The sequence below is a fragment of the Pseudomonas sp. FW305-20 genome, assembly GCF_058788075.1.
The window spans coordinates 57,672-115,342 of record NZ_JBYTAJ010000010.1; the positions used below are offsets into that span (position 1 = coordinate 57,672).

Genomic DNA, 57,671 nt, shown 5'->3' on the forward strand with positions numbered 1-57,671 from the left:
GCTCGCTCCCACAGGGTGCTCGTGTCACCGACATTTATGGGGAAATAATGACCGTTGAATTTCGTTCGGCCCTGCGCGCGGATGCGCGGGAGATTGCTCGCTTGTTCCAGATTTCGTCGGAAGGTGCTGCGGATTACATCTGGAGCCAACTGGCGCAACCCGGTCAGGATCTACTGGACGTGGGCGCCAGTCGTTACGCCCGTGACGACGTCGATTTTTCTTATCAGAACTGCCTCATCGCCGAGGCGGATGGGGCTGTCATCGGCATGATGCACAGCTACGTGATGCGTCACGACCCGCTGGCGCCTCCAGTGACCGATCCAGTCCTGGCGCCGTACGCCAAGCTGGAAATCCCCGACACCCTCTATATTTCCAGCCTGGCGCTGCATGAAGGCTGGCGAAACCAGGGCCTGGGCAAGCAGTTCCTCGACTATGCCTACGACCGTGCCAATCAGCTGGGGCTCAATGGCTTGAGCCTGATCGACTACGCCATGAACACCGGCGCCTGTCGGTTTTACGAGCGACATGGCTTTCGTATTGTCGATACCTGCCAGATCACGCCGCATCCGATGATTCGGGTCACGGGCGAGGCCTATCTGATGTATCGGCCCTGATGAGAGCTACATGTTTCTGTGAGCTGGCTTCTGGAAATCGACTCGGGATGGTCGTGTTTCAACACGGCCTGATCGTGGTTACCCACAATCCCTGTTAGCGCTTCTGTGGATAACGTGTTCGCCCATCGCTACAACCCATACAAATCAGGCCCTGCAAGCCTTCGTACAAAAAACAACCAACCTAACTTGCGGTTTTTTCAGGCTTTTTCCAGAGGATAAGTTTGTACGCAAGCCAATACTTGCCCCCAATCTCTGTTAGCGCATCTGTGGATAAGATGTTCGCTGTCCTCTACAGGCCATATAGACCGGGCCTTTCAGGCGACTGATTAAAAAACGATCAAATTATCGTTTTTAGTCGGTGAAACTCGCACAAACCCCGATTTGTCGCGGCTTTCAACGGTTTTCCACAAATCCGCCGAAGTTGCCCCCAAAGTCTGTTGGCGCTTCTGTGGATAAGGTGTTCGCCATCCTCTGTAAGCCACGTATAACGTGACCTTCAAGCTTCTGATTAAAAAACAACCAATCGCTGTTCAAAACCCTGCTTCTGGATAAGTCACGGATTTTCTTCAGTTTCTGTGGAGAAAGTTTCCACGAAATCCACACTTGTCCCCAATAGCTGTGGGTGGAGGTGTGGATAACTTGTTTGCGGAAGGCTGGAAGGTGCGTGCGGCATAGCGCTGAACGGAATAGGTCATATTTCGTACAGTTCTAGATTGAGGGATGTATCAGTGAAAGGTATGTAGTTGAGGAGGGCGCCATCGCAAGCAGGCTCACTCCCACATTGGATCTGTGTCGTTCACAAATCCCCTGTAGGAGTGAGCCTGCTCACGATGCTTTTGATCTCGATTAGCCGCTAACAGGAACGCCTTTGAGGTAAGGCGCAGGCTCCGCGCCCAGGTTGTTCAGCAAACGCTCGCTGTACCAATCCACAAAGTTCACCACGCCAAACTCATAGGTCTTGGAGTAAGGGCCTGGCTGGTAAGCCGTGGAGTTGATTCCGCGCTGGTTCTCTTCGGCCAGGCGACGGTCCTGGTCGTTGGTCGCATCCCAGACCTGGCGCATGCGCTCCACGTCGTAGTCCACGCCTTCGACCGCGTCCTTGTGGACGATCCACTTGGTGGTGACCATGGTTTCCTGCGCGCTGATCGGCCACACGGTGAACACGATGATGTGGTCGCCCATGCAGTGGTTCCAGGAGTGCGGCAGGTGCAGGATGCGCATCGAGCCCAGGTCCGGGTTTTTGATCCGGCCCATGAGTTTGGCGCAGCCTTGTTTGCCGTCCAGGGTCATCGACACGGTGCCTTTGAGCAGCGGCATGCGCACGATGCGGTTACGCAGGCCGAAACTGGCGTGGGCGTAAGGAATCTTCTCGGCTTCCCAGGCGGCGGCAGAGGCCGCGACGTGGTCCTTGAAGGCCTGGTCGGCACGCGGGTCGGTGACGTCGTCCCATTCCAGCAGGGTTTTCAGCAATTCCGGGTGCGACGCGTTGCAGTGGTAGCACTCGCGGTTGTTTTCCAGCACCAGTTTCCAGTTGGCTTTTTCCATCAAGGTGGTGGTAATCGCCACCTTGGTGTTCTCCATGTCGTACGGTTCCATGTAATGGTTCAGCGTCGACAGGAAGTCATCAATGGCCGGCGGGTTTTCCGACAGGCTGATGAAGATGTAGCCGCCTGCGGTCTTCACGTTCACTGGTTTGAGGCCGTACTGCTTCATGTCGAAGTCGGCGCCCATTTCGGTGCCGGCGAACAGCAGGCGACCGTCCAGCTCGTAGGTCCACTGGTGGTAGTGGCAGACCAGTTTGGCGACCTTGCCTTTTTCACTGGTGCACAGACGCGAACCACGGTGACGGCAGACGTTGTGGAATGCATGGACCACACCGTCGGCACCGCGAATCACGATGATCGGGTTCTTGCCGACTTGCAGGGTCAGGTAGTTGCCCTTGGTCGGGATTTCGCAGGTCATGCCGGCGATCAACCACTCTTTCTGAAAGATTTCCTGCATGTCGATATCAAACAGCCGCTCGTCAGAGTAAAACGGCTGCGGCAGCGAAAACGTGCGCTCGCGCTCTTGCAACATCTGCGCGGTGGCCTTGCGTGCGGGTTCCAGTGGATCGCCCAGGCTCAGGGTAGTGGTGACGTCCATCGTGTGTTTCCTCAAGGCCATCTGCGTGGCCGCGAAAGTGGCTGATCAGGTTTGCTACGCAAGGTGTAAAGGTTGTGTCTTGGTATGGGGCGAGTGTGGGGCCGGCGCTCGCCAGAACCTTATCCATGGGCGACATGGCCAAATCTGTTCCCGACGCGCAACCCCCGGTAATTGGGGGCTGGTCGCGATAAGTATGTGAATGTCGCAGATAGGTAAATGGAGGAGCTGCGCTATACGCAGAATCGCCAACATAAAGGCCGGTAGTCGGCCGTGGAGAACAGCATGTCCAACAGCTTCCTGAATCCGGTAACCACCCAGACCTGGGCCAATGGTCGACACATCGTCCGTTGCGTCAAAGTCATCCAGGAAACCTGGGATGTGCGCACCTTCTGCTTTATGGCGGACCAGCCAATCCTGTTCTTCTTCAAGCCGGGGCAGTTTGTCACCCTGGAGCTGGAAATCGACGGCGTGCCGATCATGCGCTCCTACACCATTTCCAGCTCGCCATCGGTGCCGTACAGCTTTTCGGTGACCATCAAGCGTGTGCCGGGCGGCAAAGTGTCGAACTGGCTGCACGACACCCTGCACGAAGGCCAGGAGCTGGCGGTGCACGGGCCGGTCGGGCTGTTCAACGCCATGGATTTCACTGCGCCGAAGGTGCTGTACCTCAGCGGTGGCGTCGGTATCACGCCAGTCATGTCGATGGCGCGCTGGTTCTACGACACCAACGGCAACGTCGACATGGTCTTCGTCCATAGCGCCCGCTCGCCCAAAGACATCATTTACCACCGCGAGCTGGAACACATGGCGTCGCGGATCGATAACTTCAGCCTGCACCTGATCTGCGAGAAGCATGGTCTGGGCGAACCGTGGGCCGGTTATCGCGGTTACCTGAACCACAAGATGCTTGAGCTGATGGCGCCGGACTTCCTTGAGCGGGAAGTTTTCTGCTGCGGCCCGACGCCGTATATGAATGCGGTCAAGCGCATGCTCGAGTCAGTCGGCTTCGACATGTCGCGTTACCACGAGGAGTCGTTTGGCGCTACGCCACCGGAAGCCCGTGCCGATGCGGTGGAGCAAGCCGAAATCGCCGCAGACGCACCGGACATCGACGTGGCGGACCTGCACCAGGTGGAATTCACCGCGTCCGGGAAAAGCATTCGTGTGGCGCCGGGTGAAACCGTGCATGCCGCCGCTGCCAAATTGGGGCTGTTGATTCCGAAGGCTTGCGGGATGGGGATCTGCGGGACGTGCAAGGTGATGAAGCTGGGCGGTGAGGTCGAAATGGACCACAACGGCGGGATCACCGAGGAAGATGAAGCGGAAGGGTTCATTCTTTCGTGCTGCAGCGTGCCGAAGGGCGACGTGCGCATCGAGTTCTGAGCCTGTGGGCGCGAGCTTGCTCGCAATGGCGGTGGATCAATCAATATCAATGTTGAATGTTCCGGCCTCATCGCGAGCAGGCTCGCTCCCACAGTGGTTGGTGTTTCAGTCGATAAACAGATCCGGCATCAGCTTGTCGTTCGTGCCGGGCTCAAAGCGGTAATGATCGAATTCGGTCACCCCGTGCTCCCGCAAAATCTCCTCATCAATCAGCAAGCGTCCCGTCATACTGCGACCGCTGCTGCTCAGAATCACATGGGCGGCATCGGCGATGATTGCGGGCGTACGCGCATGTTTGAACGACTCGCGTGAGCCGAGCTGAAACTCGATGGCGGCGGTGGCGATCATCGTTTGCGGCCACAGGGAATTGACGCTGATGCCGTAGTTCTTGAATTCCTCGCTCATGCCCAATGTCAGCATGCTCATGCCGTATTTGGTCACCGTGTAGGGGCTGTACTGGGCGAACCATTTGCTTGCCAGATTCAGTGGCGGGGAAAGATTAAGGATGTGTCCGCTGCTTTTCTTCAGATAGGGCAGGGCGGCCTGGCTGCACAGCAGCACGGCGCGGGTGTTGATCTGGTGCATCAGGTCGAAGCGCTTGAGCTCGATGTGTTGAACCCCGGTCAACTTGATCGCCCCGGCATTGTTGATCAGCGCATCAATACCGCCGAAATGCTCGTCAGCCTTGGCCAGCGCCTCACGCACCGCAACTTCATCGCGCACATCCACCTGCAAGGCCAGCGCCTTGCCGCCCGCGGCTTCGACTTCCGCAGCCACGCTGAAAATGGTGCCGGGCAGTTTGGGGTGAGGGGTGGCGCTTTTGGCGGCAATCACAATGTTGGCCCCATCCCGCGCAGCCCGCAGCGCGATCTCACGACCAATCCCGCGGCTCGCGCCGGTGATGAACAGGGTTTTGCCTTTCAATGACATGCGTGCGCTCCTGATTATTGTTGTCTGAGCGAGTGGAACAGCTCGTCAATCAATGTAGACCAGGACCGCGGAGAGGAACGACTTGCGAGGGCTTTTGTGGCGAGGGGCTTGTCGGCACGCCGCATCGCCCCGTTCGGCTGCGCAGCAGTCGTAAACCCGGTCAGTGCGGTGTCCCTGACAGACCGCATGCTCAGGCTTTGGGGCTGCTTCGCAACCGAACGGGGCGATGCGGCGTGCCGACAAGCCCCCTCACCACAGGGGATCGGGGGTGCTGTTTAGCGGGACATGACTTCGCGAATATCCGCCGCCAGTTCGCGTACGCGTTCTTCTTCGGTGTCCCACGAGCACATGAAGCGTGCGCCGCCGTTGCCGATGAAGGTGTAGAAGCGCCAGCCCTTGGCGGTCAGTGCGGCAATCGCTGGTTCCGAGAGTTGCAGGAACACGCCGTTGGCCTGTACCGGGAACATCAGTTCCACGCCGGGAATATCGCTGGCCAGTTCAGCCAGCAGCTGCGCGCAGTGGTTGGCGTGTTTGGCGTATTTGAGCCAGGCATCGTTTTCCAGAATCCCGACCCATGGCGCCGACAGGAAGCGCATCTTCGAGGCCAGTTGCCCGGCTTGTTTGCAGCGGTAGTCGAAGTCTTCAGCCAGCTTGTGGTTGAAGAACAGAATCGCTTCCCCCACCGCCATGCCGTTTTTCGTGCCGCCGAAGCACAACACGTCGACGCCGGCCTTCCAGGTCAGGTCGGCTGGCGAGCAGCCGAGAAAGGCGCACGCATTGGAGAAGCGCGCGCCGTCCATGTGCAGGTTCAGGCCCAGCTCCTTGCACGTGGCGCTGATGGCGCGGATTTCTTCCGGGGTGTAGACGCTGCCCACTTCGGTCGCCTGGGTCAGAGTCACGACGCGTGGTTTCGGGTAGTGGATGTCCTGGCGCTTGAGCGCGATTTCGCGGATCGATTCCGGGGTCAGCTTGCCGTTTTCAGTGCGGGCGATGAGCAGTTTGGAACCGTTGGAAAAGAATTCCGGGGCGCCGCATTCGTCGGTTTCGACGTGGGCGGTTTCCGAGCAGATCACGCTGTGGTAACTCTGGCACAGCGACGACAGGGCCAGGGAGTTGGCCGCGGTGCCGTTGAAGGCGAAGAACACTTCGCAGTCGGTTTCGAACAGTTTGCGAAAATCGTCGGACGCGCGTGCGGTCCATTCGTCGTCGCCATAGGCGCGTTGGTGGCCGTGGTTGGCCTGTTCCATGGCAGCCCAGGCTTCAGGGCAGATACCGGAATAGTTGTCACTGGCGAATTGTTGGCTCTTATCGGTCATGGCCGGCTTCCGTGGTCGAAGCTCTTATGGTGAAGAGCTTCGTGGTCAATGATGATGCGCACTTTACCCAAGATCGTCAGGAGAGCACACGGGATGATGCTGTCAGAAAAATACAAGGACGCCGGGCAATTATGCACATGACGCAAAGGGATGGGGCGCTGGATCTGCTCAAGTGGCTGGCGCTGTTGAGCATGGTGCTCGATCACCTGCGATATGTCGGGTATTCCGTCGATCTGCTGTATATACCTGGACGGTTGGCGTTCCCGTGGTTCTGTCTGGCAATGGCGGCGAATCTGGCACGGGCTCGCGCGGTGACGACCGACGGCCAGTGGCGTTATCTGGGGTGGTTGCTGCTGTTTAGCGCCATCAGCGAAATCCCGTATCGGATGTTCATTCCTGATCCCGGGACCTTGAATGTGCTTCCCACGTTGGTCCTGGGATTACTGGTGGCCCGTGGCTGGCAGGACCGAACCCTGCAAATGCGACTGTTGGCGGCTGGTGCCTTGTTGCTGGCGGCGCTATTCCCGGAGCGGTTGATGTTCGGCTTCTTCGGTGTGCTGTTGCCGCTGGCGATGTTGCTGGTGATCGGACGGCCCTGGTATTTCGCCCTGTTGCCGGGGCTGGTCTGTCTGGCGGCCAATCAGTGGCCGGTGCTGTATTCCGCGGCGCGGTTTCACAATGTTGAAGCCATCCTCGGTATCGCCGCTTGTCTGATTGCGCCATTGCTGGGGCTGCTCTTGTTGCGACAGGCAAAAGGCTTCCAGCCACCGCCGATGCGCCGTTGGGCGTATGCGCTGTATCCGCTGCATTTTCTACTGCTGCTCGCAATACGTCAGATCATCGCCTGACCCCTGTGGGAGTGAGCCTGCTCGCGATGGCGGCAGCCCAGGCAACATCAATGTTGAATGTGAGGCCGCTATCGCGAGCAGGCTCGCTCCCACAGGGGATCCAGGCGACTTCAAGGGTTGTGTCCGGCCAGCCATTTCGGTCCATGTCGTAAACGCACCTTTGCGTGGCGTCCGTAGGCATTTGGCCTGTCTGCGCCGGTCATACCATCGCATTCAAAGGGCACTGTCGAAACACCAGTGCCTTACCGAGACGAATGGCGCATAGATGCCGCTGGGAGAGACGCGATGTTCAGCAAGCAAGACCAGATCCAGGGTTACGACGATGCACTGCTGGCGGCGATGAATGCCGAGGAGCAACGCCAGGAAGATCACATCGAGCTGATCGCGTCCGAGAACTACACCAGCAAGCGCGTGATGGAAGCGCAAGGCAGCGGCCTGACCAACAAATACGCCGAAGGCTATCCGGGCAAGCGCTACTACGGTGGCTGTGAGCACGTCGATAAAGTTGAAGCACTGGCCATCGAACGCGCCAAGCAACTGTTCGGTGCCGACTACGCCAACGTGCAGCCGCACTCCGGTTCTTCCGCCAACAGCGCCGTTTACCTGGCCCTGATCCAGCCGGGCGACACCATTCTCGGCATGAGCCTGGCTCACGGCGGTCACTTGACCCACGGCGCGAAAGTGTCGTCCTCGGGCAAGCTCTACAACGCCGTGCAGTACGGCATCGACACCAAGACCGGGTTGATCGACTACGACGAAGTTGAACGTCTGGCCGTCGAGTGCAAGCCGAAAATGATCGTTGCCGGGTTCTCGGCTTACTCCAAGACCCTCGACTTCCCACGTTTCCGTCAGATCGCCGACAAGGTCGGTGCGCTGCTGTTCGTCGACATGGCCCACGTCGCCGGTCTGGTCGCCGCTGGCCTGTACCCGAATCCTCTGCCATACGCCGATGTGGTCACCACCACCACCCACAAGACCCTGCGCGGTCCACGTGGCGGGCTGATCCTGGCCAAGTCCAACGAAGAGATCGAGAAAAAGCTCAACGCCGCGGTGTTCCCCGGCGCACAGGGCGGCCCGTTGATGCACGTGATCGCTGGTAAAGCGGTGTGCTTCAAGGAAGCGCTGGAGCCTGGTTTCAAGGCCTACCAGCAACAAGTGATCGACAACGCCCAGGCCATGGCCGGCGTATTTATCAAACGCGGCTACGATGTAGTGTCCGGCGGCACCGATAACCATCTGTTCCTGGTCAGCCTGATCCGTCAGGGCCTCACCGGCAAAGACGCGGATGCAGCACTCGGTCGCGCCCACATCACCGTGAACAAGAACGCTGTCCCGAACGATCCACAGTCGCCGTTCGTGACCTCCGGCCTGCGCATTGGCACCCCGGCGGTGACCACTCGCGGCTTCAAGGTGACCCAGTGCGTCGAGTTGGCCGGCTGGATTTGCGACATCCTCGACAACCTCGGCGACGCCGATGTCGAGGCCAATGTTGCGCAGCACGTTTCGGCCTTGTGCGCGGACTTCCCGGTTTATCGCTGAGCGCGGTTTTGGAGTAAATGACTATGCAACGCTACTCGGGCTTCGGCCTCTTCAAACACTCCCTCAGCCATCACGAAAACTGGCAGAAGATGTGGCGCACGCCGACCCCTAAAAAGGTCTATGACGTGGTCATCGTCGGCGGTGGCGGGCATGGTCTGGCGACCGCCTACTACCTGGCCAAAGAGCACGGCATCACTAACGTGGCCGTGGTCGAGAAAGGCTGGCTGGGCGGCGGTAACACCGCGCGCAACACCACCATCGTTCGCTCCAACTACCTGTGGGACGAGTCGGCGCACCTGTACGAACACGCGATGAAATTGTGGGAAGGCCTGTCCCAGGACCTGAACTACAACGTGATGTTCTCCCAGCGCGGCGTTTACAACCTGTGCCACACGCTTCAAGACATCCGTGATTCCGAGCGTCGGGTCAGCGCCAACCGCCTCAACGGCGTGGACGGTGAGCTGCTCGATGCCAAGCAAGTGGCCGACGAGATTCCGTACCTCGACTGCTCGAAAAACACTCGCTACCCGGTGATGGGCGCCACCGTCCAGCGTCGCGGCGGCGTGGCCCGTCACGATGCCGTGGCGTGGGGCTTTGCCCGTGCCGCCGATGCCTTGGGCGTGGACCTGATCCAGCAGACCGAAGTGATCGGTTTCCGCAAGGAAAACGGCGTGTGCATCGGTGTTGAAACCAACAAGGGCTTCATCGGCGCCAAGCGCGTCGGTGTGGTGACCGCCGGTAACTCCGGGCACATGGCCAAACTCGCCGGTTTCCGTCTGCCGATCGAATCGCACCCGCTGCAAGCGCTGGTGTCCGAGCCGATCAAGCCGATTATCGACAGCGTGATCATGTCCAACGCCGTACACGGTTACATCAGCCAGTCCGACAAGGGCGACCTGGTGATCGGCGCCGGTATCGACGGCTACAACGGCTACGGCCAGCGTGGTTCGTACCCGGTGATCGAGCACACCATTCAAGCCATCGTCGAGATGTTCCCGGTGTTGTCCCGCGTGCGCATGAACCGTCAGTGGGGCGGCATCGTCGACACCACGCCGGACGCCTGCCCGATCATCTCGAAAACCCCGGTTCCGAACATGTTCTTCAACTGCGGTTGGGGCACCGGTGGCTTCAAGGCAACACCTGGCTCGGGCAACGTGTTTGCCGCGAGTCTGGCCAAGGGTGAAATGCACCCATTGGCTGCACCTTTCTCCATCGACCGTTTCCATAACGGTGCGTTGATCGATGAACACGGCGCTGCTGCGGTTGCCCACTAACAGGAGAAATCCCCATGTTGCATATCTTCTGTCCTCACTGCGGCGAACTGCGCTCCGAAGAGGAATTCCACGCATCCGGCCAGGCGCACATCCCGCGTCCACTGGATCCGAACAGCTGCACCGACGAGGAGTGGGGCGACTACATGTTCTTCCGCGATAACCCTCGCGGTCTGCACCACGAGCTGTGGGATCACGTCGCCGGTTGCCGTCAGTACTTCAACGCCACCCGTGACACCGTGACCTACGAGATTCTCGAAACCTACAAGATCGGCGCCAAGCCACAATTCACCGACAAGACCGATAGCCCGAAAGCGGCCGCCACGGCTCTGGGAGAGAAGGTATGAGCCAGATCAATCGCCTGTCCAACGGCGGACGCATCGACCGTAACAAAGTGCTGAGCTTCACCTTCAACGGCCAGACCTACAAAGGCTTTGAGGGCGATTCTTTGGCCGCGGCCTTGCTGGCCAACGGTGTCGATATCATCGGTCGTAGCTTCAAGTACTCGCGTCCACGCGGCATCTTCGCCGCCGGTGCCGAAGAGCCGAACGCCGTGCTGCAGATCGGCGCGACCGAAGCCACGCAGATCCCGAACGTACGCGCCACGCAACAAGCGCTGTATCAAGGTTTGGTCGCCACCAGCACCAACGGCTGGCCGAGCGTGAACAACGACATGATGGGGATTCTCGGCAAGGTCGGCGGCAAGCTGATGCCGCCGGGCTTCTACTACAAAACCTTCATGTACCCGCAATCGTTCTGGATGACTTACGAGAAGTACATTCGTAAGGCTGCTGGTCTTGGCCGCTCGCCGACCGAGAACGATCCGGACACCTACGACTACATGAACCAGCACTGCGACGTGCTGATCGTCGGCGCTGGCCCTGCGGGTCTGGCGGCTGCATTGGCGGCTGCCCGTAGCGGTGCGCGTGTGATCCTGGCCGATGAACAGGAAGAGTTCGGCGGCAGCCTGCTCGATTCCCGCGAAAGCCTCGACGGCAAGCCTGCCACCGAGTGGGTCGCCAGCGTCATCGCCGAGCTGAAAAATACCCCGGACGTGCTGCTGTTGCCCCGCGCCACGGTCAACGGTTACCACGACCACAACTTCCTGACCATTCACGAGCGCCTCACCGATCACCTCGGCGACCGCGCCCCGATCGGCCAGGTGCGTCAGCGCATCCACCGGGTTCGCGCCAAGCGTGTAGTGCTGGCGACCGGTACTCACGAGCGTCCACTGGTTTACGGCAACAACGACGTGCCGGGCAACATGCTCGCCGGCGCTGTGTCGACTTACGTGCGTCGTTACGGCGTGGCACCGGGCAAGAAACTGGTGCTGTCGACCAACAACGACCACGCCTACCGCGTTGCACTGGATTGGCTCGACGCCAGCCTGCAAGTCGTGGCGATCGCCGACGCCCGCAGCAACCCTCGCGGTGCGCTGGTGGAAGAAGCGCGCGCCAAAGGCATCCGCATCCTGACCGGCAGCGCTGTGATCGAGGCCCGTGGCAGCAAGCACGTGACCGCCGCTCGCGTTGCCGCGATCGATGTCAAAGCACACACCGTGACCAGCCCGGGCGAGTGGCTCGATTGCGACCTGGTCGCCAGTTCCGGCGGTTACAGCCCGGTGGTTCACCTGGCGTCGCACTTGGGCGGCAAGCCGATCTGGCGTGAAGACATCCTCGGTTTCGTACCGGGCGAAGCACCGCAGAAACGCGTGTGCGTCGGTGGCATCAACGGCGTCTACGGCCTCGGCGATTCCCTGGTCGATGGTTTTGCAGGTGGTGCTCGCGCCGCCAGCGAAGCCGGTTTCAGCGTGGTCGAAGGCACCTTGCCGAAAGCCCTGAGCCGTCTGGAAGAGCCGACTCTGGCGCTGTTCCAGGTGCCTCACGAAAAAGCCACTGCCCGTGCGCCGAAGCAATTCGTCGACCTGCAGAACGACGTCACCGCTGCCGCCATCGAACTGGCGACCCGCGAAGGCTTCGAGTCGGTCGAGCACGTCAAGCGCTACACCGCGCTGGGCTTCGGCACCGACCAGGGCAAGCTCGGCAACGTCAACGGCCTGGCCATTGCCGCCCGTTCGCTGAACGTGACCATCCCGCAGATGGGCACCACCATGTTCCGTCCGAACTACACGCCGGTAACCTTCGGCGCCGTGGCCGGCCGTCACTGTGGGCACATCTTCGAGCCTGTGCGTTTCACTGCGCTGCATCACTGGCATGTGAAGAATGGCGCCGAGTTCGAAGACGTCGGTCAATGGAAGCGTCCATGGTACTTCCCGAAAAACGGTGAAGACCTGCACACCGCCGTGAAGCGTGAATGCAAAGCCGTGCGCGACAGCGTCGGCCTGCTGGACGCTTCGACCCTGGGCAAGATCGACATCCAGGGCCCGGATTCGCGTGAGTTCCTCAACCGCATCTACACCAACGCCTGGACCAAGCTCGACGTGGGCAAGGCCCGTTACGGCCTGATGTGCAAAGAAGACGGCATGGTGTTCGACGACGGCGTGACTGCCTGCCTGGCCGACAACCATTTCGTGATGACCACCACCACCGGCGGCGCTGCACGCGTGCTGCAATGGCTGGAAATCTACCACCAGACCGAATGGCCAGACCTGAAGGTGTATTTCACGTCCGTGACGGATCACTGGGCAACCATGACCCTGTCCGGGCCGAACAGCCGCAAGCTGCTCAGCGAAGTCACCGACATCGACCTGAGTAACGAAGCCTTCCCGTTCATGACCTGGAAAGAAGGTCTGGTCGGCGGTGTGCCGGCGCGGGTGTTCCGGATTTCGTTTACCGGTGAACTGTCGTACGAAGTCAACGTGCAGGCCGACTACGCCATGGGCGTTCTGGAAAAAATCGTCGAGGCCGGCAAGAAGTACAACTTGACGCCTTACGGCACCGAAACCATGCACGTTCTGCGGGCGGAGAAGGGCTTCATCATCGTCGGTCAGGACACTGACAGCTCGATGACCCCGGACGACCTGAACATGGGCTGGTGTGTCGGTCGCACCAAACCGTTCTCGTGGATCGGCTGGCGTGGCATGAACCGCGAAGACTGCGTGCGTGATCAACGCAAACAGTTGGTCGGTCTGAAGCCGATCGATCCGACCAAATGGCTGCCGGAAGGGGCGCAACTGGTGTTCAACACCAAGCAAACCATTCCGATGACCATGGTCGGTCACGTGACTTCCAGTTACCTGCACAACTCCCTGGGCTATTCGTTTGCCATGGGTGTGGTCAAGGGCGGCTTGAAGCGCATGGGTGAGCGGGTGTTCGCACCGCTGGCCGACGGCAGCGTGATCGAGGCGGAAATCGTTTCTTCGGTGTTCTTCGATCCGAAAGGCGATCGCCAGAACGTTTAACACCACAGTACCTGTGGGAGCGTGGCTTGCCCGCGATGAACGATAACGCGGTGCCACAGGCAGACCGAGTTGCTCCCATCGCGGGCAAGCCACGCTCCCACAGGAATACGAATACAGGAACAGGTGCTTTATGACCGCAGCCAATGTTTACCAACAACGCCCAACCACCGGGGCCAAGGCCGAGTCGTCGCTGCATCATGCCGACCTCGCCAGCCTGGTGGGCAAGGGCCGCAAAAACGCCGGCGTGATCGTGCGTGAGAAGAAACTCCTCGGCCACCTGACCATCCGTGGCGATGGCCATGATGCTGCGTTCGCAGCCGGTGTGCACAAAGCCCTCGGTATCGAATTGCCGGGCGCGCTGACCGTCATCGTCAAAGGCGAAACCAGTCTGCAATGGATGGGGCCGGATGAATGGCTGCTGATCGTGCCGACCGGTGAAGAATTCGCTGCCGAGAAGAAACTGCGTGAAGCGCTGGGCAACCTGCACATTGCGATCACCAACGTCAGCGGCGGCCAGCAGCTGCTCGAACTGAGCGGCCCGAACGTGCGCCAGGTGCTGATGAAGTCCACCAGCTACGACGTGCACCCCAACAACTTCCCGGTGGGCAAGGCTGTGGGCACCGTGTTTGCCAAGTCGCAACTGGTGATCCGTCACACCGCCGAAGACACCTGGGAACTGCTGATTCGTCGCAGCTTCTCGGATTACTGGTGGTTGTGGTTGCAGGATGCGGCGGCCGAATATGGCCTGAGCGTCCAGGCGTAAAGATCGTTCCCACGCTCTGCGTGGGAATGCATCCCGGGACGCTCCGCGTCCCAAAGCGGACGCTCCGCGTCCCAAAGCGGACGCAGAGCGTCCATGGCGGCGTTCCCACGCAGAGCGTGGGAACGATCAGTTTCGCTACAGGAGTCACCGCACTATGAGCCGCGCCCCAGACACATGGATTCTGACCGCCGACTGCCCAAGCGTCCTCGGCACCGTGGACGCGGTGACCCGCTTTCTGTTCGAGCAGGGCTGCTACGTCACTGAGCACCATTCCTTCGATGACCGGCTTTCGGGCCGTTTCTTCATTCGCGTGGAATTCCGCCAGCCCGACGGCTTCGACGAGCAAGCCTTCCGCGCCGGTCTCGAAGAGCGTGGTAAAGCCTTCGGCATGATCTTCGAACTGACGCCGCCGAACTACCGCCCGAAAGTGGTGATCATGGTTTCCAAAGCCGATCACTGCCTCAACGATTTGCTCTACCGCCAGCGCATCGGCCAGCTCTCGATGGATGTGGCCGCCGTGGTCTCCAACCACCCGGACCTCAAGCCATTGGCGGACTGGCATCAGATTCCGTACTACCACTTTCCGCTGGACCCGAACGACAAACCGTCGCAGGAGCGTCAGGTCTGGCAGGTGATCGAAGACTCCGGCGCCGAACTGGTGATCCTTGCCCGCTACATGCAAGTCCTGTCGCCCGAGCTGTGCCGCAAACTCGACGGCAAGGCGATCAACATCCATCACTCCCTGCTGCCGGGTTTCAAGGGCGCCAAGCCTTATCACCAGGCCTACAACAAGGGCGTGAAACTGGTCGGCGCCACGGCGCACTACATCAACAACGACCTGGACGAAGGCCCGATCATCGCCCAAGGCGTGGAAGCTGTGGATCACAGTCATTACCCGGAAGATTTGATCGCCAAGGGGCGGGATATCGAAGGGCTGACCCTGGCGCGAGCGGTTGGTTATCACATTGAACGAAGAGTGTTCCTTAACGCCAATCGCACAGTCGTTCTTTAGATCGCCTTCGCGGGCAAGCCCGCTCCCACAGGGTCCTTTGTCGTTTACAGACCTTGTGTTCACCCCGTCCACTGTGGGAGCGGGCTTGCCCGCGATGAGGCCCTGACAAACAACGCAAAGACACACAGGCAATAACCCGAGCAATCAACGCGCCGCCGACCCATGGCGACGCGACCGTTACATAAAAACAACAGCGAGGTGAAAGCATGTCTGGCAATCGTGGTGTGGTGTATCTCGGCAATGGCAAAGTCGAAGTACAGAAAATCGACTATCCGAAAATGCAGGACCCGCGCGGCAGGAAGATCAACCACGCTGTCATCTTGCGTGTGGTTTCCACCAACATCTGTGGTTCCGACCAGCACATGGTGCGCGGTCGTACAACCGCTCAAACCGGCCTGGTACTGGGCCACGAAATCACCGGTGAAGTGATCGAGAAGGGCAGCGACGTCGAGAACCTGCAGATCGGCGACCTGGTGTCCGTACCGTTCAACGTAGCTTGCGGACGCTGCCGTTCCTGCAAGGAAATGCATACCGGCGTTTGCCTCAGCGTCAACCCGGCGCGTCCGGGCGGTGCTTACGGTTATGTCGACATGGGCGACTGGACCGGCGGTCAGGCTGAATACGCGATGGTGCCGTATGCCGACTTCAACCTGCTGAAACTTCCTGACCGCGACAAGGCCATGGAAAAAATCCGCGACCTGACCTGCCTCTCCGACATCCTGCCGACCGGTTACCACGGCGCAGTGACGGCCGGCGTTGGTCCGGGCAGCACCGTGTACATCGCCGGTGCTGGTCCTGTCGGTCTGGCCGCTGCCGCTTCCGCTCGCCTGTTGGGCGCGGCCGTGGTGATCATCGGTGACGTCAACACTGTCCGCCTGGCACACGCCAAGGCTCAGGGTTTCGAAATCGCCGACCTGTCCCTGGACACCCCGCTGCACGAGCAAATCGCCGCACTGCTGGGCGAGCCAGAAGTGGATTGCGCCGTCGACGCCGTGGGCTTCGAAGCGCGTGGTCACGGCCATGACGGGGTGAAACACGAGGCTCCGGCCACCGTGCTCAACTCGCTGATGGGCGTGGTTCGGGTGGCTGGCAAAATCGGTATCCCGGGCTTGTACGTGACTGAAGATCCGGGAGCAGTCGACGCCGCCGCGAAGATGGGCAGCCTGAGCATCCGCTTCGGTCTGGGCTGGGCCAAATCCCACAGCTTCCACACTGGCCAGACGCCAGTGATGAAGTACAACCGCCAGCTGATGCAGGCGATCATGTGGGACCGTATCCACATTGCCGACATTGTTGGCGTGGAAGTCATCAGTCTGGATGACGCGCCACGTGGTTATGGCGAGTTCGATGCGGGCGTGCCGAAGAAGTTTGTGATCGATCCACACAAACTGTTCAGCGCGGCGTAAAGGCTTCAGGCAAAACAAAACGGCGACCCTCGGGTCGCCGTTTTTTGTTGGATGATGATCGTTCCTACGCTCTGCGTGGGAATGCAGCCCGGGACGCTCCGCGTCCCAAAGCGTGACGCAGAGCGTCACAGGAGGCATTCCCACGCAGAGCGTGGGAACGATCATTTACAGGGCTGCCAACGCGCGGCCTGCGCCGGTCCATTCTTTTTCGACTGTTCGTCAGGCGCTTGCCAAACCTGGGAACAATCCCCCTGGATGCCAGTCCAAACCACGGTTTTTCGCCGCCCATTGCCGGGCGGTTTTCATGGCACATGAGGATGTCTGGATGAAGATTTCACGCGGTTTTGCACTGGCTTCGCTGATGTGTCTGGCGGCCAGTCCGGTCTTTGCTCAGTTCAACCTGTTCGACGCGGCCAATGCCCTCTCCGGCACGCAGGGCGATGACGCCGCCGCGCCGACTTCGCAGACCGCGCAGACCGCCGGTTTGCTGAGTGCGCTCAGCCAATTGAACGTGACGCCGGAACAAGCCATTGGCGGTGCCGGGGCGATGCTCGGTCTGGCGAGGAATCAATTGAGTTCGACCGACTACTCGGAGTTGGCCAAAAGCGTGCCCGGCATCGACTTGCTGGCCGGTGGCGGTGAACTGGGCGTCCTCAGCGGTTTGCTTGGCTCGTCCGGTAAAGCGGCAGGTCTGGACAACCTCATGGGCAACGTGAGTAACACCAACGACCTGAACAGTGCCTTCAGCGCATTGGGCATGGACACTGGGATGATCGGCCTGTTTGCCCCCGTGCTTCTGCAATTTTTCGGTCAGCAGGGCGTCGGCGGTTCACTGCTGACAAACCTGGGCGGGATCTGGGGCGCAGGCACCGGCACCGGTATCTGATTCAGCGGCGCTCGGCGCGCAACGCGTCGATGCGCTGATCCTTCTCGATCCAGAGCTGGTTGACCCAGTTCTGGATGGTTTCGCGAAACTGCGGATCGTTTTGGTAATCGCCCTGCCACAGCGCCGGGTCGAGTTCGCGGGTCTGGATGTCGATGATGACCTTCGGCACGTTACCGCTGAGCAAATCCCAGAAGCCCGGAATCGTTGGCTGCGGATAAACCACCGTCACATCAAGGACCGCGTCCAGCTGTTCGCCCATTGCCGCCAGAACAAACGCCACGCCGCCAGCCTTGGGCCTGAGCAGGTGGGTGAAGGGTGATTGCTGCCGGGCACTTTTCGCCGCGGTATAGCGCGTGCCTTCCAGGTAATTGACCACTGTCACCGGCTGACGCTTGTACAACTCGCACGCCGCTTTGGTGATCTCCAGGTCCTGGCCGGCCAGTTCAGGGTGCTTCGCCAGGAATGCCTTGGTGTAGCGTTTCATGAACGGGTAATCCAGCGCCCACCACGCCAGCCCCAGGAACGGTACCCAGATCAGCTCTTTCTTGAGGAAGAACTTGAAGAACGGTGTGCGTCGGTTCAGCGTTTGGATCAGCGCCGGGATATCGACCCAGGATTGATGGTTGCTGATCACCAGATACGACGTGTCGACCCGCAGGTCATCGCCGCCACGGATGTCCCATTGCGTGGGGATGCACAGGCGGAAAATCAGCTTGTCGATTTCGGCCCAGGTCTCGGCGATCGCCATCACCGTCCACGAGGCGTAATCACGCAAGCGCCCGGGCAGGACCAGTTTGAGCAAGGCGAACACCATCAGCGGCCCGAACAGGACCAGGGTGTTGAGCAACAGCAGCAGGGTAACGAAACAGCCGGTGAGCAGGCGGCGCATAGATAACTCTTGAAAGCTTCTGGGCGCGCAATGATAAGCAGCTTCGGACGGCAGGCCAAATCGGTGACGACAAATGTTTCACCTTTTCGGCGGTATGCTTGAGCAGATTTGAACCTGTCAGTCATTTGTGGGGGGACTGTTCCGGCCTCTTCGCGGGCAAGCCCGCTCCCACAGTAGATTGGGGTGTACCCAAGGTTTGTGAACGACACGAAACCCTGTGGGAGCGTGGCTTGCCCGCGAAGCGATTTCAAGAACGAACGAATTGCTCACTGACGGTCTAAAATTCCGCTGCCCACTCCTCAAGGAAGCCCATTACGTGAAATCCCTCCTTGCACTGCTTTCCCTTATAGCCCTGCCGGTCCTGGCTGCTGAGCCGACCCTGTACGGGCGCTACGAATACATCGCGCTGCCGGAAATCGGTGGCGAAGTCCTCAAGGCCAAGATGGACACCGGCGCCCTGACCGCGTCGCTGTCGGCCAAAGACATCGAAACCTTCACTCGTGATGGCGACGAGTGGGTGCGTTTCCGCCTCGCTACCAAAGGCGCGAGCAACAAGGTCTACGAGCACAAGGTCGCGCGGATCAGCAAGATCAAGACCCGCTCCGAAGAAGATGACGACGACAACGAATCGGTCGAACCCACCAAGCGTCCGGTGGTCGATCTGGAGCTGTGCCTGGGCAACGTCAAGCGCACCGTGGAGGTCAACCTCACCGACCGCAGCAGCTTCAATTACCCTTTGTTGATTGGCGCCAAAGCCTTGCGTGAGTTCGGCGCGGCGGTGAACCCGGCACGGCGCTTTACGGCGGACAAACCCGACTGCTGATTTGAAGTGGTCTCATTGACGTGACGTGAGCCTTGGGGCACCGTTCGCCCACTTAACTGCCGGGCTCGGACGCCATGCCTCATATCCTGATTGTCGAAGACGAAGCGGCGATTGCCGACACCCTGATTTTCGCCTTGCAGGGCGAGGGCTTCACCACCACCTGGCTGAGCCTTGGCGCCGCGGCGCTTGAGCATCAGCGCCAGACACCGGCCGACCTGATCATTCTCGACATTGGTCTGCCGGACATCAGCGGCTTCGAGACCTGCAAGCAATTGCGCCGTTTCAGCGAAGTGCCGGTGATCTTCCTCAGCGCCCGGGATGCCGAAATCGATCGCGTCGTGGGCCTGGAAATCGGTGCCGACGATTACGTGGTCAAGCCGTTCAGCCCAAGGGAAGTGGCGGCGCGGGTCCGGGCGATTCTCAAGCGCATGGCACCGCGAGCGAGCGCCGAGGTGGCATCGACGTTGTTTCGCATCGACAGCGAACGGGTACAGATCAGCTACCGCGGTCAGCTGCTAACCCTGACCCGTCATGAATTCCGTCTGCTGCAATGCCTGCTGGAGCAACCCGAACGGGTCTTCAGCCGCGAGCAATTGCTCGATGCGCTGGGTGTCGCCGCCGATGCCGGGTACGAGCGCAGCATCGACAGCCACATCAAGAGCGTGCGCGCCAAACTGCGCCAGGTGAAAGCCGACGCGGAGCCGATCCAGACCCATCGCGGCCTCGGCTACAGCTACAGCCCGGGGCGTAGCTGATGCCGCTGGGGATCCGGATCTTTCTGGTCTATGTGCTGTTTATCGGCCTGACCGGTTATTTCGTGCTGAACACCGTGATGGAAGAAATCCGTCCCGGCGTGCGCCAGTCCACCGAAGAAACGCTGGTCGACACCGCCAACCTGATGGCCGAAATCCTGCGCGACGACTTCAAGGCCGGCACCCTGAACCAGAACCGCTGGCCCGAGCTGCTCAAGGCTTATGGCGAACGGCAACCGAAGGCGAACATCTGGGGATTGCCGAAGAATCAGGTCAACCACCGCATCTACGTCACCGATGCCAAGGGTGTTGTGGTGCTGGACTCCAGCGGCATGGCAGTGGGGCAGGACTACTCGCGCTGGAACGACGTTTTACTGACCCTGCGAGGCGAATACGGCGCTCGTTCCAGCCGCAGCGATCCAGACGATCCGAGCTCCTCAGTGATGCACGTCGGCGCCCCGATTCGCGACAACGGCAAGATCATCGGTGTGGTTACCGTGGCCAAACCCAATAGCTCGTTGCAGCCATACGTTGATCGCACCGAGCGGCGATTGCTTGCCTGGGGGGCCGGGTTGATCGGCCTCGGTCTGCTGTTTGGCGCGCTGTTGTCGTGGTGGTTGAGCGCGGCGCTGCGGCGGTTGACTGCTTACGCTCAGGCGGTCAGTGAAGGCCGGCGGGTCGAGGTTCCGCATTACCGTGGTGGCGAACTGGAACAATTGGCGACGGCGGTGGAGCAGATGCGCACGCAGCTCGAAGGCAAAGCCTATGTCGAGCGTTACGTACACACCTTGACCCACGAACTGAAAAGCCCGCTGGCGGCGATTCGCGGCGCGGCGGAGTTGTTGCAGGGCGAGATGCCGCTGGCCCAGCAACAGCGTTTTGTCAGCAACATCGACAGCGAAAGCGCGCGGATGCAGCAGTTGATCGAACGCCTGTTGAACCTGGCCCTGGTCGAGCAACGCCAAGGGCTGGAAGAGCGGGTGACGGTGCCGCTGGCGAAGTTGGTCGATGAATTGCTGAGCGCTCAGGCGGCGCGCATCGAAGGCAAGCAGTTGCGCGTGGAGCAAACCATCCCAGCGGATCTGCTGCTGACCGGTGAGCCGTTCCTGTTGCGTCAGGCGCTGGGCAATCTGCTGGAGAATGCTTTGGACTTCACCCCGGCTCGTGGATTGCTGCGATTCAGTGCTGCGAAGGTTGGCGAGCAAATCGAATTCAAACTGTTCAACCAGGCCGAGGCGATTCCCGACTATGCGTTACCGAGGTTGAGCGAACGATTCTATTCACTGCCGCGACCGGACAGCGGGCGCAAGAGCACGGGGCTGGGACTCAATTTTGTTGAAGAGGTGATGAAGCTGCATGGCGGAGAACTATGCATCGGCAATGTCGGGGACGGTGTTGAAGCAGGTTTGCGCTTCCCCGTGTGATCGTTCCCACGCTCTGCGTGGGAATGCCTCAACGGACGCTCTGCGTTCGGCTTTGGATGGGACGCGGAGCGTCCCGGGCTGCATTCCCACGCAGAGCGTGGGAACGATCAAACGATCAACATCAACCAGTCTCCACACACTCTCCACATTCCTCCCATAAATCCCCCACACACACCACCCAGACTCGCCCCATCCAAACAGGGAGAGTCCCATGAACCGCAGCCTGACCCTAAAACTCGGGGCAATTGCCCTTCTGATTCTGTTGTTGCTGATCCCGCTCTTGATGATCAACGGCGTGATCCAGGATCGCCAGCAACTGCGCGACATTGTCCTCGAAGACATCGCCCGCAGTTCCAGCTACAGCCAGCAACTGAGCGGTCCGATCATGGTGGTGCCGTATCGCAAAGTGGTGCGCACCTGGAAGACCAATGAGAAAACCAACAAGCGCTATCAGGAAATCGGCGAAGAACGCGGCCAACTGTATTTTCTGCCGGAGCGTTTCGAGCTCGACGGCAAGGTGCAGACCGAGTTGCGCTCGCGGGGTATTTACGAGGCGCGGCTGTACCACGCCGACAACCACATCAGCGGCCTGTTTTCGATTCCCGCGCAAATGGGCATCGAGGAAGATTTCGCCGATTATCAGTTTGACCAAGCGTTCCTGACGATAGGCATCAGCGATATCCGCGGGATCGAAAATGCCCTGAAACTGGACCTCAACGGTCAGAGTCTGGACTTCGAACCGGGCACGCAACTGGGCTGGCTAGGCGAGGGGGCACACGTCAAGTTGCCCGCGCTGGACAGGCACAAAGGCGCGGAACTGGCATTCGCCTTTGACCTGCGCCTGCAGGGCACCGGCCAGTTGCAGATCACTCCGGTCGGCAAAACCAGCAAGGTGCAACTGGCCGCCAACTGGCCTCACCCGAGTTTTATCGGCAACTACTTGCCGGCTCAGCGTGAAGTCACCGGCACAGGTTTTACCGCGAATTGGCAGACTTCGTTCTTTTCCACCAACCTGGAAGAAGCCTTGACCAACTGCCTGACCAGCGACCGTTGTGACGAGTTCAAGAGCCGCAACTTCGGGGTGAGCTTCATCGACCCGGTGGATCAGTACCTGAAAAGCGATCGGGCGATCAAATACGCGCTGCTGTTCATTGCCCTGACCTTCGCCGGTTTCTTCCTGTTCGAAGTGCTCAAAAGCATGGCCGTGCATCCAATCCAGTACGCGCTGGTGGGTGTGGCGCTGGCGTTTTTCTACCTGCTGTTGCTATCGCTGTCCGAGCACATCGGCTTTGCCCTGGCGTATCTGTTGTCGGCGGGCAGCTGTGTGTTGTTGATCGGGTTTTATGTCTGCCATGTGCTGCGCAGCGTGCGTCACGGCTTGAGTTTTTCGGCGGGACTGGCGGCGTTGTATGGCTTGCTCTATGGCTTGCTCAGTGCCGAGGATTACGCGTTGCTGATGGGTTCGCTGCTGTTGTTCGGGTTGTTAGGTGTGTTCATGGTGCTGACCCGCAAGCTGGACTGGTACGGGATCGGGCAGAAGCCGGCCAAGCCGTTGGCGTTTGATCTCGGGGCTGTGGAATGAGCCGGTCGTTGGGGTTGCGTGAGGATCAGCGGGAAGGGGAAGCGTTGGCGACGCGGATTGCGGTGTTGTTTCCAGTGGATCCGCTGTGGTGCCATCGCAAACAGGCTCGCTCCCACAAGGGATCTCCAGTGAACACAAAATTCGTGCACACAACCGATCAACTGTGGGAGCGAGCCTGCTCGCGAAGAGGCCCTGACAGCCAGTGAAAATCTAAACCTTAGGCATCGTCGCCAGCATCGAAGCCCGCTGACTGACTTCGAAATACCAAGCAGCCAGCTTCGGATTCACCGTGCGCCATTCCAGATCCGGATGGCGCAAATCCAGGTAGCCCAACGCACAGGCGACACTGATCGCCGCCACGTCGAAGTGGCTGGTCAGCTCGGCAATCGCGTCCGCTTCCAGCAATGCCAGGCCACGACGAATTTTCTCGCGCTGGCCGTCGAGCCACTCATCCCAGTGTTTTTCCGGGGCACGCAGGGCGACTTCATAACGAATCAGCACCGCCGCGTCCATGATCCCGTCGGCCAGGGAGGCCAGGGTCAGGCGCCGCCAGCGGGCCGAACCGTCACGCGGGATCAGCGGGTTGCCGACGTGCTGGTGGTCGAGGTAATCGAGGATCACCCGGCTGTCGTGGATGACGCTGCCATCGGCCAGGCGCAGGGCCGGGATTTTACCCAGCGGGTTGTCTTCGTTGAGCATCAGGTCCGGGCTGACCGGTGTGAGCACGCAGTCTTGCAGCGCTACGCGGTCCTGTTGACCGGTTTCGTGCAGCAGCACCATGACTTTGCGAACGAAGGGCGACAACGGGTTGTGGAACAGGGTCATGCTGGGGGCGGACATGGCAGCATCTCGGAGTGGGCAGTGCTGGGCAGCATAGCGCGTGGATCCGGGAGCTCAAACGGTTGGCGCATTTAACTCTGTAGCAGCTGCCGAGCAGCGCGAGGCTGCGTCCGGCTGCGCAGCAGTCGTGCATCCTGCGGCCGAGTTGTTTCAGACAAATCGCGTTTGCCGGACTGCGGCCGCTACGCAGCCGGACGCAGCCGGACGCAGCCTCGCGCTGCTCGACAGCTGCTACAGGAGTTCGCCGATCGATTTGGGTTAGCGGCGTTGCAGCAGGCCGCGCAGGGCGAGGATGGCGGGAATGCCCAGTCCAAGCCAGCTCAAGGCGTCCCACACGCCATCGCCCAGCAACGCGGAAAACAACCCCGCCGCGCTGAGCAGGGCGATGACTGTCGGGGTGGAGAAGACTTTCCAGAAATTCGACTGCCGCGGCCTCATGCTGCACTCTCCGCGTTTTCGAGCACCGGTTTCACCGCCTTGCGCCGCACCACCCAAAGATAAACGCCGCTGCCGAGCACGACGATGGTCAGCCCATCCAACGTCGCCCAGAGGATTTTCATCGGCATGCCGCCGTAATCACCGAAGTGCAGCGGCTGGGACATGCCCATGGCGTCCATGTACCACGGGCGTTCAGCCACGGCGGTGACTTGCAGGGTGCTGGCGTCGATCAGCACCGGTGTCAGCAGGTGCGATGTCAGGTGAGTGCTGCCTTTCATGAACACCGCGTAATGGTGTTCGCTGGAGAAGCGTGTGCCGGGAAAGGCAATGAAGTCCGGCTGCATGCCCGGAGCGACTTCCTTGGCGATGTCGAGCAAGCGGGTCGCGGGCGCCAAATGGGTCAATGGCGGCGCGTCGCGATAGGGCGCGACCATCGCGCTCAAGCTGTCGTTGCGCCACGCGGCAATCAGCAAGTCGGCGCAAGCGCTGATGACGCCGGTGACGCCGACCACCAAGGCCCAGGTCAAGGTCACCACGCCGATCAGGTTATGCAGATCGAGCCAGCGCAGGCGCGTGGATTTGTCCTGGCGCACGGTGGCGAATTTCAATCGGCGCATGAACGGCAGGTACAGCACCGTCCCGGACACAATCGCCACCACGAACAGAATGCCCATGAACGCCAGCAGCAACTTGCCCGGCAGACCGGCAAACATGTCCACGTGCAGACGCAACATGATCATCATGAAGCCGCCGTTGGCCGACGGCATTTCCAGCGCTTCACCGGTGCGGGCGTCGAGCATGAAGGTGTGAGAAGAATTCGGCTCAGTGCCCGCGGTGGCCGCCATGATCGTGATCGCGGCGTTGGGCTCGTCTTCGTCGAAGCCGAAATACTGCATCACTTCGCCGGGGCGATGTTTTTCAGCGGCCAGCACCAACTGCTGCAAATTCAGATGCGGGGCGTCCGCCGGCATCGTCTTCAATTCAGCGGCATCGCCCAGCAAGTGGTCGATCTCGTGATGGAAGATTAATGGCAGGCCGGTCAGTGCGAGCATCAGCAGGAACACGGTGCAGATGAGACTGCTCCAGGTGTGGACGAAGGACCAGCGGCGAATTGTTTTGCTTTTCATTTCATAGCCTTCAGAAATACCAAAGCCGTCCTCGAGGGACGGCTTGGATATCAGGTGTGTCAGATCAAGGCGTTACCACTTGTAGCCGACGCTGGCCATTACGTTGCGACGGTCGCCGTAGTAGCAGTAAAAACCGTCGCAGGTCGAAATGTATTCTTTGTCGAATACGTTGTTGGCATTGACGCTGAGACTCACACCCTTGAGCGTATTGTTCAGGCGGCCCAGGTCGTAATGGACTGCCGCGTCATAGACGGTGTAGGAACTGCTATGGCCGTCTGATGGATCGCGTACGAAGCCCATGCTGCCGATGGCGATATTGTCGGTTTCGCCGATATAGCGCACGCCGAAGCCGATTCCGAAACCATCCAGAACACCGGTATGCCACGTGTAATCAGCCCATGCAGAAGCCTGGTTTTCCGGGGTCAGTGGGAGTGGGCGGTTTTTATCCAGAGGGTCGGTGACTTTAGTCATCTTGCTGTTGGCGTAGGTGTACGCGGCCGTCAATTTCAAGTTCTCGTTGACGTTTCCGGTAGCTTCCAACTCGAACCCGCGCACGTTGGCCTCACCCAGAGGGCGAGATACACCCAGGGTGTCACTGAGCACGATGTCCTTGCGGGTCAGGTCATAGGCCGCTGCGGTGAACAACATGTCGCTGCCCGGAGGCTGGTACTTGATACCGATCTCATATTGTTTGCCAGTGCCTGGACGGAACGCCTCGCCATTGGCACCGCCGGCTTCCGCCTGGAAGGATTCGGCGTAGGAGATGTACGGTGTAAAGCCGGAATCGAACACATAGCTCAGCGCAGCGTTGCCGGTGAAGGCGGTGTCGTCGCGGGTGTCCTTTGCATCGTTCATGTTGTAGAAAGTCGTATCGGTGTGCAGCCAGTCCTGACGGCCGCCCAACGTCAGGCGCCAGCTATCCAGGGCCATCTGGTCCTGGAAGTACAGACCTGTGTCATGGGTCTTCTGGTTGTAATCATTGAACGCGGTATAGCTGACGTTGCTGAAGTCCTGGCCGTAGATCGGGGTGATGATGTTGCTGGGCGGCGCGCTGCCATACAGCCATTTGTAATTGGTGTTGACGCGCTGGTGGTCCAGGCCCAGCAACACGGTGTGCCTGATCGAGCCCGTATCGAAGTCCGCCTGGAAATTGTTATCCACGGCGAACTGGCTGATGTCTTCGTTGACGATGTTGGCACCTCGGGCGAGGGTACCGTCGTCACTCACCGAACCATAAAAACCGCCTGCGGTAATGCCTTGGAAGGACAGGTCGCTCTTGGTGTAGCGCAGGTTCTGACGGTACTGCCAGACATCGTTCATCCGGTGCTCAAAAGCATATCCCAACGCGTAATAGGTCTTGTCGTAGAACTCCCACTCCGGATCACCGAGATTCTTGTGGTACTTCACTTCGCCAGCAGGCGTTGAAAGCTTGGTGCCTTGTAAAGGAAGGAACTGGCTGGTGATGCCTGTGTCGTCACGGTTGAACTGGCTCAGGAACGTCAGCTTGGTATCGGGATCGATGTTCCATGTCAGGCTGGGAGCGATGTTGTAACGCTTGTCATCGTTGTGCTCGATGGCTGTATTGCTGTCTCGCACCACGCCGCTGACACGGTAAAGAAAGCGTCCTTCGTCATCGATGGGGCCGGTGCTGTCGAAGCTGATCTGCTTGCGCTGATAGCTGCCGATCTGCAACTGCACTTCGTTGCTGGCAATGTCTTCGGGGCGGCGGCTGACCATATCGATCAAGCCACCAGGAGGCGTCTGGCCATAGACCGACGATGCCGGGCCACGCAACAATGCCACACGCTCCAGATCCCAGGTTTCCATCTTCGGCATGGCATAGGTGCCCTTGGGCAGGGGCAGTCCATCAAGGAATTGGGTGGGCTCAAATCCACGAACCTTCAACCACTCGGCGCGGCTATCGCTGCCGTAGCTGCTGGCTACGACGCCGGGCATGTAACGGACTGCGTCATCCAGGTTTTGCACGGCGCGGTCTTGCATCTGTTCACGGGTGGCAACAGAAATTGACCGCGGTGCCTCCGCCAGCGCCGTATCGGTTTTAGTCCCTGCTGCCGTACGTTTTGCGAGGTAGCCTTGTACTGGACCCCAAGCGCTCTCGGTGTTTTCCGCGCCGATCACGCTGGTCGCCGGCAGAGCCATCACACCCTCGGGCACGGCCACCAGGCTGAAGGTGCCAGTGCTGCTTTGTTCCAGTTGCAGACCGGTGCCGCGCAAGGCTTCGCGCAGGGCGCCGGCAGCGTCGAACTGGCCGTTGACCGGTGCCGAGGTCTTGCCTGCCGCCAGTGAAGGATTCAACGACAGCGCCAGACCCGCCTGGCTGGCGATCTGGTTCAGAGTGTTGGCCAATGCCGCGGCCGGCAGGTTGTAGGCGCGAACGCTGGATGCCTGTTCAGCGGCCATCAGCTGACTGCTGGCCAGAGGGGCACTAAGGGCAATGGCAATCGCCAGCAAACTGGGGCGCAACACGGTGTCGAGCGAACGGGACATACAGCGGCTCCTGAATGGAAATATTTCTCAATTGCCTAGGTGCCGGACGAGAATTCAAAAGTGATAGGGCTGATTGAAAATAATTTCGATTCAGTAAACCAGTCGCTAAGGGGGGATCGTTCCCACGCTCTGCGCGGGAATGCCTCAATGGACGCTCTGCGTCCGCTTCGGCATGTGACGCGGAGCGTCACGGGCTGCATTCCCACGCATAGCGTGGGAACGATCATTTAGCGTCAGTCTTCGCCGCGACCGTCACCCACCACGGCGTGTGCTGTTCGATCTGCACCGGCAGGGTCGGCAGCAGGGCGCTCAGGGCCAGATCGGTGTCGTGCAGCGGGAAGCTGCCGGTGATGCGCAGGTCGGCGATTTCTGGCGCAACGCCAAGATGCCCGCGTCGATAACGACCGAGTTCCCGCACCAGGTCTTCCAGTCGTGTGTTGTCCACCACCAGCATGCCGCGGGTCCAGGCATCGGCGTCGAGGTTGAGCGCGACAATCGGCCCTAGGCCATTGCTGCGCATCAGGACTTGCTGGCCTTCACGCAGAATCTGCTCTTCCGGGCTCGACTCGGGGTGAGCCGCCACCGCTGATTTCAGCACGCTCAGGCGTGTACCTTGTTCTTCACGCTTGACCAGGAACCTTGTTCCCAGTGCGCGCATGCTGCCTTCGCGGGTTTCGACGATGAACGGCCGGGCATCGCCATGGCCGGTTTCGACGAGAATTTCGCCTTCCTGGAGGATGATCAGCCGTTGTTTTTCATCGAAGCGCACATCCACGGCACTGTGGGTGTTGAGGTTGATCAGCGTGCCGTCGGTCAGGCGCAGGGTGCGTTGCTCACCCGTGGCGGTGCGCTGGTCGGCCAGCCAGTAGTCGATCGGCAGATAACGATCGCCGGCGAACAACGCCAACCCGATCACCGCCACGATGCTGGCCACGCCGCTGCCGAGTTTGCGCACCCGCCGGCGAATGCTTTCGCGCGATTGCAGTAACGCGGTGCGTGCCGGGCCACTGGCGACGCTGAAGCGCTGGTCGAGCATGCCCAGTTGGCGCCAGGCCCGCGCATGTTCTTCGTGGGCGGCGTGCCATTTGGCGAACTCTTCGCGCTCCACCGGGTTGCCGGAATCCAGGGACAACTGCCAGGCAATCGCGGCATCCAGCACCTGCGCCGAGACGGGTTTCGAACTGACCGGACTCATACCGGCTCACCGTACAGCGCGATGTAGCACTGACGAATGCCCTGGGCCAGATACTGGCGCACCCGCGGTACCGACACGCCCAGGCGCTCGGCGATTTCGGCGTGGCCGAGGCCATCGAGACGGTTATAGAGAAACGCCGCCCGGGCTTTGCTTGAGAGCTTGCCGAGCAGGCGGTCGATGGCTTTGAGGTCTTCGAGGATCAGTTGCTGTTCCTCCACCGACGGTTGTTCACCGGCGGGGATCAGCATCAGTTCGGTGAGGTAGGCCTGTTCCAGCGCGGCGCGGCGGAAATAGTCGAACAGCAGCCCCTTGGCAATCGCCACCAGAAACGCGCGAGGTTCACGCGGCTCCTTCAGTTCTTCACGACCCAGCAAACGTACGAAAGTGTCCTGACTCAGGTCTTCGGCCCGTTGCGGACAGGCCACATTGCGTCGTAGCCAGGCCAACAGCCAACCGCGATGGTCGCGATACAACGCACCAACGAGCTCACTTTGAGGGCTTTGGACTGACGACACGCAGCATCACCGATTGGGAAGTGTTAAGTAACGAGAATTGTTCGCGATTGTGGCAGAGGCGGGGGAGGTAAGCAATTGGCGCTGGTCGGGTGGATTTAGTGGCGTGTTTTCAATTGAACCGCGTCATCGTTCATCGCGGGCAAGCCACGCTCCCACAGGTCTTATGTCGTTCACGAAATTGGCGAACGACACAAAACCTTGTGGGAGCGGGCTTGCCCGCGATGGCGGCAGAACAGGCGCCAGAGATTTAGAAGGAAGGCGCTCGCTGTCTGCGTTTCCACTGACTCAACCGCTGCTGCAGATTCAACGGGCTATGGATCTGCAACTGCCGCGCCCGACTGAACAAAATCAACGCCAACTCAGCGGTGGCCAACGCATCGGCACTGGCATTGTGACGCTCGAACACTTCCAGTTTGAACCAGTCGATCCACTGATCCAGCCCGGCATCGCGAATGTGCGCCTGAGGGCAAAGCAGCGGCGCGATATCAGCCACATCCAGAAACGGATGCTGCAACTTGTAGCCCAGATGGTCTTTCAGCGCGCGCCCGAGCATGTGCTGATCGAACGGCGCATGAAACGCCAGCACCGGGCTTTCGCCGACGAATTCCATGAACTCGAGCAGGGCCTGAGCCGGATCACTGCCCGCGGCAATCGCACTTGGCCCCAGGCCATGGATCAACACACTGGGCGCCAACTTCATGTCGGCGCATTGCAACGTGCGTTCGAACTGCTGGCTGAAGTCGATCGCCCCGTCCTCGATCACCACCGCGCCGATGGACAACACTCGATCCTTGTTCAGGTTCAGCCCGGTGGTTTCCAGGTCGAGCACCACCCAGCGTTGTTCGCGCAGGCTGCATTCGCCCAGCTCTGCCGCCGAGGGCAAGCGTTGCAGGCGTTGTTGAAGGTCGCAGGGAAGGCTGGGACCTGCCGGACGCAGCCATGAAAACAGGCTCATAGCTGATACCTCAAGGCCAGGCTGCTTTGCAGGCGTTGGGCCTGGCGCAGGGATTCACGCAGGATCCGTCGATCCAGATGATTGAGGCTGTCCGGATCGACCCGGTTGGAGTAGGGCAAGTTCTCCCGAGTCTGTAGCTGATGTTGCTGCATGCGGGTTTGCTGGATGAAGTGATAGGCCTCTTCATACGCCGCACCGTCCAGCCGTTCGATGACTTCTTTGTCCACCAGTTGGCGAAAGCGCTCCAGCGTGTTGTTCACCTCGATGCCATGGGCCAGGGCGAGCAGTCGGGCACCGTCGACAAACGGCGTCAGTCCCTGGACTTTCAAATCAAGGGTGGCTTTCTCACCATTCTTGCGAGCCAGTACGAACTCACGGAAACGTCCTACGGGCGGACGGTTGCGCAGGGCGTTCTCGGCCATCATTCGCTGGAACAGGCGGTTGTCATTCACCTGATCGAGAATGCCCTGACGCAGCTGCTCGCAGCCTTGCTCGTCGCCCCAGACCACCCGCAAGTCGAAATAAATGCTCGAACCCAACAGGTTCTCCGGTGTGGCTTCGCGGATAAACGCGGCAAAACGTCGGGACCATTCGGCCCGGGACAGGCACAGCTCAGGGTTGCCGGCCATGATGTTGCCCTTGCACAGGGTGAAACCGCAGAGCGCCAGGCTCTGGTTGATCTGCTGGGCGATGGGCAGCAATTTGCCGCGGATCTCGGCGGCGTGGGCCGCGTCCCGTGCTTCGAACAGAATGCCGTTGTCCTGATCGGTGTGCAGCGTCTGTTCGCGGCGACCTTCGCTACCGAAGCACAGCCAACTGAACGCAATGCCGGGGTCGCCTTTCTCGGCGAGGGTCAGTTCGATCACCCGGCATACAGTGTGGTCATTGAGCAGGGTGATGATGTGCGTGATCTGGGTTGAAGAAGCGCCGTGGGCCAGCATGCGCTCCACCAGTTGACCGATCTCGCCGCGCATCGCGACCAGGTTTTCCACTTTCTGGGCGCTGCGGATGGTCCGCGCCAGATGCACCAGATCGACCCGTTGCAGGGAAAACAGATCACGTTCCGAAACCACGCCGCACAGGCGATGATCTTTCACCAGGCAGACGTGGGCGATGTGCCGCTCGGTCATGGCAATTGCCGCATCGAAGGCGCTGTGGTCCGGCGACAGGAAAAACGGCGCCCGGGTCATGTGGCGCTCGATGGCTTCGTTGAAATCGTCAGTGCCGTCGGCCACCACATGACGCAAGTCGCGCAGGGTGAAAATCCCCAACGGCGCTTTATCTTCGTCGACCACCACAATGCTGCCGACCTGCTGCTCATGCATCAGGGTCACGGCTTCACGCAGTGGCGTAGTCGGGCTGCAGGTCACCGGATGGCGCATGGCCAATTCGCCCAGGCGGGTGTTGAGCGAGTACTGGGTGCCGAGGGTTTCCACGGCTTTTTGCTGGACTTGCTGGTTGACCTGATCCAGCAGGCTGCTCACGCCGCGTAGGGCAAAGTCGCGAAATGCGTTGGAAAGCGCGAACAGTTTGATGAACGCCAGCTTGTTCAGCTGTAGGCAAAAGGTGTCTTCGGAGGCCAGATGTTCGGTGCGCGTCGCGCGCTCACCCAGCAGCGCGGCGAGGGGGAAACACTCGCCGGTGGTGATTTCGAAGGTGGTTTCGGTGCCGCCCTTGGCCGTATGCGGGCGTTCACCCACGACGCGGCCTTGCTTGACGATGTAGAAATGCTCGACCGGGCCGTCGGCGGGCTTGAGGATGCTCTCGCCAGGCGCATAAAAACGCAGTTGGCACTGCTCGACCAGGTACGCCAGGTGAGCGTGTTCCATTTGATTGAAGGGCGGGAAGCGCTGAAGGAACTGCAAAGTGCCCTGGATGTTCTGCAACACCGCGGTTTTCCCTGCCTGTGTGAAGGCATCCTCTTTACTCATAACCATTACCGCAGTCTTTTGATTGTTGTTGTCGGATGACTCAGCCATGGTCGGCCCCTGCGCGCGGGGTGCCCATTGGACGTAAGTCTAGGTAGGACGTGAAGCTGTAGGTATTTGGGAAATGTCTGACGCAACTGTGCGAAAAACCTCCTACATTGGCTATAGGAAATTTTTCCGACGAAGTGCACATTGAAGGCCTGCTTAGCGATGTCTGACGGATGTGCTAGGGAATAGAAATGAAATCGTAGAGTAAGCCATGTCCGACCACGATATTTTGAGTGACGCCGAGCGCGAGGCGCTGAGTGCCCTCATGCTGGAACCTGCCCTGCCGACGCAAAGGGTATTGATCGTTGACGATGATAGAGACGCGCGGGAGTTGTTGTCGCAGATTCTGGAACTCGGTGGGGTTCGATGCATTACCGCAGCAAGTGGCGAAACTGCACTCAAGATGTTGGTTGATGAAGCTGAACTGAAAAAGCTTTCAATCGGTTTGATGATCACTGACTTACGCATGGGCAATGTCGATGGCCTGGATCTGATCCGTCAGGTACGTGAGTCGGTGCGGGCGGCGTTGCCGATCATCATTGTCTCCGGCGACGCCGATGTGAAAGACGCCATCGAAGCGATGCATTTGAGTGTGGTGGATTTTCTGCTCAAGCCTATCGATACCGACAAGCTGTTGGCGCTGGTCAAGCATGAGTTGGGAATGGATGTGTAGGTGATCGTTCCCAAACAAAAATGCCCTGATCTTTCGATCAGGGCATTTTTTTGTCCGGCGTCAGCGCTTAGTTACAGGCCATTGGCAGCCTTGAACTCGCGGCGACGACGGTGCAGGACCGGCTCGGTGTAGCCGTTCGGCTGCTTCGTGCCTTCGACCACCAGTTCGACCGCCGCCTGGAAGGCGATGTTGCTGTCGAAGTTCGGGGCCAGCGGACGGTACAGCGGGTCATTGGCGTTCTGACGGTCAACCACTGGCGCCATGCGCTTGAGGCTTTCCATGACCTGATCTTCGGTGACGATGCCGTGACGCAGCCAGTTGGCGATGTGCTGGCTGGAAATTCGCAGCGTCGCACGGTCTTCCATCAGGCCGACGTCATTGATGTCCGGCACTTTCGAACAGCCCACGCCCTGGTCGATCCAGCGCACCACATAACCGAGAATGCCCTGGGCGTTGTTGTCCAGTTCGTTCTTGATCTGCTCTGCAGTCCAGTCCGGATTGACGGCCAGCGGGATGGTCAGGATGTCATCCACCGAAGCGCGCGCACGTTTGGCCAGCTCAGCCTGACGGGCGAACACATCGACCTTGTGGTAATGCAGCGCGTGCAGCGCGGCAGCGGTCGGCGATGGAACCCAGGCAGTGTTGGCACCGGCCATCGGGTGAGCGATTTTCTGTTCGAGCATCGCAGCCATCAGGTCCGGCATTGCCCACATGCCTTTACCGATCTGGGCGCGACCTTGCAGGCCGGTGCTCAAACCGATATCGACGTTCCAGTTTTCGTAAGCGCCGATCCACTTCTCGGCCTTCATGTCCGCCTTGCGCACCATCGGGCCGGCTTCCATGGAAGTGTGGATTTCATCGCCGGTACGGTCGAGGAAACCGGTGTTGATGAACACTACACGTTCGCTGGCAGCCTTGATGCAGGCCTTGAGGTTGACCGTGGTACGGCGTTCCTCGTCCATGATCCCGACTTTCAGCGTGTTACGTGGCAAGCCGAGCACTTCTTCGATGCGACCGAACAGCTCGTTGGTGAACGCCGCTTCTTCCGGGCCGTGCATCTTCGGTTTCACGATGTAGACCGAGCCGGTACGGCTGTTCTTGCGCGAGTTGTTGCCGTTGAGGCTGTGGATCGCTGCGAGGCTGGTGACCAGGCCGTCGAGGATGCCTTCCGGCACTTCGTTGCCGTCTTTATCGAGGATCGCGTCGATGGTCATCAGGTGACCGACGTTGCGCACGAACAGCAGCGAACGACCATGCAGGCTCAGTTCCTTACCATCGACACCGGTATAAGTGCGGTCGGCGTTCATGGTGCGGGTAAAGGTCTGACCGCCCTTGGAGACTTCTTCCGACAGATCGCCCTTCATCAGGCCGAGCCAGTTGCGGTAGATCACCACTTTGTCATCGGCATCGACGGCGGCGACGGAGTCTTCGCAGTCCATGATGGTGGTCAGTGCGGCTTCCATCAGGATGTCTTTGAGGCCGGCAGCGTCGGTCTGGCCGACCGGGGTGCTGGCGTCGACCTGGATTTCGAAATGCAGGCCGTTGTTTTTCAGCAGGATCGCGGTCGGTGCGGCTGTATCGCCGTGGAAACCGATCAGCTGTGCATCGTTGCGCAGGCCGGTATTGCTGCCGCCTTTAAGGGCGACCACCAGTTTGCCGTCAACGATCTTGTAGCCGGTGGAATCGACGTGAGAGCCAGCAGCCAATGGCGCCGCTTCGTCGAGGAAGGCGCGGGCGAAGGCGATGACCTTGTCGCCGCGAACCTTGTTGTAGCCTTTGCCTTTTTCCGCGCCGTCAGCTTCGCTGATGGCATCGGTGCCGTAGAGCGCGTCATACAGCGAACCCCAACGGGCGTTCGAGGCATTGAGCGCGAAACGGGCGTTCATCACCGGAACCACCAGCTGTGGACCGGCCATGCGGGCGATTTCGTCATCGACGTTTTGCGTCGTTGCCTGGAAATCAGCCGCTTCTGGCAGCAGATAACCGATGTCTTGCAGGAAGGCTTTGTAGGCCACCGCATCGTGCGCAACACCTGCACGAGCCTGGTGCCAGGCATCGATACGAGCCTGGATATCATCGCGTTTGGCGAGTAGGGCTTTGTTCTTCGGCGCCAGGTCATGAATGACCTTGTCGGCACCGGCCCAGAACTTATCGGCGGTGAGGCCGGTACCGGGAATGGCTTCGTTGTTCACGAAGTCGAACAGGACTTTGGCGACCTGCAGGCCACCGACTTGAACGTGTTCAGTCATTGCTTGCCTCACTCTGCTCAGCTATTTCGCTTTTCAGCTCTTCAATTTAACAATGAAGCCTCTGGCATTTAAACCACAAACCTGTTGACCAGTACATGCCATTGCGGGCGGCTGGGTTATGACCAATCAATGGCGTTGAGGCCATGCTGACGGGGCTTTCAGGTTGTGGCTGCACCTGCGGCAGACATCGATCCAGCGTTATGTAGTGCGCGCTGCGGCATACTACATGATGAATTGCGCTTGTGAAAATTAGACTAAATACGTCGTTCTGCGACGCCATGACGCATTGCGGTCACGTCGGGGAACGGGATGTTCTCAAAAAACTATTGGATTGTTCCAGTTAAATATAAAAACTTGTACACATAATCTTCATTGCCCTGCTATGGGGCCTTGCTTTTGTGGCGAGGGAGCTTGCTCCCGCTCGGCTGCGCAGCAGTCGCAAAATCAGCGAAAGCGGTCCGTCTGGGCTATTCAGGGGGCCGCTTCGCGCCCCAGCGGGAGCAAGCTCCCTCGCCACAAAAAAGTAGTGCCGGGCTGATTCCGGTCCCTTGCCTATACTTGCTTTTCTATAACAAAAGTCATGACAAGAGGGCTGCGCCATGGACCACCTCGTACTCACTGTTTTCGCTCCGGACAAGCCTGGGCAGGTCGAGCGCATTGCCCAATGCATCGCCGAGCACGGCGGTAACTGGCTGGAGAGCCGCATGTCGCGCATGGCCGGGCAGTTCGCCGGGATTCTTCGCGTGGGCGTGCCGGCCGAGGCCTACGATGAATTGGTCGATGCCCTACAGGCGTTGTCCGCCCACGGCATTCGTGTACTGATTGCCGAAAGCGGCATCGAGCAATCCTGCACCTGGAAACCCATAGCCATGGAATTGGTGGGCAATGACCGCCCGGGGATCGTCCGCGACATCACGCGTTTACTGAGTGAACAGGGGGTGAACCTGGAGCGTCTGGTGACCGAAGTACGTCCGGCGCCGATGAGCAGCGAGCCTTTGTTCCACGCCGAAGCGATTCTCGCCGTGCCGCTGACGTTGTCCCTTGACGTGCTGCAATCGCGCCTGGAAACCCTGGCGGATGATTTGATGGTCGAATTGGTGCTGCGCAGCGAACCCTGAACAGGTTATCCAAGTTATACGTGCACCTGCCTGTGGATAACCTGTAGAGACCATCCTCCAGGCCACGTCGGCCGGGCTTCTTCAGGATTTGATCAAAAAACCAGCAGTTTCAGTGACTTGCGCACAAACGCCGGGGATCACGTTGTGGATAACCTTGGGAAGGATCGATGCAGGCCACGGTAGCCGTGGCCTGTAGAGGTTTGTGTGTTTTTTGATCAGCGGCGACGACGCATACTTATCCACGCGTCGACGCTGTAAATCGCCAGGCCCGCCCAGATAAAGATGAACGCAACCAGTGTGCTCGACGACAAATGCTCGCCAAACAGCAGCACGGCTTGCAACAGCACCAGCGTCGGCGCCAGGTACTGGAGAAAGCCCAGCGTCGTGTAGGGCAAATGCCGTGCGGCGGCGTTGAAACACACCAGCGGCACCAGCGTCACCGGACCCGCGGCCACCAGCCACCAGGCTTCAGACGTAGTCCAGAACTCGGGCTGAGCGCTGGTGGCCGTCTGATTGAAAAGCAGCCAGGCAATCGCAATCGGCACCAGCATCCAGGTTTCCACCACCAGACCCGGCAGCGCCTTGACCGGTGCCTGCTTGCGGATCAATCCGTAGAAACCGAAGGTCAGTGCCAGCACCAACGACACCCACGGCAGACTGCCAACTTGCCAGACCTGCTGGGCGACGCCGACCGCCGCCAGGCCAACCGCCAGCCATTGCATGCGCCGCAGTCGTTCGCCAAGGATCAACATGCCCAGCAGCACGTTCACCAGCGGGTTGATGTAGTAACCGAGACTGGCTTCGAGCATGCGCCCGTTGTTCACCGACCAGACGTAGGTCAGCCAGTTGGCCGCGATCAGCGTGCCGCTCAGGGCCAGGATCGCCAGGCGTTTCGGGTTGTCACGCAACTCGCGCCACCAGCCCGGATGTTTCCACACCAGCAGCAGCAAGGCGCCGAACAGCGCGGACCAGAGCACGCGGTGGATGATGATCTCCACGGCGGGCACGCTGGCGATGGCTTTGAAGTAGATCGGGAACAGGCCCCAGATGATGTAGGCACTCAGGCCCAGAATGTACCCGCGACGCGGGTTGGCGGCTTGCATGCAGAATCCTTGCTTAGGCAGCTAACAAAGAGGGGATTGTAAGGAGAATTGTCTACGGATGTCCTACCTGATTAGGTTGGTTATTTGTGAACACAAACAACTGTGGGAGCGAGCCTGCTCGCGAAAGCGGTAGTTCATTCAGCATCACTGTTGAATGTGAAACCGTATTCGCGAGCAAGCCCGCTCCCACATGGGGATTTGTGTTCGTCAGAAGAGCTTCAACGGTTCTTCGTTGAGCGCAGCCAGTTGTTCGCGCAAGGCCAACACCTGGTCGCCCCAATACCGTTCACTGCCGAACCACGGAAAACTGTGCGGGAACGCCGGGTCGTCCCAGCGGCGGGCGAGCCAGGCGCTGTAGTGCATCAGGCGCAGGGCGCGCAGCGGTTCGATCAGCGCCAGTTCCCGCGGATCGAAGTCGTGGAACTCACTATAGCCGTCCATCAATTCCGACAACTGACCGAGACATTCCTGACGGTCACCCGCCAGCATCATCCAGATGTCCTGCACCGCAGGGCCCATGCGGCAGTCGTCGAGGTCGACGATGTGGAACATCTCGTCGCGGCACATCATGTTGCCGGGATGGCAGTCGCCGTGCATGCGGATGTTCTTGTGCGGCGTTGCCTTGTAGACCTCTTCCACCCGCTTGAGCAGGTCGCGGGCGACGGACTCGTAGGCTGGCAGCAGGCTTTTGGGTACGAAATTGCCTTCGAGCAATGTGGTCAGCGAGTCATGACCGAAGTTTTTCACACCCAGCGCTTCGCGGTGTTCGAACGGTTTGGTAGAGCCGACCGCGTGCAGGCGACCGAGCAGTTGCCCCAGTCGATACAGCTGATCGAGATTGCCCGGCTCCGGCGCACGGCCACCGCGGCGGGGGAACAGGGTGAAACGAAACCCTGCGTGTTCATGCAGGCTGGCACCGTTGTGAATCATCGGCGCGACCACCGGTACGTCGCATTCGGCGAGTTCGAAGGTGAATTGGTGCTCTTCGAGAATCGCTTCGTTGGTCCAGCGTTGTGGGCGGTAGAACTTGGCGATCAGCGGCTCGGAGTCTTCGATACCGACCTGATAGACACGGTTCTCGTAGCTGTTGAGCGCCAGAATGCGCGCGTCACTGAGAAAGCCGATGCTTTCGACGGCATCGAGCACGAGGTCTGGGGTGAGGGTTGCAAACGGGTGGGCCATGCTGACTCCTGCGCGCAGCAGGCTGCCGCGTCCGGCCAAGCATGGTAGCGCAGACGGGGCTTCTTTAGGGGGATCGTTCCCATGGGATCGTTCCCACGCTCTGCGTGGGAATGCCTCACCGGACGCAGAGCGTCCGTTTCTGGGACGCAGAGCGTCCCGGGCTGCATTCCCACGCGGAGCATGGGAACGATCACCAGGGTGGGACTTTTATCAGGCGCCGACGATGCCGCCATCTTCCCGTGAAATCGCCATCACCGAAGACCGCGGTTTGCCGTTCGGCAAATGCTCAGGGAACGTCGACCCACCGTTTTCCCCCGGATGCTGAATCCCGACAAACAAGGTCTTCTGATCCGGCGAAAAGCTGATCCCCGTCACCTCGCAGCCCACTGGCCCGACCATGAAGCGGCGGATCTCCCCGGTGACCGGGTCAGCGCAGAGCATCTGGTTATTGCCCATGCCCGCGAAGTCGCCGGCGTTGCTCGAATCGCCATCGGTCAGAATCCATAACCGCCCAGCCTTGTCGAAACCCAAGCCGTCCGGGCTGTTGAACATGTTCTGCGGTGTGATGTTCGATGAACCGCCCTTCGGCGTGCCGGCGTGAACGCCCGGGTTGCCGGCGACCACAAACAGATCCCAGGCAAAGCTTTTCGAGCCGTGATCGTCACGGTCAGTGCGCCAGCGCAAAATCTGCCCGTAGACGTTTTTCTCGCGCGGGTTTGGCCCGTTCACCGGTTGCCCGTCCTCGCCACGCTTGGCGTTGTTGGTCAGCGTGCAATAGACCTGGCCATCCTTGGGGCTGACGACGATCCATTCCGGGCGGTCCATGCGTGTAGCTTTGACCACGCTGGCGGCGAGGCGGGCGTGAATCAACACCTCGGCCTGATCGGCGAAACCGCTGCTGGCGTCGATGCCGTTTTTGCCGTGGGTCAGTTCGATCCATTCGCCCTGGCCTTTCGGGTGATCGGCATTGCCGTCGCCCGCGTCGAAGCGCGCCACGTACAAGGTGCCGTGGTCCAGCAGGTCGCGGTTGGCCTTGGGGTTTTTGTGGTTGACCTTGTCGCGGCTGACAAATTTGTAGATGAACTCGCCGCGCTCATCGTCGCCCATGTACACCACGGCGTGACCGTCACTGGTTTCGGCCAGGGCGGCGTTTTCATGTTTGAAGCGGCCCAGCGCGGTGCGTTTGACTGGCGTCGATTGCGGATCGAACGGGTCGATTTCCACAACCCAGCCGTGACGGTTGAGTTCGTTGGGGTTTTTCGCCAGGTCGAAACGCTCGTCGTGTTGATGCCAGTTGATCTCTTTACTGGCCGCTACTGCGCCGTAGCGTTTTTGCGCGGCGTCGAACTTCTGTTCGGCATTGCTGCTGCCGAAGCAGTCGGTGAAGTTTTCTTCGCAGGTCAGATACGTGCCCCACGGCGTCTTGCCGTTGGCGCAGTTCTGGAAGGTGCCAAGGACGTTTTTGCCGTGCGGATCAGCGCTGGTTTTCAGCAGCGCGTGGCCGGCGGCCGGACCGCTCAGGTTGATCGGCGCGTTGCCGTGAATGCGCCGGTTGTAGCGCGAACCCTGGACGAAATGCCACTGGCCGTTCTTGCTCTGCACTTCGATCACCGACACGCCTTCACAGGCCAGAGCCTTGCGCACGTCAGCAGCCGACTGCGGCATGCCGCCGTGTGGATAGAGGTAGCGATAGTTGGTGTATTCGTTGTTGATCGCCATCAGCGCCCGGTTGTTGTCGTCGGGAAATTCGAACAGGCTCATGCCGTCGTTGTTGTCGCCGAACTGGACTTCCTGATGCTCGGCCGTGCCGTTGCCGCTTGGGTCGAATGCCGGACCGTTCTTCTGCAGGGGTTGGCCCCAACTGATCAATACCGAAGATTTGTAACCTGGCGGCAGGGTGATGGCGTCGCTGGTGGTGGCGGGAATACTGGCAAAACCCAACAGTTTGCTGGAACCGGCGCTGACGCTGGCGGCCAGCACGCTGCGGCTCAGCAGGTTGCCGCCCAGGAACATCGCTGCACCGCAAAGGGCGCCGGCGCTGATGAAGCCTCGACGGCTAAGGCCGACCATGTTCTCGAGGTCGGTGGATTGGTTGTCTTCTAATAGGCTCACATCAGGCTCCCTGCTGGTTTTTGCAGTCACCTTAATGAGCGTTAATGACACTTGTGTTTCAAAGCGGTGTACCGAGCAAAACGTTGGATGGCGCGAACTGCACCCGCACCGGTTTATCGGCGGCCAGATCGAGGGTTCTCAAGTGCAGCGGTTCGGCCAGTGCGCAGAGTGTCTGGCCATTGGACAAGCCGATGCGCACTTCGCTGGGGCCGTCCTCGGCGTCGAGAATTACTTCGATGATGCCTTTCAGGCAGTTGTTGCCGGGTGTTGCCACTTGATCGATGCCCAGCAACTCCAGCCAACCGGCCTTGATCAGTGCAACCACTTCGGTGCCGGTTTCCAGCTCCAGGCGCAGGGTGCTGTCGTGAGTGATCTGCGCATCAATGCTCAAGCCTTCGGCCAATTCAAGACGAATACGGTCGTTGTGCCCTTGGTTATCAATCGCCGCTACCTTGCCATGCAGTTGATTGCGCGCGCTGGTTCTGAGCATCAGTCGGCCGAGCAGGTCGAGATCGCTGGCATCCTCGGCGGCTTCCAGCACCTGAGCCTGCAAGGCTTGCAGCTTTTGATACAGGCGCAATACGCGCTCGCCTTCGCTGGAGAGTTTGGCGCCACCGCCGCCCTTGCCGCCGACACTGCGCTCCACCAACGGCTTTTGCGCGAGGTTGTTCAGCTCGTCGATGGCGTCCCAGGCCGCTTTGTAACTCAGCCCCGCGCTTTTCGCGGCGCGGGTGATCGAGCCCTGTTCGGCGATGTGTTGCAGCAACGCGATGCGTTGCGGGCGACGGACAATGTGCTGCGACAACAACGTAGGCAAGGACATGGCAGGGCGCTTTGGGCTGGGGCGATGGAAAGGACGTTGGCGGCTGGGAGCCCGGGAGTCAAGTCGGGTCATATCCTTGTAGGAGTGAGCCTGCTCACGATGAGGTCATCAACTTCACCATAGATGTGACGGATCGACCGTCATCGCGAGCAGGCTCGTTCCTACCTTGAATGCCACTGAATCAGGGCGCATCGCCGGGTTTGGGTGTGCGGGCCAGACAATAGACGTCAACCCGGGCGGCGCCGGCGTCCATCAGCAGGCGAGCCAGGGCTTGGGCCGTGGCGCCGGTGGTCAACACATCGTCCACTAACGCTAGATGACGACCCTTGATACACGCATCGGGCGTCAGGGCGAAGGCGTTGCGCAGGTTCTTTTTGCGGGCCTCGGCATTCAGGTCCTGTTGAGCGCTGGTGTCCTGAATCCTCAGCAACAACGTTTCATCGCACGGAATGTCGAGGCTGGTACTGAGCCAGCGGGCGAGCATCGCGGCCTGGTTGAAACCCCGTTTACGCAGGCGTTTGGCGGCCAGCGGAACCGGGATGAGCGCATGGGGTCGATTCAGGTCTTCATCGAAGCGATGTTGCAGGAACTGAGCGAGAAGTTCGGCGAGCAGGCGACCAAACGGCCACTTCGCAGCGTGTTTGAAGCGTGTGATCAACGTGTCCACCGGAAAGCTGTAAGTCCAGGGCGTGGCGACCCGTTCAAAAGCTGGCGTTTGTTTCAGGCATTGGCCGCAGGTCAGGCCAGCGGTGGGCAACGGCAGGGCGCAGGTTTGGCATTGATCGCCCAGCCAAGGCAACTCCGTTTCACAGGCCATGCAGAGGGGTGTGCATTCATCGGCGGGTTCTGCGCAAAGCAAACAGGTCTGGTTGTTTTTTAACCAGATGTAAACCGGTCCCTCGTATCGTGGTTGACAGCGCATGAGTCTTCCTTAAATATGCCGAACATCCGTGTCGCGTCTGTGGGTATTCCATTCCCCCAGCCGCTTGCCAAGCATAAAACAAAGGAAACGCCCATGAGCGCCAGCACCACTGCCACCCTGCGTCATGACTGGTCTTTGGCCGAAGTCAAAGCACTCTTCGTTCAGCCATTCAATGACCTGTTGTTCCAGGCGCAGACGGTGCATCGCGCGCATTTCGACGCCAATCGGGTCCAGGTGTCGACGCTGCTGTCGATCAAAACCGGTGCCTGCCCGGAAGATTGCAAATATTGTCCGCAGTCCGGTCACTACAACACCGGCCTGGAAAAAGAAAAGCTGATGGAAGTGCAGAAGGTCCTCGAAGAGGCCGCTCGCGCCAAGGCCATCGGTTCGACCCGTTTCTGCATGGGCGCGGCGTGGAAACATCCGTCGGCCAAAGACATGCCTTACGTGCTGGAAATGGTCAAAGGCGTGAAAGCCATGGGCCTGGAAACCTGCATGACCCTCGGTCGTCTCGATCAGGACCAGACAGTCGCCCTGGCAGACGCCGGCCTCGATTACTACAACCACAACCTCGATACCTCGCCGGAGTTCTACGGCAGCATCATCACCACCCGCACTTACAGCGAGCGCCTGCAAACGCTGGCTTACGTGCGTGAATCCGGGATGAAGATCTGCTCCGGCGGCATCCTCGGCATGGGCGAGTCGCTTGATGATCGCGCCAATCTGCTGATCCAGCTGGCCAACCTGCCAGAGCATCCTGAGTCGGTGCCGATCAACATGTTGGTGAAAGTCGCCGGTACGCCGCTGGAAAATGCTGACGATATCGACCCGTTCGACTTCATCCGCATGCTGGCTGTCGCCCGTATCCTGATGCCGCAATCCCACGTGCGCCTGTCCGCCGGCCGCGAAGCGATGAACGAGCAGATGCAGGCCCTGGCGTTCTTTGCTGGCGCGAATTCGATTTTCTACGGTGAAAAACTGCTGACCACCGCCAACCCGCAAGCCGACAAGGACATGCAACTGTTCTCGCGCCTGGGCATCCTGCCGGAAGCGCGCGAAGAACACGCGGACGAAGTCCATCAGGCGGCGATCGAACAAGCGCTGGTTGAGCAGAAGAGCAGCGAGCAGTTCTATAACGCTGCCGTCTGAAGCCTCCACGGATCTTTCTGAAGGAATGCAAAACCCTGTGGGAGCGGGCTTGCCCGCGATGACGGACTGACATTCAACATTGATGTCGACTGGACCGACGCCATCGCGGGCAAGCCCGCTCCCACAGGGGACATGTGTCATTTGATAGTCGAGGCCTGCATGTCTTTCGATCTCGCCGCACGCCTTGCTGCCCGTCGTGCCGAAAATCTCTACCGCCAACGCCCATTGCTCGAAAGCCCCCAAGGCCCGGAAGTAGTGGTCGATGGTCAGCCGTTGCTGGCGTTCTGTAACAACGACTACCTGGGCCTGGCCAATCACCCGCAAGTGATCGAAGCCTGGCGCGCCGGAGCGACCCGATGGGGCGTTGGCGGCGGGGCGTCGCATCTGGTGATCGGCCACAGCAGTCCGCATCACGCACTGGAAGAAGCCCTCGCCGAGTTCACCGGTCGCCCGCGCGCGCTGTTGTTCACCACCGGTTACATGGCCAACCTTGGCGCGGTCACCGCGCTGGTCGGGCAGGGCGATACGGTGCTGGAAGACCGGCTCAATCACGCGTCCTTGCTGGATGCGGGTCTGTTGTCGGGAGCGCGCTTCAATCGCTATTTGCACAACGACGCGGTGAGTCTGGCCAAGCGTCTCGAGAAGGCGACCGGCAATACCCTGGTGGTCACCGACGGCGTGTTCAGCATGGACGGCGACATCGCCGACCTGCCGGCGCTGGCGCGGGAAGCCAAGGCCAAAGGTGCATGGTTGATGGTTGATGACGCTCACGGCTTTGGTCCGCTGGGTGCCAATGGTGGCGGGATCGTCGAGCATTTCGGTTTGAGCCAGGAGGATGTGCCGGTGCTTGTCGGCACCCTCGGCAAGGCATTCGGCACCGCCGGGGCTTTTGTCGCGGGCAGCGAAGAGCTGATCGAGAGCCTGATCCAGTTCGCCCGTCCCTACATTTACACCACCAGCCAGCCGCCGGCGCTGGCCTGCGCGACGCTGAAAAGCCTTGAATTGCTGCGTACCGAGCACTGGCGACGGGAACATCTGAAAACGTTGATCCGCCAATTCCGCCACGGGGCCGAGCAGATCGGCCTGGAGTTGATGGACAGCTTCACGCCGATCCAGCCGATCATGATCGGCGATGCCGGGCGTGCGGTTCGACTGTCGCAGATGCTGCGCGAACGCGGTCTGATGGTCACTGCGATCCGTCCCCCGACCGTGCCCGCCGGCAGCGCCCGACTGCGGGTAACCCTGACCGCCGCCCACAGCGAGGCGCAGGTACAGCTATTGTTAAATGGACTGGCCGATTGTTTTCAACAACTGGGACCGGAGCCAAGCCATGCGTGATCGTCTGATTCTGCTGCCCGGCTGGGGGCTCGGCATTTCTCCCCTGGAGCCCTTGGCGGCAGCGTTGCAAGGACTGGATGAACACTTGCGGGTCGAAATCGAGCCGTTGCCGGAACTGCAATCGAGCGATCTTGAAGAGTGGCTCGATGAGCTGGATTCGACGGTGCCTCAGGACGCCTGGCTCGGCGGCTGGTCGCTGGGCGGCATGCTCGCTTCAGAGTTGGCAGCCCGGCGCGGCGATCGCTGCTGCGGCTTGCTGACCCTGGCGAGCAATCCTTCTTTTGTCGCCCATGAGCAATGGCCGAGTGCGATGCCGGCTGAAACCTTCGATGCGTTTCTGGCCGGCTGCAAGGCTGATCCGCGCATGACATTGAAGCGTTTCTCGCTGCTCTGCGCTCAGGGGGCCGAAGACCCGCGCGGGTTGTCTCGGCTGCTGCTCGGTGGCGCCCCACACACTTCGGCAGAGGTGCTGATGAGTGGCCTGGAGTTGCTCGCACAACTGGATACCCGCCAGGCTTTGCAGGCGTTCCGCGGCCCGCAACTGCACTTGTTCGCCGGCCTTGACGGACTGGTTCCAGCCGAAGCGGCGAGCGACCTGCTGACATTGCTGCCGGATGTTGAAATTGGTCTGATCGAGCAGGCCAGTCACGCGTTTCTTCTGGAAGACCCTCACGGTGTGGCGGGGGCAATCCAGGCCTTTTTGCATGAGTGCGGTGATGACTGATTTATCCCTTCCCAACCTGCCCGGCGGTTTGCCCGACAAACGCCAGGTCGCGGCATCTTTTTCCCGTGCCGCGGCAAGCTACGACAGCGTGGCCGAATTGCAGCGCGACGTTGGCGGTGAATTGTCGAGTCGTTTGCCGGAGGACTTCGTGCCGGGTGTCTGGCTCGACCTGGGCTGCGGCACCGGGCATTTCAGTCGTGCATTGGGCGAGCGATTTCCTGCAAGTCACGGCCTGGCAATGGACATCGCCGAAGGCATGCTCAATCACGCCCGGCCGTTAGGTGGCGCAACGCATTTCATCGCCGGCGATGCTGAGCGGTTGCCATTGCAGGATTCGACCTGCGATCTGATCTTCTCCAGCCTGGCGGTGCAGTGGTGCGCGGACTTCGCTTCGGTGCTCAGTGAAGCTAATCGGGTGCTGAAACCAGGTGGAATTTTCGCGTTTGCTAGTCTGTGCGTAGGCACACTGTTCGAGCTGCGTGACAGCTGGCGACAGGTGGATGGCATGGTGCACGTCAACCGCTTCCGCGAGTTCGGGGTTTATCAACAGCTTTGCGCGGACAGTGGGTTGAGCGTCGCGAGTCTGCAAGTTCGACCGCACGTGTTGCATTACCCGGATGTGCGCAGCCTGACCCATGAATTGAAGGCGCTGGGTGCCCACAACTTGAACCCCGGTCGGCCGGGTGGTTTGACCGGCAGGGCGCGGATCCTCGGTTTGATCGAGGCTTATGAGCGGTTTCGTCAGGCCGAAGGATTGCCGGCGACTTATCAAGTGGTCTACGCCGTGTTGGAGAAACCCTTATGAGCGCAGCCTATTTCATCACCGGTACTGATACCGATGTCGGCAAGACCACCATTGCCGCCGCTTTGCTGTATGCCGCGCGCTCGGCCGGTTTGAGCACGGCGGCGGGCAAACCGGTCGCCTCAGGATGCGATGTGACGCCCAAGGGCTTGCGCAACGCCGATGCGTTGGCGTTGCTGGCGGAGTGCTCAGTGCCTTTGACTTATGCTCAGGTCAACCCTATGGCGTTCGAACCGCCGATCGCGCCGCATCTGGCAGCGCGGGAGGCCGGCGTGGCATTGACGGTGCAATCACTGTTGACGCCGATGCGGGAGATCCTCGATATGCAGGCGGACTTCACCTTGATCGAAGGTGCTGGCGGCTGGCGAGTGCCATTGGCGGATCAGGACAACCTGTCGGACCTGGCGATGGCGCTGGGTCTGCCGGTGATCCTGGTGGTGGGCGTGCGCCTGGGTTGCATCAACCATGCGCTGCTGACGGCTGAGGCGATCGCTCAGGACGGTTTGCAGTTGGCGGGGTGGGTGGCCAATATCATCGATCCGAAGACTTCGCGTCTGGAAGAAAACCTCGCGACACTCGCTGAGCGGATCCCGGCGCCGTGCCTGGGGCGTGTGCCGAAACTCAAGTTGGTGACGGCTGAAGCGGTGGCGGAGCATCTGCAACTGGATCTGCTGGACTGAGTTTTCTGACACGGGGTTTTAACTATGACAAGGCACTGTGCTATTAGGGTTTTTGTCGGGCCTTTTGGCAGTGGGTCTGGTTCAATGGCCGCTGTTGATCCTTTGTAGGACGAGTTCTGCCATGGAAATCTCAGGAAATACCGCTTTTTATCCCGGTCTGAGCACTATTCAGACAGGGCAGAACCGTGTGGATCAGGCCTCTGGCCAGATCGCCAACACGACGATCGAGCGTTCGGTGACCAGCCAGTCTTCCGACGCTCAGGTTGATCGTCTGCGTTCAGTGGATCGCAGTCAGCAGTCGGACCTGGCCAGTAATATGGTCGAGATGTCCCAAGGCAAATTTCAGGTTGAACTGGGTGTCAAAGTCGCCAAGGCATCCGACGAAATGCTCGGTACGCTGATTGATACCTACGCTTGAACCCTCGCTGAATCCGTACCCCCAACGCCGCGAATATTCGCGGCGTTTTTCTGCGTAAGTCCTTCTCGCTCAACTAATCTTTTCTGCACAGCGTTTGCTCAGGCGACGGAGGTGTTGCGTGGCTGTGGATCGGTCATTTGCCTCGGATGATGACGAACGGCAAAAGATCGGCGCTTGACAAGATTTAGGCGTAAACGTATGTTTCAAACAACTGTTTGACCGCCACAACAAATCAACGCGGTCGTTCATTCCCGGTTACATCAGCAGAGGTTTATCGCTATGCCTGACTACAAGGCCCCCTTGCGTGATATTCGCTTCGTTCGTGACGAACTGCTCGGCTACGAAGCGCACTATCAGAGCCTTCCAGCTTGCGCAGACGCAACTCCGGACATGGTTGATGCCATTCTCGAAGAAGGCGCCAAGTTTTGTGAGCAGGTACTGGCTCCGCTGAACCGCGTGGGTGACACCGAAGGCTGCACCTGGAGCGAGTCCGGCGTTAAAACCCCGACTGGTTTCAAAGAAGCCTACAAACAATTCGTCGAAGGCGGCTGGCCAAGCCTGGCCCACGACGTAGAGCACGGCGGCCAAGGCCTGCCGGAATCTCTGGGTCTGGCCGTCAGCGAAATGGTTGGCGAAGCCAACTGGTCGTGGGGCATGTACCCAGGCCTGTCCCATGGTGCGATGAACACCATTTCCGAGCACGGCACGCCTGAGCAACAAGAGGCTTACCTGACCAAGCTGGTTTCCGGCGAATGGACCGGCACCATGTGCCTGACCGAACCGCATTGCGGCACCGACCTGGGCATGCTGCGTACCAAGGCTGAACCTCAGGCCGACGGTTCCTACAAAGTCTCTGGCACCAAAATCTTCATCTCGGCCGGTGAACACGACATGGCCGACAACATCGTCCACATCGTGCTGGCACGTCTGCCGGATGCGCCGGCTGGCACCAAAGGCATTTCGCTGTTCATCGTTCCCAAGTTCATGCCGAACGAAGACGGTACGGTCGGCGCACGCAATGCTGTGACCTGTGGTTCCCTGGAACACAAGATGGGTATCCACGGTAACGCCACCTGCGTGATGAACTTCGACGCGGCCACCGGTTACCTGATCGGCCCGGCGAACAAAGGCCTGAACTGCATGTTCACCTTCATGAACACCGCACGTCTGGGTACCGCGCTGCAAGGCCTGGCTCACGCCGAGATCGGCTTCCAGGGCGGTCTGAAATACGCTCGTGATCGTCTGCAAATGCGCTCCCTGACTGGCCCGAAAGCGCCGGAAAAAGCCGCTGACCCGATCATCGTTCACCCTGACGTACGTCGCATGCTGTTGACCATGAAGGCGTTCGCCGAAGGCAACCGTGCGATGGTTTACTTCACCGCCAAGCAAGTCGACATCGTCAAGTACGGCGTGGACGAAGAAGAGAAGAAGAAGGCCGACGCATTGCTGGCGTTCATGACGCCGATCGCCAAAGCCTTCATGACTGAAGTCGGCTTCGAATCCGCCAACCACGGCGTGCAAATCTACGGCGGCCACGGTTTCATCGCCGAGTGGGGCATGGAGCAGAACGTTCGCGACAGCCGTATTTCGATGCTGTACGAAGGCACCACCGGTATCCAGGCACTCGATCTGCTGGGCCGTAAAGTGCTGATGACTCAAGGCGAGGCTCTGAAAAGCTTCACCAAGATCGTCCACAAGTTCTGCCAGACCAACGAAGGCAACGACGCAGTCAAAGAGTTCGTCGAGCCATTGGCTGCCCTGAACAAAGAGTGGGGCGAGTTGACCATGAAGGTCGGCATGGCGGCCATGAAGGATCGCGAAGAAGTCGGCGCGGCGTCGGTGGATTACCTGATGTACTCCGGTTACGCCTGCCTGGCTTACTTCTGGGCTGACATGGCGCGCCTGGCTGCCGAAAAACTGGCTGCCGGCACCACCGAAACGGCGTTCTACACCGCCAAGCTGCAGACTGCGCGCTTCTACTTCCAGCGCATCCTGCCGCGTACCCGCACTCACGTTGTGACCATGCTGTCGGGCGCCAACAACCTGATGGACATGAAAGAAGAAGACTTCGCGCTGGGTTACTAAGCCCCACGCTGTCGCTTCATAAAGCCGCTGCTTCCTCGGGAGCAGCGGCTTTTTTGTGCGCGATATCTACGGGTAAATATTTCCTGACTAAAACGCTAAGAAGAAAGTCTTTGCTGCCGTTAAAGAGGGTGGCGATATGACATGTCGCCCGAAGAGAAGGCACAATGCCATCTTTATTTGCCGGGTCGGAGCTTTCCCCTTGCCGCGTTCTTCCGCTGTACGTTTCAGCCATTTCCTGCCGTCATTACTGCTTTTGCTCGCGGGACTGGCGGCTGCGTACGTGAAGGATCTGAACGTGTTTTTCACCTCGCTGTTCAACGTACTGCCAACCCTGGTGTTGTTGCTCGGCGGTGCTTACTGCGCGGTTTACCGACGTCAGCGTGAGCTGTTTCTGATGGTCACGGTGTACATCGCCTACTTCCTGCTCGATACCCAGACTGACTATTACCGCGACAACGGCAAGGTTCGTGAAGACGCCGCGGTAGTCTTCCATCTGTGCTGCCTGTTGCTGCCGCTGCTATTTGGTGTGTTCGCCGCATGGCAGGAGCGCACCCACCTGTTCCAGGACATGGTGGCGCGCTTCGCCGTGTTGCTGGCGTTCGGTAGCGTAGCGTTGGGACTGGAACAAAGTTACCCACAGGCGCTGTTGATGTGGCTGTCGGAGATCCGTTGGCCAGCGTTGCATGGCGCCTGGATGAGTCTGATCCAGCTGTCTTATCCCGTGTTCATCGCCTCGTTTGCGTTACTGGCCTGGCAATACTGGCGCAACCCGAGACCCTTGCATGCGGCCCAATTGGTGGGCCTGCTCGGGTTGTTCTGGATGTTGCCGAAAACTTTCATCTTGCCGTTTACCCTGAACATCATGTGCAGTCAGGTGATGTTGATGATTGCCGCAGCGGTCGCCCACGAGGCCTATCAAATGGCCTTCCGCGACGAGCTTACCGGCCTGCCGGGCCGTCGCGCCTTGAACGAGCGGATGCAGCGATTGGGGCGCAATTATGTGCTGGCGATGAGCGACGTCGATCACTTCAAGAAATTCAATGACACCCACGGCCACGATGTCGGCGATCAGGTACTGCGATTGGTCGCCAGCAAGCTGTCGAAAATCGGTGGCGGCGGTAGGGCGTATCGCTATGGCGGTGAGGAATTCGCCCTGGTATTCGCAGGCAAGACTCTCGAAGAGTGCATGCCGCACCTGGAAGTCATTCGCGAGTCCATCGCCACCTATAACATTCAACTACGCAATCAGGACAGCCGTCCTCAGGACGACCAGCAAGGTCGTCAACGTCGCGCAGGCTCGGGCGCCTCAAGTGTGTCGGTCACCGTCAGCATTGGCGTGGCCGAACGACTGGAGCAGCGCACCCCCGAGAAAGTGCTCAAGTCCGCTGACGAGGCGCTCTACAGTGCCAAAGGTGCGGGGCGCAACTGTGTGGTGGCGTTCGGTCAAAACCGTCGTGGCGCGGTGCGCATGGACGCCGCTACTGATTGAGTGATGATGGCGCATTCAGCGTCTGGACTGTGATTGTGAGGCCGGGTGTGCGGCAGTAGGTTTGGGGAATCTGCTGCCGGAGAAATGACCATGCCTGAGTACAAAGCTCCCCTGCGCGACATGCGCTTTCTGATCGACCACGTCTTCGATTTTCACAGCAACTACGCCGCGCTGGGTGCCACTGATGCCAGCCCGGACATGGTCAATGCGATCCTCGAAGAAGGTGCAAAATTCTGTGAGAACGTTCTTGCACCGCTGAACCGCAGCGGCGACGAAGAAGGCTGCCATTTCGACAATGGCGTGGTGACTACGCCTACAGGCTTCAAGCAAGCCTTCGCACAATATGTGGAAGGCGGCTGGCACGGTCTGGCGGCTGATCCGGTTTACGGTGGCCAGGGGTTGCCGAGTTCGCTGGGGCTGGTCATTAGCGAAATGGTCGGTTCCAGCAACACCTCCTGGGGCATGTACCCCGGTCTGACCCACGGCGCGATGTCGGCAATCCACGCCCACGGCACCGAGGAACAGAAACAGACTTACCTGAGCAAGCTCACGGCCGGCCAATGGACCGGCACCATGTGCCTGACCGAAGCCCATTGCGGCACCGACCTGGGCATCATCAAAACCCGCGCCGTACCTGCGGCCGACGGCAGCTATGCGATTTCCGGCAGCAAGATCTTCATCTCCGCCGGCGAGCACGACATGAGTGAAAACATCATTCACCTGGTGCTGGCGAAACTGCCGGACGCCCCGGCCGGGACCAAGGGCATTTCCCTGTTCATCGTTCCTAAATTCCTACCCAACGACGAAGGTCAGGCGGGAGAGCGCAACGGTGTTTCCTGCGGCTCGATCGAACACAAAATGGGCATCAAGGCCTCGGCTACCTGCGTGCTGAACTTCGACGACGCCAAGGGCTTCTTGATCGGTGAGCCGAACAAGGGCCTGAACTGCATGTTCACCATGATGAACCATGCTCGGCTGGGCACCGGCATGCAGGGTTTGTGTCTGGGGGAGGCAAGCTTTCAAGGCGCGATCAAGTACGCCAATGATCGCTTGCAGATGCGCGCGCTGACCGGCCCGAAAGCGCCGGAAAAAGCCGCCGATCCGATCATCGTTCATCCTGATGTGCGCAGGATGTTACTGACCATGAAGGCCTTCAACGAAGGCAACCGGGCGCTGACTTATTTCACCGCGCAATTGCTCGACGTGGCGCACCTGAGCGCGGATGAAACGGCGCGTCAGGAGGCCGAAGACCTGCTGGCATTCCTCACGCCGATCTGCAAAGCCTTCATGACCGATACCGGGCTGGAAGTGACCAACCACGGCATGCAGGTGTTCGGTGGTCACGGTTTCATCCGCGAATGGGGCATGGAGCAGTTGGTACGCGACTGCCGGATTGCACCAATCTACGAAGGCACCAACGGCATTCAGGCGCTGGACTTGCTGGGCAGAAAAGTCCTCGGCAGCCAGGGGAAACTGCTGCGCGGGTTCACCAGAATCGTCCACAAGTTCTGTGCGGTAAACGCCGGACACCCGCAACTCGCCAGCTACGTGGCGCAGCTCGACGACCTGAATCAGCAGTGGGGAGAGGTGACCACCAAAGTCGGCATGGCGGCGATGAAAAATCCGGATGAAGTCGGCGCGGCGTCGGTGGATTACCTGATGTACAGCGGTTACATCATCCTCGGCTATCTGTGGCTGCGCATGGCGCTGGTCGCTCAGGCGCAGCTGGATTCGGGCAGCGGCGATGCCGATTACTGCCAGGCAAAACTGGCGACCAGCGAGTTTTACTTCAAGCGTTTGCTGCCACGCACGGCGGCTCACCGGGCGGCCATCGAGGCAGGCAGCGATTGTCTGATGAAGCTGCCAGCGGAGTTATTCGCACTATAGTGTTTCAAACAGACGTAAAAGAGCCCGCCTAGTTGCGGGCTTCTTTAATGGTTCGCTTTTCAGTGACTAAAAATAACAAAACGGTCATGTGCTGACCCTATGTGTCGTAAAAGTTGTTGGGTTACACTCAAACCCAACGAAAGCACCACTCCTACGAATCACCTGTTTAGATCTTGCGAGGTTTGCCATGGCTGACTACAAAGCGCCCCTGCGCGATATGCGCTTCGTCCTCAATGAAGTTTTCGAGGTCGCCAAACTCTGGGCCGAGCTGCCTGCGCTGGCCGAGACTGTCGATGCTGAAACGGTCGAAGCCATTCTTGAAGAAGCCGGCAAGGTCACCAGCAAAAGCATCGCGCCCCTGAGCCGTGCGGCTGACGAAGAAGGTTGCCATTGGGCGGACGGTGCCGTCACCACGCCGGCAGGTTTCCCACAGGCTTATCAGACTTACGCTGAAGGCGGTTGGGTCGGTGTCGGCGGCGATCCGACCTACGGCGGCATGGGCATGCCCAAGGCCGTTTCGGCGCAAGTCGAAGAAATGGTCAACTCCGCCAGCCTGTCGTTCGGCCTGTACCCGATGCTGACCGCGGGCGCCTGCCTGTCGATCAACGCCCACGCCAGCGAAGAATTGAAAGCCGCGTACCTGCCGAACATGTACGCCGGGGTCTGGGCCGGTTCCATGTGCCTGACCGAGCCACACGCCGGTACGGACCTGGGCATCATCCGCACCAAAGCCGAGCCTCAGGCCGACGGGTCCTACAAAGTCAGCGGCACCAAAATCTTCATCACCGGCGGTGAGCACGACCTGACCGAAAACATCATTCACCTGGTATTGGCCAAACTGCCGGACGCACCGGTGGGGCCGAAAGGCATTTCGCTGTTCCTGGTGCCGAAGTTCATGGTCAATGCCGATGGCACCCTGGGCGCGCGCAACCCGGCGACCTGCGGTTCGATCGAACACAAGATGGGCATCCAGGCCTCTGCGACCTGCGTGATGAACTTCGATGAGGCCGTGGGTTATCTGGTCGGCGAGCCAAACAAAGGTCTGGCCGCGATGTTCACCATGATGAACTACGAGCGTCTGGGCGTCGGTATCCAGGGCCTGGCCTCTGGTGAGCGCTCCTACCAGAACGCCGTCGAATACGCCCGCGACCGCCTGCAAAGCCGTTCGCCGACCGGTGCGCAGAACAAGGACAAGGTCGCTGACCCGATCATCGTCCACCCGGACGTGCGTCGCATGTTGCTGACCATGAAAGCCTCGAACGAAGGCGGTCGTGCCTTTTCGACTTACGTGGCCATGCAACTGGATACCGCCAAGTTCAGCGAAGACGCCATCACCCGCAAACGCGCGGAAGATTTGGTGGCCTTGCTGACCCCGGTAGCCAAGGCGTTCCTGACCGACCTGGGTCTGGAAACCACCATTCACGGCCAGCAGGTTTTCGGCGGCCACGGTTACATCCGTGAGTGGGGCCAGGAGCAACTGGTGCGCGACGTGCGCATCACACAGATCTACGAAGGCACTAACGGCATTCAGGCGCTGGACCTGGTAGGCCGCAAGATCGTTGGCACCGGCGGCGCGTTCTACAATCTGTTTGCCGACGAGATCCGTCATTTCACTGCGACCGCCAGCGCTGACCTGGTGGAGTTCACCAAACCGCTGAACGATGCGGTGACTACCCTCGATGAACTGACGGCCTGGTTGCTGGATCGGGCGAAAAACAACCCGAACGAAATCGGCGCTGCCTCGGTCGAGTACCTGCAAGCATTTGGTTACGTGGCGTATGCGTACATGTGGGCACTGATGGCCAAGGCCGCTTTTGGCAAAGAAGCGCAGGACGATTTCTACGCGAGCAAGATGGGCACGGCGCGCTTCTATTTCGCACGTCTGCTGCCGCGTATTCACTCGTTGAGCGCGTCGGTGAAGGCTGGCAGCGAATCACTATTTCTGCTGGACGCAGGGCAGTTCTGACAATGTAACGTCATGTAAGCATTCTCTTACATGACGTGCTGCTTTTCTCCCATAGATGCAGATTGGATCCACGGCTAATCTACTTCACATGGACGTCGCGCAGGAAGCGCAAAGCAACAACACGGACACGTAGGATTCTGCCAGGACGGCGGAGTGAAATGGATGTCAGGGAAACAGTCTGCAAAGCCCCGCTTCGGCGGGGTTTTCTTTTGCCTGCAGAAAAGTGCTCAGCTCATCTCATCCAGTGTTGCCGGGCTGATCAAGCGCCCCTCCGAGCCATTCATCACTTCTTCCAGCAACGTACGCAACAAGGTCAGCGAGGCCTGTTGCCGCTGCACATCCCGACACACCAAGCCAACTTTCAGCGGCACCCGCGGCTCGCTCAGTGGTTTCCACAACAGCTCCTTGTTGCCGTGTGCCTGTTGTGAGCGTCCGGGCAGCACCGTCGCCAGTCGTGTGTGCGGCAAACTGTCGAGAATCCCCGCCATGTTGTTCAGTTCTGCCTGTACTTGCGGGCGTCGTCCCAGATTGGCCAATTGGGCTTGCCAGATCTGCCGCACTTGAAACTCTTCACCCAGCAGCAACATCGGCAATTCGGCAGCCTGACTCATCGAGACTTTCTTGAATTCGCGCAACGGGTGATCCGCCGGGATCACCAGGGTCAGCTCGTCTTCGTACAGCATCACGCCGTGCAGCCCCGGCTGACGAGGCGGCAGATAGCTGATGCCGATGTCCAGCGAGCCGTTGAGCAAGCGTCGCTCGACTTCCAGCCCCGTCAATTCATAGATTTGCACCACCAAATGCGGCTGCGCCTTGCGCACGCGTTCGAGCATCTGCGGTACCAGGCTGCTATGGACGGTCTGCAATACACCGATGGCGAGTGTGCGCAGCGCCTGGCCCTTGAAGTTGCCCAAGGCTTCACGTGCCCGCTGCAATCCATCCAGCAAAGGCAGGGCATGGTTGTACAACGTATGGGCAGCCAGGGTGGGCAGCAGGCGTTTGCTGCTGCGTTCGAACAAGCTCACATCGAGGTTTTGCTCGAGGTGGCGGATCTGCTGGGACAGTGCCGGTTGGGAGATTGAAAGCCGCTCGGCAGCCCGGCCCACATGACCTTCTTCGTAGACCGCGACGAAATAACGCAGTTGCTTGAAATCCATAAGGTGTGCTTATCGAAAATGCTGGGAAATCGAAATGGCTCAAGGCCTCGCGTAAGCCTAGTCTAACCGCATTCACAAGGCTTACAGGGCCACAGAGCGCGATGAATACCGTTTGCTTCGATGGTGTTTACATAGGCACGGCAAAAAACCTCGCACGAGGTTCGATCAGATGAATTTGTTCAGCTTGCGGCGCAATCCCCCGAGTCTTGATGACTTGGCCGTGGACGCCTCCTTGCCGTCCAAAGACGACAATCTTTCCAGCGAGTGCCTGATGCCCAGTGTCGAGCGACCGAAACAGATATTCGTGCGCGGCCAGGGCTCATGGTTGTGGGACAGCGATGACCGCGCGTATCTGGATTTCTCACAGGGTGGCGGGGCCAATAGCCTCGGACACAGCCCTTCGGTACTGGTCAACGCCATAGCGGCGCAGGCTCAGTCGCTGATCAACCCCGGCTTCGGCCTGCATAACCGCGGCATGCTCAATCTTGCTGAGCGACTGTGCTCCAGCACCGGCAGTGATCAGGCGTACCTGCTCAACAGTGGCAGCGAAGCCTGTGAAGCGGCGATCAAACTGGCGCGCAAATGGGGCCAGCGGCATCGCGGCGGGGCTTCGCGGATCATCGTTGCCAGCAACGGCTGCCATGGTCGTAGTCTGGGGACGCTGTCGGCGTCGGACAGTTCAAATCTGCCTAATCGATTCGAGCCGCTGCTTCCGGGCTTCAGTCACGTGCCGTTCAATGATCTTGCGGCCTTGCATGCAGCCGTCGATGCCCGGACCGTGGCGGTCATGCTCGAACCGATCCAGAGCGAAGCCGGGGTGATACCGGCCACCGAGCATTACCTCAAAGGCGTCGAGCGCCTGTGCCGTGAGCTGGGCATTCTGCTGATCTTCGACGAAGTGCAAACCGGCATCGGTCGTTGCGGCACTTTACTCGCCGAACAATCCTACGGCGTGCGGGCAGATATCGTCGTTCTCGGCAAAGGGCTGGGCGGCGGCGTGCCATTGGCAGCGTTGTTGGCGCGAGGCAAAGCCTGCTGTTTCGACATCGGCGAAGTGACAGGCACTCATCATGGCAATGCACTGATGACGGCGGCCGGTCTTGCCGTCCTCGACAGCGTGCAGGACAAAGGGTTTCTCGAGCATGTCGGGGAAATCGGCCAGCACCTGAGTGAAGGTCTGCAGCGTTTATCCCGTCGCTATGGTCACGGCGAGTTACGCGGGCAAGGGCTTCTCTGGGGTCTTGCCTTGTCCGACGAATCGGCTGACGCCGTCGTCAAGGCGGCGTTGTACGAAGGCCT

General features: G+C 59.8%; 48 protein-coding genes (1 of these 48 only partly in view). 28 read left to right on the forward strand and 20 right to left on the reverse strand.

Features of this window, described 5'->3' with window-relative positions:
• Positions 1-47 precede the first annotated feature (47 nt).
• The gene (locus tag AC3WP4_RS11190; RefSeq protein WP_074871508.1) at positions 48-614 is read left to right on the forward strand and encodes a GNAT family N-acetyltransferase; all 567 of its coding nucleotides are present in this window, start codon (positions 48-50) and stop codon (positions 612-614) included.
• A gap of 846 nt (positions 615-1,460) precedes the next feature.
• Here the strand turns inward: AC3WP4_RS11190 and gbca are convergent.
• Positions 1,461-2,756 carry a glycine betaine monooxygenase oxygenase subunit gene (gbca, locus tag AC3WP4_RS11195; RefSeq protein ID WP_074871505.1) on the reverse strand — a complete coding sequence of 432 codons (1,296 nt, stop codon included), beginning with the start codon at positions 2,754-2,756 and terminating at the stop codon, positions 1,461-1,463.
• Positions 2,757-3,038: 282 nt separating this feature from the next.
• Between gbca and gbcB the strand changes: the two genes are divergently transcribed.
• Complete coding sequence (gene gbcB, locus AC3WP4_RS11200; protein ID WP_074871501.1) at positions 3,039-4,139, forward strand: glycine betaine monooxygenase reductase subunit; 1,101 nt, start codon at positions 3,039-3,041, stop codon at positions 4,137-4,139.
• A gap of 105 nt (positions 4,140-4,244) precedes the next feature.
• On the opposite strand, the gene AC3WP4_RS11205 is transcribed toward gbcB, so the two are convergent.
• Positions 4,245-5,069, reverse strand: a complete 825-nt coding sequence (locus AC3WP4_RS11205) for an SDR family oxidoreductase (RefSeq protein ID WP_102614899.1) — start codon at positions 5,067-5,069, stop codon at positions 4,245-4,247.
• Positions 5,070-5,344: 275 nt separating this feature from the next.
• The gene (locus AC3WP4_RS11210) at positions 5,345-6,385 is read right to left on the reverse strand and encodes a threonine aldolase family protein (RefSeq protein WP_102614898.1); all 1,041 of its coding nucleotides are present in this window, start codon (positions 6,383-6,385) and stop codon (positions 5,345-5,347) included.
• Between the two features lie 131 nt (positions 6,386-6,516).
• On the opposite strand from AC3WP4_RS11210, the gene AC3WP4_RS11215 reads away from it, so the two are divergent.
• The 9 genes from AC3WP4_RS11215 to AC3WP4_RS11255 all read left to right on the forward strand — a co-directional run bounded on the left by AC3WP4_RS11215 (position 6,517) and on the right by AC3WP4_RS11255 (position 17,471).
• A complete protein-coding gene (locus tag AC3WP4_RS11215) occupies positions 6,517-7,233 on the forward strand; it encodes a TraX family protein (protein WP_102614897.1) in 717 nt (238 codons plus the stop codon).
• 285 nt (positions 7,234-7,518) lie between these two features.
• Complete coding sequence (gene glyA, locus AC3WP4_RS11220; RefSeq protein ID WP_074871495.1) at positions 7,519-8,772, forward strand: serine hydroxymethyltransferase; 1,254 nt, start codon at positions 7,519-7,521, stop codon at positions 8,770-8,772.
• A gap of 23 nt (positions 8,773-8,795) precedes the next feature.
• Complete coding sequence (locus tag AC3WP4_RS11225; RefSeq protein ID WP_007947735.1) at positions 8,796-10,046, forward strand: sarcosine oxidase subunit beta; 1,251 nt, start codon at positions 8,796-8,798, stop codon at positions 10,044-10,046.
• A 14-nt stretch (positions 10,047-10,060) separates the two neighbouring features.
• Positions 10,061-10,390 (forward strand): sarcosine oxidase subunit delta, encoded by a 330-nt coding sequence (locus tag AC3WP4_RS11230; RefSeq protein ID WP_033053963.1) that lies wholly within the window; start codon positions 10,061-10,063, stop codon positions 10,388-10,390.
• Positions 10,387-13,404 carry a sarcosine oxidase subunit alpha gene (locus AC3WP4_RS11235; RefSeq protein WP_102614896.1) on the forward strand — a complete coding sequence of 1,006 codons (3,018 nt, stop codon included), beginning with the start codon at positions 10,387-10,389 and terminating at the stop codon, positions 13,402-13,404. Before AC3WP4_RS11230 ends, AC3WP4_RS11235 begins: the two co-directional genes overlap by 4 nt.
• Positions 13,405-13,534: 130 nt before the next feature.
• Positions 13,535-14,167 carry a sarcosine oxidase subunit gamma gene (locus AC3WP4_RS11240; protein ID WP_102614895.1) on the forward strand — a complete coding sequence of 211 codons (633 nt, stop codon included), beginning with the start codon at positions 13,535-13,537 and terminating at the stop codon, positions 14,165-14,167.
• A gap of 154 nt (positions 14,168-14,321) precedes the next feature.
• A complete protein-coding gene (purU, locus tag AC3WP4_RS11245; protein WP_074871490.1) occupies positions 14,322-15,179 on the forward strand; it encodes a formyltetrahydrofolate deformylase in 858 nt (285 codons plus the stop codon).
• A 206-nt stretch (positions 15,180-15,385) separates the two neighbouring features.
• Positions 15,386-16,585 carry a formaldehyde dehydrogenase, glutathione-independent gene (gene fdhA, locus AC3WP4_RS11250; RefSeq protein WP_074871488.1) on the forward strand — a complete coding sequence of 400 codons (1,200 nt, stop codon included), beginning with the start codon at positions 15,386-15,388 and terminating at the stop codon, positions 16,583-16,585.
• A gap of 325 nt (positions 16,586-16,910) precedes the next feature.
• Entirely contained in the window at positions 16,911-17,471 is a 561-nt protein-coding gene (locus tag AC3WP4_RS11255) for a DUF2780 domain-containing protein (RefSeq protein ID WP_102614894.1), read from the forward strand.
• Between the two features lies 1 nt (position 17,472).
• Here the strand turns inward: AC3WP4_RS11255 and yihG are convergent, their stop codons facing one another.
• The gene (gene yihG / locus AC3WP4_RS11260; protein ID WP_074871485.1) at positions 17,473-18,360 is read right to left on the reverse strand and encodes a 1-acylglycerol-3-phosphate O-acyltransferase, YihG family; all 888 of its coding nucleotides are present in this window, start codon (positions 18,358-18,360) and stop codon (positions 17,473-17,475) included.
• 316 nt (positions 18,361-18,676) lie between these two features.
• Between yihG and rloA2 the strand changes: the two genes are divergently transcribed.
• The 4 genes from rloA2 to creD all read left to right on the forward strand — a co-directional run bounded on the left by rloA2 (position 18,677) and on the right by creD (position 22,941).
• Positions 18,677-19,183, forward strand: coding sequence for a retropepsin-like aspartic peptidase RloA2 (gene rloA2, locus AC3WP4_RS11265; protein WP_074871484.1), 507 nt, complete (start codon positions 18,677-18,679; stop codon positions 19,181-19,183).
• Between the two features lie 74 nt (positions 19,184-19,257).
• Positions 19,258-19,938 carry a two-component system response regulator CreB gene (creB, locus tag AC3WP4_RS11270; RefSeq protein ID WP_074871482.1) on the forward strand — a complete coding sequence of 227 codons (681 nt, stop codon included), beginning with the start codon at positions 19,258-19,260 and terminating at the stop codon, positions 19,936-19,938.
• On the forward strand, positions 19,938-21,359 hold the full coding sequence (creC, locus tag AC3WP4_RS11275) for a two-component system sensor histidine kinase CreC (protein ID WP_102614893.1): 1,422 nt from the start codon (positions 19,938-19,940) through the stop codon (positions 21,357-21,359). The genes creB and creC overlap by 1 nt, the downstream gene beginning before the upstream one ends.
• A gap of 211 nt (positions 21,360-21,570) precedes the next feature.
• Positions 21,571-22,941 (forward strand): cell envelope integrity protein CreD, encoded by a 1,371-nt coding sequence (gene creD / locus AC3WP4_RS11280; protein ID WP_102614892.1) that lies wholly within the window; start codon positions 21,571-21,573, stop codon positions 22,939-22,941.
• 210 nt (positions 22,942-23,151) lie between these two features.
• Here the strand turns inward: creD and AC3WP4_RS11285 are convergent, their stop codons facing one another.
• From AC3WP4_RS11285 to AC3WP4_RS11320, 8 genes are all read right to left on the reverse strand, one after another.
• Positions 23,152-23,781, reverse strand: a complete 630-nt coding sequence (locus tag AC3WP4_RS11285) for a glutathione S-transferase (RefSeq protein WP_074871476.1) — start codon at positions 23,779-23,781, stop codon at positions 23,152-23,154.
• Positions 23,782-24,039: 258 nt separating this feature from the next.
• On the reverse strand, positions 24,040-24,219 hold the full coding sequence (locus AC3WP4_RS11290; protein WP_074871475.1) for a hypothetical protein: 180 nt from the start codon (positions 24,217-24,219) through the stop codon (positions 24,040-24,042).
• Positions 24,216-25,346, reverse strand: a complete 1,131-nt coding sequence (locus AC3WP4_RS11295) for a PepSY-associated TM helix domain-containing protein (RefSeq protein ID WP_102614890.1) — start codon at positions 25,344-25,346, stop codon at positions 24,216-24,218. The genes AC3WP4_RS11290 and AC3WP4_RS11295 overlap by 4 nt, the downstream gene beginning before the upstream one ends.
• A gap of 72 nt (positions 25,347-25,418) precedes the next feature.
• Positions 25,419-27,854: a TonB-dependent siderophore receptor gene (locus AC3WP4_RS11300; RefSeq protein WP_102614889.1), complete on the reverse strand. Its 2,436-nt coding sequence runs from the start codon at positions 27,852-27,854 to the stop codon at positions 25,419-25,421.
• 223 nt (positions 27,855-28,077) lie between these two features.
• On the reverse strand, positions 28,078-29,049 hold the full coding sequence (locus tag AC3WP4_RS11305; RefSeq protein ID WP_102614888.1) for a FecR domain-containing protein: 972 nt from the start codon (positions 29,047-29,049) through the stop codon (positions 28,078-28,080).
• On the reverse strand, positions 29,046-29,564 hold the full coding sequence (locus AC3WP4_RS11310; RefSeq protein ID WP_046052410.1) for an RNA polymerase sigma factor: 519 nt from the start codon (positions 29,562-29,564) through the stop codon (positions 29,046-29,048). The genes AC3WP4_RS11305 and AC3WP4_RS11310 overlap by 4 nt, the downstream gene beginning before the upstream one ends.
• Before the next feature lie 247 nt (positions 29,565-29,811).
• On the reverse strand, positions 29,812-30,519 hold the full coding sequence (locus tag AC3WP4_RS11315) for a 3'-5' exonuclease (protein WP_102614887.1): 708 nt from the start codon (positions 30,517-30,519) through the stop codon (positions 29,812-29,814).
• Positions 30,516-32,456, reverse strand: a complete 1,941-nt coding sequence (locus AC3WP4_RS11320) for a putative nucleotidyltransferase substrate binding domain-containing protein (protein WP_074880389.1) — start codon at positions 32,454-32,456, stop codon at positions 30,516-30,518. The genes AC3WP4_RS11315 and AC3WP4_RS11320 overlap by 4 nt, the downstream gene beginning before the upstream one ends.
• Positions 32,457-32,706: 250 nt before the next feature.
• On the opposite strand from AC3WP4_RS11320, the gene AC3WP4_RS11325 reads away from it, so the two are divergent.
• The gene (locus AC3WP4_RS11325) at positions 32,707-33,168 is read left to right on the forward strand and encodes a response regulator (protein WP_074871465.1); all 462 of its coding nucleotides are present in this window, start codon (positions 32,707-32,709) and stop codon (positions 33,166-33,168) included.
• Between the two features lie 71 nt (positions 33,169-33,239).
• On the opposite strand, the gene AC3WP4_RS11330 is transcribed toward AC3WP4_RS11325, so the two are convergent.
• Positions 33,240-35,417, reverse strand: a complete 2,178-nt coding sequence (locus tag AC3WP4_RS11330) for a malate synthase G (RefSeq protein ID WP_102614886.1) — start codon at positions 35,415-35,417, stop codon at positions 33,240-33,242.
• A gap of 599 nt (positions 35,418-36,016) precedes the next feature.
• Between AC3WP4_RS11330 and AC3WP4_RS11335 the strand changes: the two genes are divergently transcribed.
• Entirely contained in the window at positions 36,017-36,535 is a 519-nt protein-coding gene (locus tag AC3WP4_RS11335; RefSeq protein ID WP_007947710.1) for a glycine cleavage system transcriptional repressor, read from the forward strand.
• Positions 36,536-36,750: 215 nt separating this feature from the next.
• On the opposite strand, the gene rarD is transcribed toward AC3WP4_RS11335, so the two are convergent.
• The 5 genes from rarD to AC3WP4_RS11360 form a co-directional block, all read right to left on the reverse strand.
• Positions 36,751-37,638, reverse strand: a complete 888-nt coding sequence (gene rarD / locus AC3WP4_RS11340; RefSeq protein WP_102614885.1) for an EamA family transporter RarD — start codon at positions 37,636-37,638, stop codon at positions 36,751-36,753.
• Between the two features lie 207 nt (positions 37,639-37,845).
• Complete coding sequence (locus AC3WP4_RS11345; RefSeq protein WP_102614884.1) at positions 37,846-38,820, reverse strand: serine/threonine protein kinase; 975 nt, start codon at positions 38,818-38,820, stop codon at positions 37,846-37,848.
• Positions 38,821-39,030: 210 nt separating this feature from the next.
• On the reverse strand, positions 39,031-40,932 hold the full coding sequence (locus tag AC3WP4_RS11350; protein WP_102614883.1) for a PhoX family protein: 1,902 nt from the start codon (positions 40,930-40,932) through the stop codon (positions 39,031-39,033).
• Positions 40,933-40,990: 58 nt separating this feature from the next.
• Positions 40,991-41,755: a TOBE domain-containing protein gene (locus AC3WP4_RS11355; protein WP_074871458.1), complete on the reverse strand. Its 765-nt coding sequence runs from the start codon at positions 41,753-41,755 to the stop codon at positions 40,991-40,993.
• Positions 41,756-41,936: 181 nt separating this feature from the next.
• Positions 41,937-42,677 carry a ComFC family protein gene (locus AC3WP4_RS11360; protein ID WP_102614882.1) on the reverse strand — a complete coding sequence of 247 codons (741 nt, stop codon included), beginning with the start codon at positions 42,675-42,677 and terminating at the stop codon, positions 41,937-41,939.
• 93 nt (positions 42,678-42,770) lie between these two features.
• Between AC3WP4_RS11360 and bioB the strand changes: the two genes are divergently transcribed.
• The 7 genes from bioB to AC3WP4_RS11395 all read left to right on the forward strand — a co-directional run bounded on the left by bioB (position 42,771) and on the right by AC3WP4_RS11395 (position 49,873).
• Positions 42,771-43,826 (forward strand): biotin synthase BioB, encoded by a 1,056-nt coding sequence (gene bioB, locus AC3WP4_RS11365; RefSeq protein WP_008147151.1) that lies wholly within the window; start codon positions 42,771-42,773, stop codon positions 43,824-43,826.
• Positions 43,827-43,985: 159 nt separating this feature from the next.
• Positions 43,986-45,164 carry an 8-amino-7-oxononanoate synthase gene (bioF, locus tag AC3WP4_RS11370; RefSeq protein ID WP_102614881.1) on the forward strand — a complete coding sequence of 393 codons (1,179 nt, stop codon included), beginning with the start codon at positions 43,986-43,988 and terminating at the stop codon, positions 45,162-45,164.
• A complete protein-coding gene (locus tag AC3WP4_RS11375; protein ID WP_074871451.1) occupies positions 45,157-45,888 on the forward strand; it encodes an alpha/beta fold hydrolase in 732 nt (243 codons plus the stop codon). Before bioF ends, AC3WP4_RS11375 begins: the two co-directional genes overlap by 8 nt.
• Positions 45,881-46,693: a malonyl-ACP O-methyltransferase BioC gene (gene bioC, locus AC3WP4_RS11380; protein ID WP_074871449.1), complete on the forward strand. Its 813-nt coding sequence runs from the start codon at positions 45,881-45,883 to the stop codon at positions 46,691-46,693. Before AC3WP4_RS11375 ends, bioC begins: the two co-directional genes overlap by 8 nt.
• Entirely contained in the window at positions 46,690-47,370 is a 681-nt protein-coding gene (gene bioD / locus AC3WP4_RS11385) for a dethiobiotin synthase (protein WP_074871447.1), read from the forward strand. Before bioC ends, bioD begins: the two co-directional genes overlap by 4 nt.
• A 121-nt stretch (positions 47,371-47,491) precedes the next feature.
• On the forward strand, positions 47,492-47,788 hold the full coding sequence (locus AC3WP4_RS11390; RefSeq protein ID WP_074871445.1) for a pyrroloquinoline quinone biosynthesis protein PqqE: 297 nt from the start codon (positions 47,492-47,494) through the stop codon (positions 47,786-47,788).
• 279 nt (positions 47,789-48,067) lie between these two features.
• Positions 48,068-49,873 (forward strand): phenylacyl-CoA dehydrogenase, encoded by a 1,806-nt coding sequence (locus tag AC3WP4_RS11395; RefSeq protein WP_074871442.1) that lies wholly within the window; start codon positions 48,068-48,070, stop codon positions 49,871-49,873.
• A 16-nt stretch (positions 49,874-49,889) separates the two neighbouring features.
• Here the strand turns inward: AC3WP4_RS11395 and AC3WP4_RS11400 are convergent, their stop codons facing one another.
• The gene (locus AC3WP4_RS11400) at positions 49,890-50,105 is read right to left on the reverse strand and encodes a hypothetical protein (protein ID WP_173860453.1); all 216 of its coding nucleotides are present in this window, start codon (positions 50,103-50,105) and stop codon (positions 49,890-49,892) included.
• On the opposite strand from AC3WP4_RS11400, the gene AC3WP4_RS11405 reads away from it, so the two are divergent.
• The 3 genes from AC3WP4_RS11405 to AC3WP4_RS11415 all read left to right on the forward strand — a co-directional run bounded on the left by AC3WP4_RS11405 (position 50,073) and on the right by AC3WP4_RS11415 (position 55,215).
• Complete coding sequence (locus AC3WP4_RS11405; RefSeq protein WP_074871439.1) at positions 50,073-51,362, forward strand: GGDEF domain-containing protein; 1,290 nt, start codon at positions 50,073-50,075, stop codon at positions 51,360-51,362. The genes AC3WP4_RS11400 and AC3WP4_RS11405 overlap by 33 nt on opposite strands.
• Before the next feature lie 90 nt (positions 51,363-51,452).
• On the forward strand, positions 51,453-53,249 hold the full coding sequence (locus AC3WP4_RS11410) for an acyl-CoA dehydrogenase C-terminal domain-containing protein (RefSeq protein WP_102614880.1): 1,797 nt from the start codon (positions 51,453-51,455) through the stop codon (positions 53,247-53,249).
• Between the two features lie 187 nt (positions 53,250-53,436).
• A complete protein-coding gene (locus AC3WP4_RS11415) occupies positions 53,437-55,215 on the forward strand; it encodes an acyl-CoA dehydrogenase C-terminal domain-containing protein (protein ID WP_102614879.1) in 1,779 nt (592 codons plus the stop codon).
• Positions 55,216-55,442: 227 nt separating this feature from the next.
• Here the strand turns inward: AC3WP4_RS11415 and AC3WP4_RS11420 are convergent, their stop codons facing one another.
• Positions 55,443-56,372, reverse strand: a complete 930-nt coding sequence (locus AC3WP4_RS11420; RefSeq protein WP_074871434.1) for a LysR family transcriptional regulator — start codon at positions 56,370-56,372, stop codon at positions 55,443-55,445.
• A 169-nt stretch (positions 56,373-56,541) separates the two neighbouring features.
• On the opposite strand from AC3WP4_RS11420, the gene AC3WP4_RS11425 reads away from it, so the two are divergent.
• A protein-coding gene (locus tag AC3WP4_RS11425) for an aspartate aminotransferase family protein (protein ID WP_102614878.1) crosses the window boundary here: on the forward strand, positions 56,542-57,671 show its 5' portion. It continues 154 nt past the right edge of the window; 1,130 of the gene's 1,284 nt are visible here — the first part of the coding sequence; its start codon is at positions 56,542-56,544; the stop codon falls past the right edge of the window.

Excerpts from the sequence above, each read along its gene's own strand:
- bioC (WP_074871449.1), top strand. The coding sequence starts at position 45,881 with ATGACTGATTTATCCCTTCCCAACCTGCCCGGCGGTTTGCCCGACAAA.
- AC3WP4_RS11330 (WP_102614886.1), bottom strand. The coding sequence starts at position 35,417 with ATGACTGAACACGTTCAAGTCGGTGGCCTGCAGGTCGCCAAAGTCCTG.
- AC3WP4_RS11235 (WP_102614896.1), top strand. The coding sequence starts at position 10,387 with ATGAGCCAGATCAATCGCCTGTCCAACGGCGGACGCATCGACCGTAAC.
- AC3WP4_RS11285 (WP_074871476.1), bottom strand. The coding sequence starts at position 23,781 with ATGTCCGCCCCCAGCATGACCCTGTTCCACAACCCGTTGTCGCCCTTC.
- gbca (WP_074871505.1), bottom strand. The coding sequence starts at position 2,756 with ATGGACGTCACCACTACCCTGAGCCTGGGCGATCCACTGGAACCCGCA.
- AC3WP4_RS11420 (WP_074871434.1), bottom strand. The coding sequence starts at position 56,372 with ATGGATTTCAAGCAACTGCGTTATTTCGTCGCGGTCTACGAAGAAGGT.
- AC3WP4_RS11390 (WP_074871445.1), top strand. The coding sequence starts at position 47,492 with ATGGAAATCTCAGGAAATACCGCTTTTTATCCCGGTCTGAGCACTATT.
- creD (WP_102614892.1), top strand. The coding sequence starts at position 21,571 with ATGAACCGCAGCCTGACCCTAAAACTCGGGGCAATTGCCCTTCTGATT.
- AC3WP4_RS11230 (WP_033053963.1), top strand. The coding sequence starts at position 10,061 with ATGTTGCATATCTTCTGTCCTCACTGCGGCGAACTGCGCTCCGAAGAG.
- AC3WP4_RS11240 (WP_102614895.1), top strand. The coding sequence starts at position 13,535 with ATGACCGCAGCCAATGTTTACCAACAACGCCCAACCACCGGGGCCAAG.
- bioD (WP_074871447.1), top strand. The coding sequence starts at position 46,690 with ATGAGCGCAGCCTATTTCATCACCGGTACTGATACCGATGTCGGCAAG.
- AC3WP4_RS11295 (WP_102614890.1), bottom strand. The coding sequence starts at position 25,346 with ATGAAAAGCAAAACAATTCGCCGCTGGTCCTTCGTCCACACCTGGAGC.
- AC3WP4_RS11375 (WP_074871451.1), top strand. The coding sequence starts at position 45,157 with ATGCGTGATCGTCTGATTCTGCTGCCCGGCTGGGGGCTCGGCATTTCT.
- AC3WP4_RS11215 (WP_102614897.1), top strand. The coding sequence starts at position 6,517 with ATGCACATGACGCAAAGGGATGGGGCGCTGGATCTGCTCAAGTGGCTG.
- yihG (WP_074871485.1), bottom strand. The coding sequence starts at position 18,360 with ATGCGCCGCCTGCTCACCGGCTGTTTCGTTACCCTGCTGCTGTTGCTC.
- AC3WP4_RS11400 (WP_173860453.1), bottom strand. The coding sequence starts at position 50,105 with ATGGCTGAAACGTACAGCGGAAGAACGCGGCAAGGGGAAAGCTCCGAC.
- purU (WP_074871490.1), top strand. The coding sequence starts at position 14,322 with ATGAGCCGCGCCCCAGACACATGGATTCTGACCGCCGACTGCCCAAGC.
- AC3WP4_RS11410 (WP_102614880.1), top strand. The coding sequence starts at position 51,453 with ATGCCTGAGTACAAAGCTCCCCTGCGCGACATGCGCTTTCTGATCGAC.
- fdhA (WP_074871488.1), top strand. The coding sequence starts at position 15,386 with ATGTCTGGCAATCGTGGTGTGGTGTATCTCGGCAATGGCAAAGTCGAA.
- AC3WP4_RS11290 (WP_074871475.1), bottom strand. The coding sequence starts at position 24,219 with ATGAGGCCGCGGCAGTCGAATTTCTGGAAAGTCTTCTCCACCCCGACA.
- bioF (WP_102614881.1), top strand. The coding sequence starts at position 43,986 with ATGTCTTTCGATCTCGCCGCACGCCTTGCTGCCCGTCGTGCCGAAAAT.
- creB (WP_074871482.1), top strand. The coding sequence starts at position 19,258 with ATGCCTCATATCCTGATTGTCGAAGACGAAGCGGCGATTGCCGACACC.
- creC (WP_102614893.1), top strand. The coding sequence starts at position 19,938 with ATGCCGCTGGGGATCCGGATCTTTCTGGTCTATGTGCTGTTTATCGGC.
- AC3WP4_RS11345 (WP_102614884.1), bottom strand. The coding sequence starts at position 38,820 with ATGGCCCACCCGTTTGCAACCCTCACCCCAGACCTCGTGCTCGATGCC.
- rarD (WP_102614885.1), bottom strand. The coding sequence starts at position 37,638 with ATGCAAGCCGCCAACCCGCGTCGCGGGTACATTCTGGGCCTGAGTGCC.
- gbcB (WP_074871501.1), top strand. The coding sequence starts at position 3,039 with ATGTCCAACAGCTTCCTGAATCCGGTAACCACCCAGACCTGGGCCAAT.
- AC3WP4_RS11320 (WP_074880389.1), bottom strand. The coding sequence starts at position 32,456 with ATGGTTATGAGTAAAGAGGATGCCTTCACACAGGCAGGGAAAACCGCG.
- AC3WP4_RS11315 (WP_102614887.1), bottom strand. The coding sequence starts at position 30,519 with ATGAGCCTGTTTTCATGGCTGCGTCCGGCAGGTCCCAGCCTTCCCTGC.
- AC3WP4_RS11305 (WP_102614888.1), bottom strand. The coding sequence starts at position 29,049 with ATGAGTCCGGTCAGTTCGAAACCCGTCTCGGCGCAGGTGCTGGATGCC.
- AC3WP4_RS11335 (WP_007947710.1), top strand. The coding sequence starts at position 36,017 with ATGGACCACCTCGTACTCACTGTTTTCGCTCCGGACAAGCCTGGGCAG.
- AC3WP4_RS11255 (WP_102614894.1), top strand. The coding sequence starts at position 16,911 with ATGAAGATTTCACGCGGTTTTGCACTGGCTTCGCTGATGTGTCTGGCG.
- AC3WP4_RS11415 (WP_102614879.1), top strand. The coding sequence starts at position 53,437 with ATGGCTGACTACAAAGCGCCCCTGCGCGATATGCGCTTCGTCCTCAAT.
- AC3WP4_RS11325 (WP_074871465.1), top strand. The coding sequence starts at position 32,707 with ATGTCCGACCACGATATTTTGAGTGACGCCGAGCGCGAGGCGCTGAGT.
- AC3WP4_RS11225 (WP_007947735.1), top strand. The coding sequence starts at position 8,796 with ATGCAACGCTACTCGGGCTTCGGCCTCTTCAAACACTCCCTCAGCCAT.
- AC3WP4_RS11210 (WP_102614898.1), bottom strand. The coding sequence starts at position 6,385 with ATGACCGATAAGAGCCAACAATTCGCCAGTGACAACTATTCCGGTATC.
- AC3WP4_RS11190 (WP_074871508.1), top strand. The coding sequence starts at position 48 with ATGACCGTTGAATTTCGTTCGGCCCTGCGCGCGGATGCGCGGGAGATT.
- AC3WP4_RS11205 (WP_102614899.1), bottom strand. The coding sequence starts at position 5,069 with ATGTCATTGAAAGGCAAAACCCTGTTCATCACCGGCGCGAGCCGCGGG.
- AC3WP4_RS11395 (WP_074871442.1), top strand. The coding sequence starts at position 48,068 with ATGCCTGACTACAAGGCCCCCTTGCGTGATATTCGCTTCGTTCGTGAC.
- glyA (WP_074871495.1), top strand. The coding sequence starts at position 7,519 with ATGTTCAGCAAGCAAGACCAGATCCAGGGTTACGACGATGCACTGCTG.
- bioB (WP_008147151.1), top strand. The coding sequence starts at position 42,771 with ATGAGCGCCAGCACCACTGCCACCCTGCGTCATGACTGGTCTTTGGCC.
- AC3WP4_RS11355 (WP_074871458.1), bottom strand. The coding sequence starts at position 41,755 with ATGTCCTTGCCTACGTTGTTGTCGCAGCACATTGTCCGTCGCCCGCAA.
- AC3WP4_RS11300 (WP_102614889.1), bottom strand. The coding sequence starts at position 27,854 with ATGTCCCGTTCGCTCGACACCGTGTTGCGCCCCAGTTTGCTGGCGATT.
- AC3WP4_RS11360 (WP_102614882.1), bottom strand. The coding sequence starts at position 42,677 with ATGCGCTGTCAACCACGATACGAGGGACCGGTTTACATCTGGTTAAAA.